Consider the following 57,671-nt stretch of genomic DNA (forward strand, 5'->3'; position numbering starts at 1 on the left):
ATCGTTTCCCCTTTTTTTAAGTTTCTTCTCTTTTTGTTAAGAAAGATCCGACTAATGGATAGCCCCCTTGATAAGGGGGGTGTCTGACAACTTTTAACGCCTACCTACTTAAAAACCTCTAGGCACAGCGACGGACGGGAGTGCGATCGGATATAGACAAATATGGGGGCATTTTACCTTACTTTTTGGAGCCGTGATCTGTGGGCAATATGACATGATTAATGGAAGAAACAGGGAGTAAAGAGCATGACTACCTATCAAGATGTTCGCCGGCAAGTTGAGAATCTCACCCCAGACGAGCAACTTCGCTTATCAAAAGAGTTAGCTGTTACCTCTACGTTGACGCTGACGGAAGTTTTGGTGCATCCATTACGCTCAGGCAATGTAGAACTTGCCGGCCAGTATCGTGATATTCTTCTCGATCAAGAAAACTTAATTAGGGTTTGCTGTATAGTTCCCCAGAGAGAATCTAGGAGCCACACAGTTGGCAAAATGGTAGTTTCGTCCCTTAGTTTCTCAATTTTATCTGGCGTTCGCTCATAAAAGTGCCAGGGTTTTGAGTCCCTCCGATCGATTTCTCAACGTTTGTTTCTGGCACTTTTTTGGCTGAAAAAGTAACAAAACCCTTTTCTGGTAAGGCTTTCACTGATATTCAGCCAGCCCTAATTTAGGTTAACTACTCCCCCACAAGCCCGCTTTTAAGTACATATATTCTACCTTTTTGTGATTGCTCGTCAGCCGCGCTCGATCGATGTTATTATCACTATCTCTCTAGGCTTTCTATATTTTTCTCTCTCGGTGGGATGTTTTTCTGTATGCTGGTAATGGTTTCCTTTTTTTATCCGCATATCTCCCCCCCCTATGGTCGATAGTCTTCCCCTACGCAATTTAAAATATTATTGTGAAAGATTCGCATCTTTGAATGTTAATGTTAGTAAAAAAAGAGGTAATGCTCAATATAAACCAATTTTACTTTTATCAGTTATCGATCTAATTTCACAGGGATTAATCACGGAGAATAAAATTTTTGTTTCGGATGAATTAATTAATACATTTAATAGATACTGGAATGTTTTATCGTCTCAATACGAGGGGGGGTTGTATTATCCATTTTTTCACTTACAAAGCGAAGGATTCTGGTATTTAAGATTAAAGCCAGATTTTAATGGGCTACAGCCAAAGTCAATGAAAAAACTCAAATTAGCTGTAGAATATGCCTCATTAGATGAGGATTTATATAATTTGCTTCAAGACCAAAATTATCGTCAAGAATTAATAGACACTTTAATATCAGTATGGTTTTTATCATCTCAAAAAGAAATTAGTGAAATATTGACTATTAACACTAACTTGCAGGATGTAAGTACGGAAGAATTATCAATATTCGATAATGTAGAACAGGAGAAAAAATTCTACCTACGAAAATCTTTAATAAGAAGTGCTTTTTTTCGTAAAGCAGTCGTTTATATATATAATTATCAATGCTCTTTTTGTGGTCTTAAAGTAAACCACTCCTTGACACAAAGTATTGTCGATGGCGCACATATCAAACCTTTTGCTAAATTCTATAATAACCAGATAAACAATGGTTTATCTCTGTGTAAAAATCATCATTGGGCATTTGATCAAGGATTATTCACAATTGATAATCAATACAAAATTATTATCACAGAAGATTTTGAAGAAGTTTCACCGAACGCAAAGTCTATAAAAGATTTTCATGGTGAGAATCTTATACTGCCTGATAATCACGAATATCTGCCTAATCTTGAATCCGTAAAATGGCATAGAGATAATATATTTAAAGGTTAAATTTATGAGAAATAATGTTATTTTTGGCGAGCAAACACAGATAAATATTTTTCCTTCTAGAACTGTTGATGACTTTGTTATAGACGTTGAAATAATTACAAAAGAAATTCAAAGTTTATATCTTTCTAACAGTATTCCATTTGTTATAGGTTACTCAGGAGGAAAAGATAGTAGTGCTGTTGTTCAGTTAATTTGGAATGCAATCAGCAAACTTTCCATCGAGGAGCGTCATAAAAAAATTTATGTAATGACTACAGATACTCAAGTTGAAAATCCTCTTGTATCTACTTGGGTTAAACAATCTTTAGCCAGAATGAAAAATGAAGCTAAAATGCAGCAGATGCCTGTAGAACCTTATTTATTACGCCCAGAAATAAAAGATACTTTTTGGACTTGTTTAATTGGTAAAGGCTATCCTGCACCTCGTCATGGATTTCGTTGGTGTACTGAAAGACTAAAGATAACACCAACAAATCATTTTATTCGTCAGCAAATTCGAGAAAATGGCGAAGTTATTCTTATGCTCGGTACAAGAAAGGCTGAGAGTAATAAACGTGCTTCAACAATGAATAAATATGAAATTAATAGCTTTCAAGAACAACTTAATCTTAAGGAGAATATTAGTAAACCATTGCGCTATAGTGGTAGCCTTCCCAATGCAATTATTTATAGCCCTTTAGAAGATTGGCGTACTGATGAAGTATGGATGTACTTGATGCAGTGGGAAAATCCCTGGGGAGGAGACAACAAAGAATTATTAGCAATGTATCGAGGAGCGACTGCGGATAATGAATGTCCCCTCGTGGTAGATACCTCCACTCCTAGCTGTGGGGATTCGCGCTTTGGTTGTTGGGTGTGTACGTTGGTAAATAAAGATAAATCCATGGAGGCAATGATACAGAATGACCAAGAAAAAGAATGGTTACAACCACTTTTAGACCTTCGCAACGAATTAGATATAGAAGATGACCGACCAAAACGGGATTTTCGCCGTATCTTTGGGAAAGTACAATTATTTGAAAGAAACTTAAATGGAGAAATATCGATCGAACCGATACCCGGCCCTTATACTAAAAAATGGCGGGAATATTGGCTGAGAAGGGTATTAGAGGCCCAGGAGAGCGTGCGTACTAATGCCCCAGAGGAGATGAAAGATATTACCCTAATTACCACGGAGGAACTCAGCGAAATTCGCCGGATTTGGAGGGAAGAAAAGCACGAATTTGATGACCAATTACCGAAGATTTATAAACAAGTGACTGGAGAAACTTTTCAAGACCCGCGACCGGGAGCGGATAATAATCTTTTGGGGAGTGAAGAATGGGATATCCTCGCGGATATATGTGCCGAGGATTCCATGCACCTAGAATTATTGGCTAAACTTATCGATACAGAACGTCAATATTTTCTAAAAATCTCTCGCAAGGGTATTTACAAAGACCTAGAAAAATGCTTTGAGTCTAGTTCTCGTAGTAAAGAGGAAGCGATCGAAAATGCTCGTTATGTCTATGATCTAAAGAATGCCGCTCAAAGTGGCAATATTGCTCAGGTGAAAGAACAACTCAAGGAGAGTTTTAGTGAACCGGAAAAAGACCCACAAAAACAGTTAACTTGGGCCAGTATGAAATTCCCTACAACCGATGAGGAGGAGGAATAACGGGTTTATTTTACCCGTAAACTGGCGATCGAGTTGACCATCAATAAAATTACTGTTTCCCGATGACGAGATGAAACCCTACCAAAAAATTCCTATTCGTGAATGTGGGGAACCCCTAGTACCTATACCCGCAGATAAGTTTGTTATCCCTTCTCCCCATGCTTACGAGAAATTAGGAGCTAATTATCGCGGTAAATCTCCCTATTTTTTGCGACAAGGGGTGTTAAATCCCCTGATTGATGCTCAAAACCGTCTGCAAGTCTATCAACCCGGTTGGCAAATTTTGATTTTTGATGCCTATCGACCGGTGGAAGTGCAACAATTTATGGTCGATTATAGTTTTCAGACTCTCCTAGACACAAGAGGATTAGCCAGAGAGAAACTATCGGAGGCAGAAAGTCAAGCGATTTTAACAGAAGTTTATACTATTTGGGCGGTTCCCAGTGATAATGCCGCCACCCCGCCACCCCATAGTACCGGAGCAGCGATCGATATTACCCTAGTGGATGAGAAGGGACAAACCATCGACATGGGGGGAGAAATCGATGAGATCGGAGAGCGATCGCATCCCGATTATTATATCGCCGCAAAAAGCCCGCAAGAACAGAGCTATCATCAAAAACGAGTTTTATTGGCTAAAGTGATGAAGGAGGCGGGATTTAGCCGACATAAGGGGGAATGGTGGCATTTTTCCCTAGGGGATCAGATGTGGGCCTGGTCGCTCGATCGAGCCTACGCTATCTATGGCAGAGTGGAGGATTAGGGAGATAGCTGTTAGGGGTAAACTGAAAGCAGCCGGTCTAGATAAATACTGATATACTAACAAAAGAAGACTCAAAGCTTAGACCGGCTTCTGATCGATGATCGCCAAGATTTGCTCAACAAAAGCTTGGTGATCAACCACTGGTTTAGAAATATAACCATCGGCCTGACTCTGCTTGAGAAAATTCTCTCGATCGCCTTCCATAGCGTGAGCAGTGACGAGAATAACGGGTAAATCGGCGGTTTCGGGGTTAGCTTTGAGAATTTGGCTGATTTTAATGCCATCTACCGCTTTCCCTTCATAGACACTATGGGAGAGGGAGACATCCATTAAGATCACGTCCGCTTTCTTGTCCCGAGCAATACGAAGCACTTCTTCCACGTCTTCAGTCCCTTTGACCTCTAGACCACCTCGTTTAGTCAAAATTTTGGCAAAAACGCGAAAATTTATCGGGTCGTCTTCTACAATCAAAACAGTTGTCATAGGGAAGCTCAGGGATAAACAAGGTTAAAACGGGCAAAATGCCCTATGATTCACAGCTAGACAGATTAAAAACGAGAGACTCATGGCCAAACAACTGGATTTCTTAGCTACTGGTCAAATTATACCCACGGCCTTACACCAAGAGATGGAACGCTCCTATCTAGAATATGCCATGAGTGTGATCGTGGGGCGAGCCTTGCCGGATGTACGCGATGGATTAAAACCAGTCCATCGTCGCATATTATACGCTATGCACGAACTCGGTTTAACCCCCGATCGCCCTTTTCGCAAATGTGCGCGGGTGGTGGGGGATGTCTTGGGTAAATATCATCCCCACGGCGATCAGTCAGTGTACGAGGCACTGGTTCGTATGGTACAGGATTTTTCCAGTCGTTACCCACTTTTATCGGGCCATGGTAACTTTGGTTCGATCGATAACGACCCCCCGGCGGCCATGCGTTATACCGAAACCCGTTTGGCCGGCATCGGTGATCAGGCGGTTTTAGGGGGAATTAGCGATGCTATCGTTAATTTTAGCAGTAATTTTGATAATTCTCAACAGGAACCGGTTGTTTTACCCGCTCAGTTACCGATACTAATTCTTAATGGTTGTTCGGGTATTGCAGTAGGGATGGCGACTAATATCCCTCCCCATAATTTAGGGGAAGTGGTGGAAGGTTTAATCGCTTTGATCGATAATCCCGATTTAAGCGAGGAAAAGTTAGTAGAAATTATCCCCGGTCCCGATTTTCCCACGGGAGGCGAGATTTTAGATGATACCGGCATTCGGGAGGCCTATCGCACCGGTAGGGGGATTATTCCCGTGCGCGGAGTGGCGAAAACTGAAACAATTATCATTGAGGGCAAGCGCCGAAGGGAAAGGACGGCAATTGTGGTTACTGAGTTGCCTTTTCAGGTGAATAAGGCTGCATGGATCGAAAAAATCGCCGAATTAGTCAATTTAGGGAAATTGGAGGGAATTGCCGATATCCGCGATGAAAGCAATCGCGAAGGCATTCGGGTGGTGATTGAATTAAAGCGGGAAAGTCAACCGCAGCAGGTTTTGGCCGCTTTATACCAACAAACGGCGCTGCAGAATAATTTTGGGGCAATTATCCTGGCTTTGGTCGATAATCAACCCCGGCAGTTGTCTTTAAAACAAGTTTTACAGGAATTCTTGCACTTTCGAGAAACGACTCTCACTCGTCAGTATGGCGATGAGTTGCAACAGGCCAGCGATCGCTTACACTTAGTCGAGGGTTTATTATTAGCTTTGCAGAATATCGATCGAGTGGTGGATATTCTCAAAAATGCTCCCGATGGGACGACGGCTAAGTATCGTTTTCAGGCAGAATTGGGCATTAGTGACCCTCAAGCTGATTCTATCTTAGCTATGCCTCTGCGTCGTTTAACCGGTTTGGAAAGACAAAAGTTAGAGACGGAAGCGACGGAATTACAAACAAAAATTCAACAATTGGAAACTCTCCTCCATAACCGTCAGGAGTTTCTCAAGTCTCTGAAAAAAGAATTGCGCTCTTTAAAGAAAAAATTCGCCGATAGCAGACGGACAAAAATTCGCACCGGCAAGTCGGGGGACAGGAGACAGGAGACAGAAGGGAAGAAACAGGATTCTGTGGTGAAAAAACAGGAGACAGTCCCGATGAAAAAATTTTCACCCCCACAGACGAAAGAGGTTTCCTTACCTACACCCCACACCCCACACCCCACACCCTCTTTGAAGGCAGAAGTTAAAAAACAGGAGAATAAAGTTAAGAAAAAGCCTGAGAGTGAGAATGCACCGAGTTTAAGCCTATTTACGCCCCAAGAACCCCCAGAAAATGCGATTTTATTGCTTGATGCCGAAGATAAAATTAGTTGGACGACACCGGAAGAGCGAGCGCCGGACCGGGGTTTAATTATCTATCAACAGGCGATCGAAAAACGGGAAAATTTCCTAGTTATCCTCGATAATGCTAAAGCTTACCCGATTGCTATCCGGGAAGTTCCTCCAAAAGACAATCAACCGGTGTTAATCTCCAGTCTGCTGACCAAAACCGCCCAAAAAGAGTCAGAAGCCGTGTTAAATCAATTTTTCTTGACAGAACCTCAAAAAAATCAAGAATTGCTTTTACTGAGTCAACAGGGGCGAATAAAGCGACTTCCCATCAATGAATTAGAGGGGGTTGGTAGTCGGGGTTTGTCCCTGATGAAATTGAAAGAAGATGATCGCCTATATGGTGCTATTTTTACTCACGAAGGCCTAGACTTAGCGATCGCCACCAGTAGCGGTCGGGTGTTGCGTTATCCCGTGCGCGAGGAATTATTGCCAATTATGGGTAAATCTGCCCAGGGTTTAGCAATTTTGCGATTGCGCTACGGGGAACATCTAGCTGGCTGTGTTTCTCTCCCCCATCGGGAAAATCTGCTGCTGATTTCGGGATTAGGTTACGGAAAAAGACTGGCGATCGAGAATTTACGCCTATCACAATTAGGCGATCTTGGTTCACCCGCTTTACAATTCGTCAACAAACAGGATAGTTTAGCGGCCATGGTAGCGGCGCGGGCGGGGAGTATAGTGTTATTAAGTACCAATCAGAATCGAAAACTACCCTTAGAGGTGGAAACTGTGGCAGTCACGGGTAAAGACGGGACAGGTTCACAATTAGTCAAACTCAACCCCACAGAAAAAATTATCAAAGCACAATTGTTACACCATCTCTAAGTCAATGGCGAAAAAACCGAAAAATGTTGCTCGTAAACACCGAAATTGGCAAAAATGGTTAAAACTAACTCTGGTCGCAGTTTTTGGGTTTATTATACTTAATTTAGCGATTAATTTAGCCATCCGCTGGCCAATTAATCAACAAAAACCCGTTGATGCCATCTTAGTTTTGGGGGGCAGCATTCGTCGGGAAATTTATGTGGCCAATCTGGCCAAGCAATACCCCAATATACCGATTTTAATTTCCCAAGGCTCGAAAGATCCCTGTATTTTATTACTATTTGAACGGGCAAAAGCACCAAAAACTAACGTCTGGTTAGAAAAGTGTGCTAATTCTACCTTCGGCAATTTTTTCTTTGCCGTGCCAATTTTAAAACAATGGGGAGTACATAAAGTAAAAGTTGTCACTTCTCCTACTCATTTACCCCGCGCTAAATGGTTAGCAGAAATTCACTTGCAATCCCACGGTATAGCAGTAGAAATTGATGCAGTCAGAGAAATTGGTATCCCTGGTAATCACGAATCAAAGCTAAAAACTGGTTTAGATGTGACTAGAAGTATAATTTGGGCTTTTGTCGGACAATTAATCTCTCCCCCCTGTTGGCAAGTCATTCCCTTAAATTCCGTTGATTTAGAAGCTTGGCGCGATCAAGGTTTTCAATGTGAATATCAAGGTAAGATCAGCTAAACCATCCTCTCCCAGTTAGTTTTTTAGCGGCTGCATCCCATGTTTGTAAATCCACTAAGTTGGTGTTTTTAAAGGCAAACTCTCTCTTTCCACTTGCCACTTCCCTATACCTTTTAAACAGGATTTAGTATGATCCTAAATCCTGTTATTAAAAACTGATTTTTATTCCCCCTTTTGCCTCATGCCTCATGCCTCATGCCTGTCCTGATATGTAGCCTATAATCAACGGATTTAGTATCAGAAACCCGATTGGGAATTTGCGATCGCATCTAGAGCCAGATTCAGTTTCAGCACGTTAACCCCCGGTTCGCCGAAGATGCCGAGAAAGCGCTCGTCGGTGTTTTTGATAATCAGTATCTCCACTTGATTCGTCGGTAATCCCCGCACCTGCGCCACCCGCTCGATCTGCGCTCTGGCGGCCTCTGGGGTGATATGGGGATCGAGACTGGAACCGGAGGTATATACCAGAGCTGCGGTGGGTTTAATTGCCGCTTTCTCTAATCGGGGAATCTCCCCCTCTATAGCTTTCGCCGGATCAGGATCGGGTTTTCCTTTAATGCGATCGATCAATACAGGGTTACTGGGAGCTAGGTTACTCGCTCCCGAAATTCCGGTTTGCAAGATCTTGTTAGGATCGTTTTTCGGATCGGCCGTACTGTAGTCGGTGGTACTCGGACGACTATTAAAATAGCGATCGCCGGTGAAAGGTTGCCCAATTAGAGCCGAACCCACCACTTGACCTTGATTATTGGTAATTAAACTCCCGTTCGCTTGCCAGGGAAAAAGAATTTGACCGATGGCGATCATCGAGAAAGGATAGATCAGCGCAGTGATCACCCAGAGAACTAGGGTAGAACGGATGGCTCTACCGGCATCGCGTGCAAAACTCATGATTAAAACCTCTCCGGTATAAAGATGACAAGGAATAGGTAGATAAATAAAGCAAAAGCGACTAATCCTAAAAGGGTTAATGCGAAGGATTGCCCCCTATTTATAGTGCTTCCCGTAGAAGCTTGAACGATGGAGGAGAAAAGAATTGTTAGACAGAAATTTAAGAAAATATACCAAAAAAATCGGTATTTTCTAAGGGATACTTTCATAAGAATTAGAGTTTTTTGGAGATTTGTTTTTGCCAGTAAATCAAGAAAATAAGTAGGTAGGCGTTAAAAATTATCAGACACCCCCCTTATCAAGGGGGGATTAAGGGGGGATCAACACCCCCCTTATCAAGGGGGGATTAAGGGGGGATCAAAGACAAAATCTATTTTCAATTTAATTATAACCACTTACTTAGCTGTAGTTGTCGATAGGTTGTCTTTTTCCCTTTTTCAATTCATAGTTAAGAATACATTGGCCTACATATCTAGCCAGATTAACAGGGACAGCATTGCCAATCATTTGTTCTAGATTAGATTTTGTTCCAGCAAAAATAAAGTCTTTAGGAAAAGTTTGGATATAGCTTCGCTCGCTCGTTGTTAGCGGTCTTAATTTTTCATTAAGATGACAAGCATCACCGGGATGTTGTCGATAGGTTTTGGGAACTGGTCGATTTACTCCTCGAATAGTAGGGCTAGGTTCATAAATACTGAATATCGCCCTTCTTTGATAGCTTCTAGGATGTCTATAATAGTATTCTATATCTAATTCTTTGCCCATATAGTCAAATACAGTCAGAGGTTGACTTGATAGATTTTCATTAATTTCATCGATTAAAAAATCATCTTCTTCCTTCATTTTACCGATCAGAAAATATCTTTTTCTAGTTTGAGGAACTCCGCATTAACAAGAATTAATAACTTTTTCAGTTAAACCATAACCATGGCTTTTAAAAATTTGTTTTGCTTGAGTGAGTATTTTACTTTTCTCAATTCTATCCACATTTTCCATAACAAACCATTGCGGACTTACTCCAGTTACAATTTCGGCGAATGTGAGCGTTAGATTCGCTCGTCCTAAACCCTCGTCTCTCTTCCCAGCACTGGAAAAGTCTTGACAAGGAGGGCTGCCGACAATAATCTCAGGATTATATTGAGCCAATATTTCTTGGCTAGATTCTCTAGATAAATCGACATTAAATATCGGATGACTAAAGTTATTTCTATAGACATCTATAGCAGGTATCCAATTATCAAATGCGGCCACAATAGTAAACCCCGCTTTCTGGAAACCTAAAGATAAACCACCACAACCAGCGAATAAATCGATTGTGATCATTTTGCTCCCTTCTCTAAATTGACTCTCGAAAGCGTAAAATAAATGGTTCTTCCGAACTTACACTGTAGAAAATTCCCCAAGCTCCCTCTCTGTCCAGCAATGCTCTAAAGTTGATAAATATCAATCTAACAAAAACTCAAAGCCTTGCTGTACAAACTTTACAAGCATGAGTTGTTAATAGTTTTGCATGACAGATTCGGTAGAGCCAAATAAATTATCGGAATCGGGAGCTAGACCGTATAACTCTTGTGTACTTAACTCCGCCGGTTGAATTTTTAAATTTTCATCGAGTTTCAGATATACATTTTTCAGTCCTTTCCCATCCAAGTAAGCGCACAAAGAAGCTGGAAATGAGGAGTTAAATTGATTTTTACCCCATGTTTCTTTTTGGCTAAAATCCCGATTCGAGTGCTTCAATCCGAATAAACTAGGCTTAAATATTGCCGATTTTCCCATTACCTCAACCCGATCGCTGAAATTATCTCATCAATAATCTTAATAGCAATAAACGGCGCAATCATGCCTCCCACGCCGTAGATGAGGATATTGCGCCGCAATAGTTGGTCGGCGGTGAGCGGGCGAAATTGAACGCCTTTAAGTGCCAGGGGAATCAAAACGGGGATAATCAGGGCATTGTAGATCAGGGCCGAGACGATCGCCGATTGAGCGCTTTTCAAACCCATGATATTTAAAGCACCGATCCCGGCAGCGGCGAAAATCGTCGGGATAATGGCGAAATACTTAGCGATATCGTTAGCTACCGAAAACGTGGTCAGGGCGCCGCGGGTAATTAATAACTGTTTGCCGATGGTCACTAAATCGATCAGCTTGGTTGGGTCGGAATCGAGATCCACCATATTGGCCGCCTCCTTCGCCGCTTGGGTTCCGGAGTTCATCGCCACACCGACATTAGCCTGGGCCAGTGCCGGTGCGTCGTTGGTACCGTCTCCCGTCATAGCAACTAACTTGCCCTTGGCTTGCTCGCGACGGATCACCTCGATCTTATCTTCTGGGGTGGCCTCGGCGATAAAATCATCCACCCCCGCCTCCGCCGCAATCACCGAGGCCGTGATCTGGTTGTCGCCGGTGAGCATGATCGTTCTCACACCCATGCGCCGTAATTGGTCGAAACGCTCTTTTAATCCCGGCTTCACGATGTCCTTGAGATAGATCACCCCGTAGATATCGTTACCCCGACAGACGGCGAGGGGAGTCCCCCCCAAACGGGAAACCCTTTCCTGTGCCTCATCGAGGGTCTCGGGAACGGAACCACCCCTAGAACGGACGAAACCTTTAATCGCGTCTACGGCTCCCTTACGGTATTCCTCCCCGTCCCTATCGGTGCCGCTCATGCGGGTACGAGCGGAGAATGGGATTGCCTCGCCGGGTTGGCCATCGATATCGAGGTTTGCGCCCAAATTCCGGGCTAAAGCAACGATCGAGCGTCCTTCCGGGGTTTCGTCGAAAAGGCTGGCCGCTAGACAGACGCGGGCTAATTCCTCGAGGTTATGACCGTTGACGGGGATAAATTCGTCAGCTAGCCGGTTGCCGAGGGTGATTGTTCCCGTTTTGTCGAGAAGGAGGGTATTTACGTCGCCGCAGGCTTCCACCGCACGCCCGGAGGTGGCGATGACGTTAAACTGAGCCACACGATCCATCCCGGCGATACCGATCGCACTCAATAAACCGCCGATCGTCGTGGGAATGAGGGCGACGAGGAGGGAGATCAAGATGGCGATACTGGAACCGGCCCGAAAGGTATCCGCAACCGCAGGACTGAGGCTCGTTTCCAGGAAACCGGCGATATAGTTCCCGATCGAGGGAATCGTGGCCACGACAATTAAAAAGACCTGGGTTAACACGGCCAGAAGTACCGTCAGGGCGATCTCGTTGGGGGTTTTCGTGCGCTCGGCCCCTTCCACGAGGGAGATCATGCGATCGATAAAACCCCGGCCGGGATCTTGGGTGATCCGCACTGTCAACTCGTCCGAGAGAAGCCTGGTGCCACTGGTGACGGAACTGGCGATGTCGGTGCCGGGTTGTTTGAGGACGGGGGCCGATTCTCCGGTGATCGCCGATTCATCCACCGAACCGATTCCCTCGATCACTTCCCCGTCGGCGGGAATCACGTCCCCGGCCAGCAGTTTTACCCGATCACCCCGATGCAAGGCCGTGGAACTGACCGACTCGATCGAGCCGTCGGCCAGGATTTTTCTGGCGATCGTGTCGCTGCGGGTGGAGCGTAGGGCATCGGCCTGGGCTTTTCCCCGTCCCTCTGCGATCGCCTCGGCGAAGTTGGCAAACAGCACCGTCAAGAAGAGGATCAGGGTGATGATGCCGTTAAGTAGCCGTTGTTGTCCCCTCTCCCCGGCGATCGTGCCGAATAGATGCGGGTCGATCGTCACCAGGGCCGTGACGATTGTTCCCAACCAGACCACGAATAGGACAGGGTTACGCACGGCGATGCGCGGGTCGAGTTTGAGGAAGGACTGCCGGATCGCGCTTTGATAGAGACCGGTCCGGTTTACCTTGGGGGTATGGCGGCGGTCGTCCCGGCGACCTCTCGGCACTCGCAACGGGCGGGGGGACTTAGAATTTCCTCTGTTCGTTCTCATAAATTATCCAAACTCCTAGCCGATCATCCGGGTGATTTGAAAGGCTTCCGCGATCGGACCCAAGGCCAATATCGGCAAGAAAGTGAGCGCACCGAGAATTAAAATCACCCCCGCCGTCACGCCGGTAAAGAGTCCGGTATCGGTGCGGAGGGTTCCGGTGGTGGCGGGAACCGGTTGTTTGCGGGACATCCCATCGGCTAAGAAGAGCAGGGCGGCGATCGGAATATACCGTCCGGCGAGTAAACTGAAGCAGGCGCTCAGATTCCACCAGAGAGCGGTCATCGTCGGTTTCGCCCCAGCCGCGATCGCAAGTGGTGCGGGCTGGGAATCTCCTAGTCCCTCGAAGCCCGATCCGTTATTGGCGGCGGCGGAAGCGTACTCGTAGATAACTTGAGATAATCCGTGAAAGCCGGGGTTACTGATGCCTTGAAAATCAGGGATAGCAAGGGCGATCGCTCCGGGGATAAGGATGGCGATCGGGTGAACCAGCAGAATTAAAAAACTCGCTAACACCACTTCCCGTTTCTCAATTTTGCGCCCGAGGAATTCCGGGGTTCTTCCCACCATTAGCCCGGTGACGAATACCGCAAGGATCAGATAGGCAAACAGGTAGGCGGTGCCAGTTCCCTGGCCTCCGAAAACGATTTGCAGGAACAGATTCGAGAGGGTGGCGAAGCCGCCGTTCGGCATCAAGGAATCGTGCATGGCGATCACCGCACCGCACATGGTGGCCGTGGTAGTTACTGCGTACAAGGCCGATTGCGCCCAACCGAAGCGTACTTCTTTGCCCTCAAAGTTAACCGCTCGATCGACCCCTAGCAGCGAGTTAATCGCCTGGTTGCCGTTATATTCCCCGATCGCTGTGATGATCGTAAAGCCGATGAAGATACCGAGGGGAATTAGATAGATTAACCGAGCTTGCTTGAGATTATCGGCGAAAACACCGTAGGTGTAGATTAACGAGGACGGAATCGATAAAATCGCCACTAATTGCACCAGATTGACGAATCCGTTCGGGTTTTCAAAGGGGTGGGCAGAGTTGCTGGCGAAAAATCCCCCGCCGTTTTCTCCCAATTCCTTAATAATCTCGAAGTGGGCCACTGGACCGCGGGCGATCGCCTGACTGAGGTTGGGGTTTTCTAGCGTCGGCAAGATTGCCGGGCCGGCGAGGGTTTCCGGAACTCCGGCGATGATCAGGGCCATTGCCCCCACGATCGAGATCGGTAAGAGGATACGGGTGATCGCTCGGATCAGATCCACGTAGAAATTGCCCAACGGTCGCCCCGTCAGTCCCCGAATAAAGGCGATCCCCACCGCTAGACCGGTTCCGGCCGAGGTGAACATCTGGTAGCCGAGTCCCCAGATCTGACTCGCGTAGCTGAGGGTGGTTTCTCCGGAATAATGCTGTTGGTTGGTGTTGGTGATAAAGGAAATCGTCGTATGTAGCGTGGTGTCCCAAGTGGGAGCGGGGATCGCCGTCGGGTTGAGGGGAAGGACTTCTTGGCCCGCAATCAGGGAAAAAACCAGAATTGCCATCACCGCGTTACTGTAGAGAACGGCGCGGAGGTACTGCCAGCCGGTCATATTCTCTTTCCCTTTCACCCCGACGAAGCTGTAAAGAAGACTCTCGACTCGATCGCACAGTGGGTCGAGTAGGGTTCTCCGTTCCATGAAAACCCTCGCCATATAGCGCCCGAAAAAGGGGCTGATTGCCACGATTATCAGGATCGTGAGCGCGATTTGAATCCATCCTTGCAACATGGTTCGATCGACTCCGAAAAAAGGCTAGTGGTCATTGAGCTTGTGGAAATGTGGCGGCTCAATCGACGGATTCGACAAGCTCACCGTCCATGGTCGACCGGGAAACTCAGGGGTTCGCTGTCTCGAAACCGCTTGAGAAAACCAAGTTTGTCTAATTATTAGCGATCGTTAACCAGTGGATGATCGAGGGATTACTATCGCCTCTGCTGGGATGATTATAGCGATTTCAGAGCAGTCGCACACAATTCTTAACATTTTTGGACTTTGGACAAAGAAAAAAAGATTTGCGTAAAATTTACGGGTTCTCCTAGACTGGTTATGGCAAATTAGTAGTTTCAATGAGCCTAAACCCTTAAATAGACTAGGATCGAACAAAGCAAAAAGCTTTTTTATTAAAATTGCTTTTTTTAATTCTGGTGAGCCTTACTTGGCAAAGCTTGTGTGGACTATTTTCTGCTAAAATATCATAGCTACTCTAGAAGAGCCCTTTTACGCAAATCTAATTGGAGACAATATCTCCTCTTTCTCAGCGCGTAAAAAAGCTGAAAAATAGCGGTTCTTAGGAGCGTTTTGCCATAACCAATATTGATTCCGCACCATTGTCATCTGATTCGTTATCAAACAAAGCAAAATCAAAAAACAAAGCTGGTATTATAAACTATAAGCCAACGAACTGATTTTTCCAACAGCAACTGATAGTAACAAAAAAAGTAGGATTTTAATTGGTGTAACTTTTACGCCAATTAGGTTTTATTTTGTCCAAAGTTTAATAACATTTAGTTCGTAGAAATATTAAGACAACCAAGAACAGTTTCCAGATAGTGATTATTCCAACCAGCAGTAAGTCGCTTGTTCTCAATGCCTACCCTGGCAGTCTTTTCTTGGGACAATAAATTTACGCCAATATGACGTATGACAGCTATATTTTCATAAATAAGAACCGAATTTAGGACAACAAGATGTTGAAGTTTATTAATTTTTTGTCAGAAGAAAATGTTCTGAATCTCCATCATAATTTAACCAAAGTTTAATTATACAAGAGAAGATATTGATAAAAATAGCAATCATAAAAAGCAAATCTTTAACATTTATCAAGCAATTATTTTTATTAGTAAATATTCTACACAACTCAGGCTAGATAAGCAAGAGAGCTACGCCACTACTACCGAATCACTACCCGACAAAACTTGAAACTGTGACTAATAGCCACTGTTTAATTCTAGGGATTACCTGAAAAAAATACTTTCCAACCAGCAGTAGCGATCGCACTTGCCAAAAGAATAATTAATGTCCAAACCTGATTTTTTTGGGTTCCTTCCACTGATTTTAGGCGATTATCGATGCCCTCAACCTTTTCAGTTAACTTTGCCTGTCCCACCTCTAGCTTATTTAATCGTTCGTCGAGTTTGTCAAATTTTTGGTTAAAATCTTTTTGGAGACTTTCAAATTTTTGGTTAAAATCTTTTTGGAGACTTTCAAATTTTTGGTTAAAATCTTTTTGGAGACTTTCAAATTTTTGGTCAACATCTTTTTGGAAACTGTCAAATTTTTGGTTAACATCTTTTTGGAGATTGTCAATTTTCCCCTCAATCCTTGTCAAAACAGCTTCTAGGGAATAGGTAACGGTTTCGTTAGACATAGTATCAACTCCCATTAGATATATTTTCTCGGTCCGCTATCGGAGACTATTTTAAGACTAAACCAGTTCACCGCTTTCTTGCAAAGAGTGGAGACGTTGATAGATTCCCTGCTGATTTAATAATTGATCATGGCTACCGATCTCGACAATACGACCATTATCCAAGACGACAATTTGATCCGCTTCTCGAACGGTACTGAGACGGTGGGCGATAATAATTGTGGTGCGAGTGCCTAAAATGGATTTCATGGCTAGTTGAATGGCTCTTTCTGACTCATAATCTAAGCTAGAAGTGGCCTCATCAAAAACTAACACATCTGGATCGACAATTAAAGCTCTAGCAATTCCTAAACGCTGTCTTTGTCCCCCCGAAAGACGCACGCCCCTTTCCCCTACAATAGTGGAATAACCATTAGGTAATTCATGAATAAATTCATCGACACGGGCAATTTTACAGGCTTCTGCTACCTTCTCGAAGCTAATATTAGGATTACCGTAGGTGAGATTTTCTAACACCGTACCATTAAACACATCTACTTCTTGATGGACAATCGCTAACCGTCGCCGATACCAAGTCACATCTAAGCGACGAATATCCTCGCCATCCATCATAATTTGCCCTTGATTCGGTTCAAAATAGCGGAAAAGTAACTTAACTAAAGTGGATTTTCCTGAACCCGATTTTCCGACTAATGCCACGGTTTGATAGGGTTCAATCAGCAGATTAATATCCTTGAGAATGGTTCTTTCTGGACTATAGCCAAAGCTAAGATTACTTAATTCTACTTTCCCCGTAAAATGATAGGGATTATGTTGGGCATGATCGGCTAAAAGACTACCGGCATCAGTGCCACTGGGTAAGTTGATAAATTCGTTTAGACGTGCCATAGAAGCATAGCGACGGGCAAAAGTTTCTGCCATTTGGGATAGGGGATCTAATTCCGCATAGGCCATACTAGCGAGGGTATAGGTGGTGATAAAATGCCCGATCGAGATTTTCTGTTGAACGGTGGCTAGGAGAGTAAAGAAAAATACTCCAAATAAACTAGCTTGGACGAGGGTTTTTTCCCAAGTAATTAAGTCCACATAACCCTTATGAATGCGATAGATAACGTAGGTAAATTCTCTCTCTAAACGCTGTTTCTGACGATATAATTCCTGTCCTTCTGTAGCAAAAGCTTTGACAGTTTTGATATTAGTAATAATCTCAGAATTGCGACTTTGGGTATTTTCAATGTGCCGATCAAGAATTCTTTCTTTTTGCATTAAATCTTTTAAATCTCTCACAATAAAAGCTAGAATTAATACAAAAAAAATAACAAAAGCGAGGGCGATCTGCCATTGAATTACCCAAATAACAATAAAGATACCCAAAACTCTAAACAGTTTTGGGATCATCATTCCCGCCACTTCGGGATAAGTCCAAGTATGACTTTCTATCCCTTTGGCGATCCGGTTAGCGATGCGTCCCGGATTATTTTCATCGTAAAAAGATAGAGGTAAGGTGAGAATTTTGGCAATAATTTTTTTGAGATGATCTCGTCGCGCTCTTAAGGATATTTCCCAGTGAAACCATGCACCCAGCCAAGGCTGAATTGGTGCTTTAATTACTGTAGTTAGGAAAATTAAGCCTAATAATACCGCCAAACTAACCCACTTTTCTGAGGCAAAGGGAGTTAAAATCATGGTGCGATCGACCAAAGATTGTACGAATCCATCTAAAGGTTGATCGGAAAGAACATTAAGAATCTGTCCGACAGCGTAGGGAACCATCAGATCGATAATTTCAAAGACACTGGAGGCAGCAATGCTCAAAAAGGCGGCTTTTTGATAATTGCGATAGTAACTGAGAATATCGCGTAAGGAAGCCATAACATCAAGTAAATTGCCAATTTTTAACTTCTATCTGATAACTGCTATACTTTGCACGGTTATAACTTGCATTTTTTACTCAAAGACAATAATATAGTTCAAGAGTCATAATTAGAAGCAAAGCACTCATTAAAAACATGATTAACCTAGAATTCACGGAAGAAGAAAAGAACTCACTGTATTATGAAAGATTTCATCATCCTCATCCCCGGGTTCAACTGAAGATGGAAGTTCTCTGGTTAAAAAGCCAAAAGATACCGCACAAAAAAATTTGTCAGTTAGCAGGAATCTCGCCAAATACCTTATTAACCTATCTTCGAGATTATCAAGAGGGCGGAATAGAAAAATTAAAAGAAATCAACTTCTATCGCCCTAAAAGTGAATTAGAGTCTCAAAGAGAAACACTCAAAAAATATTTCGAGAAAAATCCACCAGCCACAATAAATGAAGCTGTATATAGAATAGAAGAATTGACAGGGATAAAACGAAGTCCTACCCAAGTGAGGAAATTCTTAAAATCCTTGGGAATGAAATGTTTAAAAATAGGTTCTCTTCCTTCTAAAGCTGACCCAGATGAACAAGAAGACTACAAAGAAAAAAAGCTAGAACCCAGACTAAATGAGGCTAAAGAAGGAAAAAGGGCTGTTTTTTTTGTTGATGCCGCTCACTTCGTCATGGGAGCATTTCTCGGTTTTGTTTGGTGTTTTGAGAGACTTTTTGTTAAGTCACCGAGCGGGCGTAAACGCTTCAATGTTTTAGGAGCATTAAATGCAATAACTCATGAAGTTATTCTAGTTACTAATGACACTTATATTACGGCAACTCAAGTCTGTGAACTTCTTGAAAAAATAGCTGCTTTAGGACTAATGATTCCCATCACTCTAGTCTTAGATAATGCCCGCTATCAGAAATGTAAAATTGTTGAAGAATTGGCTCTTTCTTTGTCAATAGAGCTACTCTATCTGCCGTCTTATTCGCCTAATCTAAATTTAATTGAAAGGCTGTGGAAATTTGTCAAAAAGAAATGTTTACATGGTAAATATTATGAAAACTTTTCTGACTTTTCTTCAGCCATTTATGAATGTCTGAATGATGCCCATCTGAAACATAAAAAAGAACTGGATTCCTTGCTGACTCTACGATTTCAGAAGTTTAATAAATCTCAGATTATGAACGTCTAAAGTATAACTGAAAAGACTAAAGGCACTTTTGGGATTGTTTTTCTGGAGTTACCATTATACTACAATACTACAAAAATCTGCCGACCTAGAAATTTATAGGACAAAAGCCTTGTCATAGTCTTGTATTCTCAATCAGCTATTAGTCAGGAGACGATGCCAGATCAGCTTATATTTCATCCTTGGCAAAAGCACCACATATCAATTTATCGGAAATTTTGGCGAATATTATCACAAAAATTAATAAATTTCTGAAAGGTTTTTAATTGTTCAGTTTTATCGATACGCTTTTTTAATTGATTAAGATAGTATTGTTCTTGAGCTACCCCAGGGAGTTTTTTAGAATAAGACAAACCTTTAGCTTTAAAAATAGACTTTAGATAAGCAAAATGAAAATCGGCATGATTTCTGCAATTAAATCTACCCATTAGTTCGGGATCATTTTCGTAAACATCATAGTGTTGAACATAATCAGCTAAAAGTCCCTGTAAAGGTTGTTTAGGATTAAATATTGTGCGATTGCCTAATAGCCATGTTTCAAGACAGCGATTTTGAATAATGATCACGATTTCAAGTTGTGCGGGGATAGTAATATTTTTGGTGATAAAGTCATTAACATATTGTTCTCTTTCTTCGACAGTATCCTCATCAGCATCGAGACAGATGACTAGATAGTTATATTTGGATACTTCTTGAATTTTATCGATGGCGTTAGGAATTCCATCATTAAGTATCGAGGGGTAGCCATTACTACTAATCAGAAAGTAATTGTTGTGATTGACTTGATCGTAAAAATCAACTCGCTTAAATTCGGGGATAAGATAAGTTAACCAGGCAGTATAAAGCTTTTTTTCGGTACTTCTTCCTTCAACTAAAAAATAAATATTCATCGATTAACTAATTCCTTGGGGAAATTCTTCTAGGACATTGATAAGATCAATAAAGGCTTTTTGTCGAGTTTTAGAAATATGAAAATCAGCCGCATTGTGTACCTGAATTACTCCTCCTTTACGAGTGACTATTTTCCAATAGGCAGGACTGATATTATTAATTATATAGGGATGATGACTGGTAATAATAAACTGTAAATCTCGATAATTAACTAATAAATCTTCTGTTAAAGTGTCCAAACAGTTAACTCCCAAACTATTTTCAAATTCATCGATTAATATAACACTGCCATCAGGAGATAATTCGATCGTTGCTAAGAACATCAGGCTTTTTATCATTCCAGAGGAGATATTTGGGTCTAAAATCCAAACATTAGAGTTTTTTTCTTTTATTTGTATGCGAGGTAGCTCTTCAAGTAAACCAATTCTAGTTAATGAAACAATCAGATCACCTAGTTTCAATGGTTCTAAAAATTCTATTTTTAAATCTTCAACTTGAGGGAAAATATCTAAAAACTTTCTCTTTATTATCTCGAACGTATCAGGATATTTTTGATATGTGATCAGTAGTTTGTCAGAAATAGGAAGTTGACTCGATTGTAATTCAGAGAGAGAGTTATATTTGGCATATTCGTCGTTTTCCAAGATTTTATCAACTGCTGAATATGAGATATTAAACTTAAGTGGATTGAAAATCATTTTGTTAAATTCCTGTCGAACAGGGAAAACATCTTCTTCTTGATTGAAAAGCTCTATACAGCTTAAATAAGATGGTAGTTTTGGTGTCTTTGAATGTTTAAACTCAATTACCTCTTGATTTCTTTTGATCAAAACCTCTTGATCTTTTAAAAGAGTTTCACTAATTATACTAACCCTATTTTCGCCGTCATTACTATTGACTTCATCTTCTTCAATCTTGATGAGAGAACGAGCTTTTCTAACCTCAAATTCACCCAACCTAATGATAACGAACATGATCATTGGTTAAAAGTTCTACATCCCATTTTACTCCATTTATAGACTCACCGTTAGCGATTCTTTTTAAATTACTAATAGCCTTTAAAATCGAGGTTTTTCCTGCACCTGAGATACCAACTAATAAATTCAAATCTGGAAAAAATTTGCAAGAATCTATACTTAATCCAGAGGATAAATCTTGATAGGATAATCTCAAAAGTTTCATAATAATTCCCCACTGCTAAAACTAAAAAGGGTGAGTTAATTCTCACCCCAAGATTTTACTGAGGATCGAGTTTTAGGACTGCCATAAATGCCTCTTGCGGGACATCAACAGTTCCGATCGCTTTCATCCGTTTTTTCCCTTTTGCTTGCTTGTCTAACAGCTTTTTCTTGCGGCTAATATCACCACCATAACACTTAGCTAAGACATCCTTTCTTAAAGCGGGAATATGTTCACTAGCGATAATTTTAGAACCAATAGCTGCTTGAATGGGAACCTTGAATTGATGCCGGGGAATCAATTCTTTTAACTTTTCGGTTAACGCACGACCAACATAATAAGCTTTATCCCGGTGAACGATCATCGCTAAAGCATCAACGGGATCACCATTGACCATAATATCTAATTTAACTAGCTCATTTTCCCGATAGCCAATTAATTGATATTCCATACTAGCGTAACCGCGCGATCGAGATTTTAATTGATCAAAAAAGTCCGTCACCACTTCCGCTAAAGGTAACTCATAAATCAAAGCGGTGCGAGTTTTAGTAAAATAACGCATATCCTTGAAAACTCCCCGACGACTTTGACATAATTCCATCAAAGCACCTACATAGGTTTCCGGAGTAATCATTTCCACTTGGATATAAGGTTCCTCAATTTTTTCCCGTTTTTGTGGGGAAGGTAACAAACTGGGATTATCCACTTCGACAATTTCCCCATCGGTAGTAGTTACCTGATAAACTACCGAGGGAGCAGTGGTAATTAAATCTAAGTTATATTCCCTTTCTAGTCTTTCCTGGACGATTTCCATGTGTAGCAGTCCCAAGAAACCGCAACGGAAACCAAAACCCATGGCGCTAGAAGTTTCCGGTTCGTAGGATAGAGCTGCATCGTTTAATTTTAACTTTTCCAGGGCATCTTTGAGATCGGCATACTGATCAGCATCGGTGGGGAATAATCCGCAGAAAACCATCGGTTTTGCTTCTGTATAACCGGGTAAAGGCTCTTGTGCTGGTTTAGCGGTTAGAGTAATCGTATCACCCACCCGGGCATCAGCAACAGTTTTAATCGCGGCTGCCAGATAACCCACTTCTCCCGCGTGCAGTTCATTTACCTGTACCTGTTGCGGTGATAAAATTCCCAATTCATCGATCACAAATTCTTTACCGGAAGCCATAAAACGAATTTTATCGCCCTTTTTCACCCGACCATCCATAACGCGGAAATAGACAATTACCCCTCGATAAGCGTCGTAATAACTATCAAAAATTAAAGCTCGGAAGGGTTCTTCGAGGGTATCTTGGGGAGGGGGAACTAATTGGACGATCGACTCTAGAATATCATTAATACCGATCCCAGCCTTAGCCGAAGCCCGAATCGCCTCACTACAGTCTAAACCCACCACTTCCTCGATTTCCGCTGCGACCCGTTCCGGTTCGGCACTGGGTAGGTCAATTTTATTTAAAACTGGGATAATTTCGAGGTTATTTTCCAGTGCTAGGTAAACATTGGCTAAAGTTTGCGCCTCCACGCCTTGGGACGCATCCACAACTAATAAAGCTCCCTCGCACGCCGCTAAAGACCGAGAAACCTCGTAGGAAAAATCCACATGGCCGGGGGTATCAATCAGATTAAGAACGTATTTTTGACCATCCTTAGCGGTATAATCCATCCGTGCCGCCTGTAACTTGATGGTGATACCTCGTTCCCGTTCCAAGTCCATATTATCGAGAAATTGTTCTTTCATCTCCCGTTGGGCTACGGTTCCCGTAATTTGCAGGAGGCGATCGGCGAGAGTTGATTTACCATGATCGATATGAGCGATGATGGAAAAATTGCGAATGCGAGAAACGGGAACGTCAGTCATCGTGGTTCACTGTTGGCAAAAGTCAGGGGTTTATAAAATTTTAGATTCCTTAATTCATTGTAGAGGTAAAGTCTCTAAGGCTGGAGCAAAAGCGAAAAGTAAAAGGTAAAAAAAGCTAAACTGCAAGTATAGTCAGGGTTTTGGCCTTGGCTTCCCCTCTCGGCATCCACAGGAAACTATGGTCAGTTTGAGTATGGGGACAAAATCAGGCAAAGGGCAATGGCTAAGGAAAGGCTCTATGATTTGTCCAAATCGGATTACTATAGATAAACTCTTGGATGAGAATCCTCGACTGACGGGTAGAATGATAGATAGCAATCATTAATAGAGCTTATGAACGACAATGCTACACCGACTCAGCGCACGGCGGAGAAAGTTGAAATCGCTATTCACCTTGACTCGGAAGTTTTAGACCAGATTAAACACCTGACTAACGATCCTAGTCGCATTATCGAAACAGCGATTAAACAGTGGCTAAGAGGAGAGAAACAACCGGATGAGGACTTAACCCGTCATCTTCGACGCAATCCCCCCGTACCACCCAAAGGGGAATGGAATGACTAAGATTTTTCAGTCTCTAATAGGTTATTTCCCGACGGAGAGACTGAAATATTTTCTTAGGTCAAGCATTGATGGTAATTGAGATTTTTTCCCCAACTAAGCTGGTCATACTAGATTCGTTGAGTATAGGCTACATATCAGGACAGGCAAAGGGGGGAATAGATAATCAGTTTTTAATAAACGGATTTAGGATCATTTTGCTTGGGTACTGACAGGAGGAACAAAACTGATGCAGATAGAAATTCAAGGAGCCGATGCTATCAAAGTTGCTCAGGATATCCTAGAGATGGAAGGGGTGCAAGGCAGCTACGAAGTTATCTCCGAAGAGGAGAAAGAGGGAACCCTTGCTACCATCGCCACCATCATCGGCATTATTAGCGGAACAATCACCATCGCTGAGAAATTTTACCAATTAAAGCGAAAAATTGACTCTCCTGAAACCCCGAAAATCGAACGGGTGTTAATTGTCAGCAAAAACGGCGATCGCCTGCTGCTCAAAGATGCTACCCTAGAGCAACTACAAAAACTCTTGGAACAAGAAAAATCATGAAGATACTGCATATTGACCTTCAGGAGAGGGGTAGCAATAGGGTTGAGTTCCGATTTTTCTGGGATAACCCCAACCAGACTCGTACCTACACAAGATGCTTGAGTGAAATAGACAACCTAAGTAAAAAGGCCGACACCGATTACTATACCCGTTTACCGAAAGACCACGCCAAAACAGGAAAAGGTTTGTACCGATGGTTAGATGGTACGGAGCGCATCCTCCAGAACGAATTAGATAGCCACCGGGGAGAGAAAATAGTTCTAGCTATCAGCACCAGCAAAGGATTAGTCCATCTACCCTGGGAACTTCTACACGATGGTCAGGGTTTTCTGGTGTCTAAGTATCCCGCTATTGTTCCCCTGCGGTGGATGAAAACCGGTAATGAAAGGCTGTTAACTGTGGACAACAACCCGCAGGATCGAGCCTTAAATGTAGTTTTCATGGCAAGTTCTGCTAAGGGTGTAACGCCTATACTAGACTTTGAGGCAGAAGAAGGGAAGATCCTCAAAGCAACTAGAGGAAAACCCCTATCTTTAACCGTTGAAGAGAGCGGCTGTATTCAAGAATTAGGCGAATTGATAGCCAGTAAAGATAGAGGATATTTCGATGTTATCCACTTGAGCGGACACGCTACCATCAAGGAGCGGAAACCCTATTTTATTACTGAGACAGAATACGGAGATAGGCAAGATACCAGCGCCGAAGATATTGCCAGAGAATTACAGTTTAATTTACCCAAGCTGTTGTTTTTATCAGGGTGTCGGACAGGCTACTCCGATGGTGATGAGATCCTTTCGATGGCCGAGAAGTTATTAGAAAATGGGGCTACAGCTGTTTTGGGGTGGGGTCAACCCGTCAGGGATAACGAAGCTGCTGACACGGCGGCCATCCTCTACGAAAAGCTTTCCCAAGGCTTTACTTTAAGCGAGTCGTTAGCTTTTGCCTATCAGAAGTTATTGGAAAATCAGGCGAGGGATTGGCATTGTTTACGCCTCTATGTCCGGGAAAGTATCCCAGAAGCTTTGGTAAAGAGAGGACAGAAAAAACCTTTACCTCCCGTATCCGTTGTTGACCAATTTGTGGACTCAGAAACGAAATATTTGCGGGTAGCCACACGGGAAACTTTTATCGGTCGCCGCCGTGATCTTCAGGATTGCTTGCAAGTGCTGAAAAAACCCTTTGATAATTCTAAAGCAATTCATAAGGCTGGGGTTTTCCTGCAAGGTGGGGGTGGTAACGGGAAAAGTACCCTCGCCGCTCGTCTGTGCGATCGCCTTCCAGACTATACTAAGCTTGTCTGGTGGCAACAAATTGATCAAACTAGCTTGGTTAATACCCTAGCTAAAAAATTAGACCGTCCACAACGTCAAATCCTTCTGGATTCTAATGAGGATTTAGACTATCGCTTAAAGAATGTTTTTGGTGTTTTTGGTCAGTTAAACCAGCCTCTTTTGCTTATTCTTGATGATTTCGAGTTTAACTTAGAATGCCCTTCAGCCAGCGATGACTATATCCTTAAAGCAGGGGTAGCCCCCCTATTACAAGCTCTAGTTTGGGCGATACAGGAAACTAATTACTATCATCGCCTGATTATTACCTCGCGCTATACCTTCAAATCCCCTCTATTAGAGGAATTTTATCATCTGGAGTCTTTGCCTTCTTTCAAATACAAAGAGTCCGATTTAGAAAAGAAATTGCGGCGGTTAGAGCATTTTAGTTCGGGTAAGATTGATAAAAGCTATATAGAAAGAGCTTTAAATCTTGCTGATGGCAACCCCCGTCTGTTGGAATGGCTCAATAATGAGGTTTTAAGTTCAGGGGATATAGATGCTAAATTGCAGTCATTTGAGAATGGATCTGATGTTACTTGGCGCGATAAAATAGTCTGGCGGTTAGAAGAAAAACCGCAACTATTGACGGATGAAGCTCTTGAAAAAGTGGTCAGTAATTGCCTAATCTATGAAATTCCTGTCCCTTTGGCTGCTTTAGAAGCGGTTTGTCAATCGGTTCCCAACTATCAGAAAAAATTACAACAAGCACAAGATAAAGGTTTGATCGAGGTAATCCACAATGACGACAGAGAAACCCTCTACCGCGCCTCCCACATCAAACATATTAACCCCCATATCGAGCTTCCCAAAGATGCAAGTAAGCTTTCTGATTTAGAGAAAACGGCAGCCAAGGTTTTAACCGAACTTTGGGGGAATAAAGAGAACGAAAACGAGGAAAGATGGCGCGAGATTTTCCGTCTAGCTTTTGCAGAGACAGAAAACCCAGATCGTTTCCGAGAACAATTCGATAAGATGATCTCGGTACAATATAACCGAGAAGCTGATCGCGCCTACGAAAAAGAACTGAGAAAACAGAGGGAACATCTCATAGCAAACCAAGAACAAATCTATCAAAAGTTAGAGGAGTACCTAGAGCAACAGGATTGGAAAAAATCCGACTACGAAACCGCTTTCATTATGTACCAGTGGATGGTTATAGAAAATTATGATGACTTCTATGATCTTTTTAGTCAGGTATCCCTAGAGGTAATCAATGAGATTGACCGTCTCTGGATGGACTACAGCGCAGGAAAATTTGGTATCAAGGGACAGGCGAAAATTTACCGTGATCTTGAGGGTACGAAATCCTATAATGAGGAAGTGTGGAATAGTTTTGGCGATCTCATTGGTTGGACAGCAGGAGGCAAATGGTTGGCGGTCAATGAAGTAGCATATCATGCTACAAATGAGTCGCTAGCTTTTACTTTCCCCATACTTATATACAACCACGGTCTTGAGGGTGACGGCGGGCGTTTACATGGGGTGCATGGGTTTGGGTTGGGTATTGCCAAGGTGGGTATATTTAGAGTCTCTTCTCTCGCGTCAAGACTTAAAGGACTGTAGCATATAGGGTTACAAGATTTTGTGAACAATTATTAACAGGTAATTTTCCACGAAGCCATGCGGGTTGTGGCTTTTGGATACCTGTCACCGAGGGGTTAACCACCGCTCCGATTTTTTTGTAGTATGGTTCCTACTAGAAAGTTATGGGTGAGAAAATCTTTGTGTTCTTTGTGCCTTTGTGGTTCTTTCTTGCGCTTTTTGGTAATCTTCACTGCTGCCATTAATTTACTCCCCCAATGGTCTTGGATTATCGTTAATCTTGTGGATTTTCAATGTTTCGGGCAGCATGAAGTACCGCAATAACATCGATTTGGTCAGGCTTGATATAATAAATTATGCGATAAGAACCCTCGATAACTTCTCGGATCTGCTCAGTTTCAAACTCCGGAACAAGACGACCCGAAAAGGGAAAATTAGCAATCTGTTCTGAGCGTCTAGTCAATCTTTCCACCAGTCTTTGAGCATATTGAGGGGAGTTTTGTGATATGTAGTTGTAGATGGATGATAAATGATTAACGGCGGTTTCTGTCCAGAAAACTTTCATGGCTCTAGCTTGAACTTAGTGCGTACTTCTGCCACAGAAATAACCTTTTCCGCCTCACTATCGGCTAATCCTGCTTCAATTGCCTGTCTCACATAAATCTCATACATCAAATCATCCCATGTAGAATTATCCGGCAATTTATCGATTAAATTTCTGGCTTTTTGTTTAATGTTTTTTATTTCCATGATGGTTTCCAAAATGACTCCTGACAGTTTACATTATAGCAAGATAGGCTCCTAGAGATGGTGTATTCTAAAACCACCGCTAACGCTCAGAATATCCAAAAAGGCTTTTCCCTCTCGATGTCCTCAACGAAACCTCAACCCGTGATTGGTGTTAGTTGGTGGATAAATGCTGTATATTTACTCTCGTCGCCGCTTAATTCACACGCAGCAGCGCAGAAACTTGCTCAACATTCATTGCTGTATGTAACAATACAGGAGGAGTTTATCTCAGGAGTTCCACGGTGATTAGAGAGCTAGACCGTATTACTGTTAATCCACAAATATGTCTTGGACAGCCAACGATTCGAGGAATGCGTATCACTGTAGGATTTGTTTTGAAACTGTTGGCTAGTCAGTTATCTATTCAGGAAATCTTAGAGGCTTATCCAGAGTTGGAGGAGGAAGATATTCGCCAGGCTCTTAATTATGCAGCTTGGGCTGTATCCGATTATATCGTTAGCTTCACTTCAGCAGCCGTAACGCACCGCTAACTTTAATGATGGTGGGTGATATAATTTAAAATTCTGAGGTAAATCATGCAACTAAAACTAACAAAAATATTCCAGAAAGTTCCCGAAGGCTATATTGGTTTTGTCGAAGAATTGCCAGGAGCTAATACTCAAGGAGAGACTCTAGAAGAAACTAGAAGTAATTTAGAAGAAGCAATTGAGCTAGTTTTAGAAGCTAATCGTATATTAGCTGAAGAGCAACTGCAAGGACAAGAAGTGATTCGAGAGTCTGTTACTTTCTGGGCTGCATGAAACGTATAAACTTAATTCGTCATTTAGAAGCTTATGGCTGTGAATTCTTAAGAGAGGGCGGCAATCATACGATTTATGTAAATCGTGTCAATCAGAAATCTTCAGCCATTCCGCGCCATCGTGAAATCAATGAATTCTTGACGCGGAAAATTTGTCGAGATTTACAAATACCAGAACCATGAGTGCGACTCCTGTTAAGCTGCTGTAGAGTGTAGGGTGCGTGTTTGCGACTACTAATTTGGATAATAAAATAAAACTAACAATCCGCCGTAATGACTCCTGACAGTTTACATTATCAACTATTCATTATTAATTAAAAAGGCGATCGCAAAATTACGCCTTCTTAAAAAAGAGATGAAACACCTTCAGCAAAACCCAAAGGTTGAAACTGAGCATCATTGATAATTTTAACCGTTTCCCCCGATTGCTTAATCACAAACAAACCGCGCCGATAGGCATAGACATCTATCCCCTGATCAATTTCAATTGCTGCCACTGCCCCATAAACCCGAAACTCTCGAAATTGGGGGAAAGCAACCTTAAATCGCTGTAATCGGCTGACAAAATCATCTACATCATCCCTCGACAGTCGAGATTTACATTCCACAGCCACCAACTCGCTCCCATTCACCGCCACAATATCAATCTCCATTGCCGCCCCAGGACGCTTACTTTTCAAGCGACTCATCGTTTGGGTGACATCAATGCCCCGTTCCTGAAATAAACGCACAACCGCAGGCTCTACCATTTCTTCAACGAATCTGCCCCAGCGCGTTGTGAGGTTATTAACGGCTTTGGTCGTTTCTTGTACCTGTTTTTTTAATTCTTCCATCGTGCGATTAGCTTCCTCTCTGCGGCGATCAGCTTCGGCACTGCGGCGATCGGCTTCGGCACTGCGGCGATCAGCTTCCTTTTGAAACTCGGCAAATTGGGCCTCAGTTCTTTCAAATAACTTGTAAATATCGGCGATCGTTACAGCGTCTGACATAGGAAGATTCTTCAAGCTTGAGGAGTCTAGTCCCATTCTAGCGACTTGGCCCAGAAAAAATGTCCCTAGCTTCTCATCCGTGTTTTTTCAATCAATTATTGACTATCAACTAATCAGCGATCGCAGTTCAAGGGGAAGGGGTCAAAGGTCAAAAGGCGATCGCGGTCAATGGATAATAGGCAATTGACAATGGATAATTATCAGCCGAAGCTCATGCGGCCATGGGCTACTATTTTGATCATCAGGAAGAAATTGACCTGGAAATCACCCAAGAATGGGATCAGGTACAAATTAGCATAACGCGAATAGCTAAATCACTTTTTACAGCAGGGTGAAAGAAGTGACTTTTCCCCCCTTCCCCCGAATGTACCCCGTAACTGATATAAGTAGAGATGTAGGTCTATAACCAAAATTGCCGCATCAGTTCGGTTAGGTGACTGTTTTTCGCTTGTCTAGGAGGGTAGATATGCTCAACGAATTAATTTATGAAGGATTAGGTTTAAGTGCTGTTTTCGGAGGACTATTCCTCTGGTCGCGCTCTAGTCTCGTCAGCAAAAATACCGCCCTTTTAGCTGCACAAGCGCAATTACAGCAAAGTAACTCAGATTTGTTGGTTCAAGTCAAGGGTTTAGACGTGGCGCAATCAGACTTAAAAGACGAAAATCAGCAGCTGCACGCCAAAATCATTCACATAGAACAACATTCCGCCCAATTACAGCACAAAGCTACGGATTTAGAAAATTCTCTCCAGTCCCTCCAGCAAGCTGTCCAGATAGGTGAGGGTGAAATCGAACAACTGAAAACCACCGCTAAGGAAATAGAAGCGGAGAAAGCTGGTTTGATGGAGCAATTAGAGCAAGAAAAAGCCCAAATTACTAGCCTAGAGGCACAGATTCAAACTTTAGAGCAGCAAAAAGGTGAAATTAACCGTCAATTTGATTTGACCAAAAAACAGACCACCTCTCTCTATAATCAAATTCAGACCCTAGAACAGGATAAAACTCTCTTACAGCAAGAGCTAGAAAAAGCTGAGGAATTAAGGGCGAAAGTGGCCGATTTAGACCATAAAAACCAAGAATTAAGCGATTTAGCCGCCCAAATTCCCAACTTGCAAGGTCAAATTCAAACCTTAGAACAGAATCTGGCTCACCAAACAGAACAGTATGAGCAAGGACAGCAGGAAATAGCCAGCTTACAGGGTCAAATTACTGGGTTAGAGCAGCAAAAAAAGTCTCTCAGCGAAGATTTAGCCGCAAGTCAAACTCGATCGCTCTCTTTAGGGCAAGAATGCGACAATTTAACTATAAAACTCCAAGAAACCGTCGCTCAAGTGACAGCCATAACCGCCGAAAAGGACAGTCTCGGCGCTCATCTCGAAGCAGCTAAACTGGAGTTACAAGCTTTAGAAGTCCAGAAAGAGGAATTATCGGCAGAATTAACCACTGCTGCCGAAAAAATTGCTGATTTAGAAGGGCAATTACAGGAATTAACCCAGTTACCGCCACAATTGGCTGATTCTCAGGCAAAAATTGCTGATTTAGAAGGGCAATTACAGGAATTAACCCAGTTACCGCCACAATTGGCTGATTCTCAGGCAAAAATTGCTAATTTAGAAGGGCAATTAGAGAAATTAACCCAGTTACCCCAACAGCTAGAAACCTATCGGGAAAACATTTCTAATTTAGAGATTCAACTACACCAGTTAAGTGCCGAAAAAGACCAATTAGAAACCACAACTTCCCGTCATATCGAGGAATTAAGCCAACAAAATCGCCAACTAACTCAAGATTTAGAAGTCAAAAAAACGGCAGCTAAAGCTTTAGAAAAGGAAAAAATTAAGTTTGAGGGCGAGTTAGCAACTAAGCAAGCAGAAATCGCCGCTTTAGAGGTTAAAATTCAAAACCTACAGCAAGAAAGAGACTATTTCTCTCGACAAACTGCTCCCATTATTACTAATGAACCAGAAGCAATTATTAGTGAAACTCTGGTAGTAGCAGAACCAGAAACCCCCCCGGTGATGGCCAAGGAAACTCCGGTAGTAGCAGCAGAAAAAATCCCGGTTGCCGATACAAGTTTAGAAGTGCAACCCGCAGCAAAGATAGTGCAAACGAGTCAAGAATCCGCCGAAAATCCCCTAAGGGGAAAAAGCGTAGTTATACTAGGAACCTTCAGCAAAATCAGTCGCGAGAAAGCGAAATCATTGATTATTAATGTCGGTGGTACTGTTACCGGTTCCCCCAGTGCGAACACTGATTATATTCTCCTCGGTAAAGCTCCCGGTGAGAAACTCAAAAAGGCTCAAAAATTAGGCATTAAAACCCTTTCAGAAGCCCAATTTCTGCAAATGGTAGAATCCTAAATCAGTTATCAGTAATCAGTTATCAGTAATCAGTTATCAGTAATCAGTAAACAGTAATCAGTTCACTGTTTACTGATTACTGTTCACTGAAAATACACCCCACACCCCACACCTCCCTTTCCCTTAATTACCAAAATTATGAGTCAAAAAATTGCCTTTTTAGGATTAGGAGTGATGGGAGCGCCGATGACGACTAATCTTGTCGGTCGAGGTTTTGCTGTTAATGCTTGGAATCGCAGCCCAGAAGCGCCGGGGATAATCATTGCCAGGGCATCAGGTGCGAACATTTGTTCTAGTATCGCCGCCGCCGTCAGGGATGCCGAGATTGTCTTTACCTGCGTCGGAGATGTGCCTGACGTGGAAGCGGTAATTTTAGGACCGGGGGGTGTCATGGAATCGGCAGCGGTGGGAACTCTGGTGGTGGATATGAGTACCATTGGCTCTCAAGCCGCTAGGATGATTGGTAAAAAGCTAGAGGAAAATAATCTCCGTTTTCTCGATGCTCCCGTCTCTGGGGGCGATATTGGGGCGAAAAACGGCACTTTAACCATTATGGTGGGGGGGAAAGAAGCGGATTTTCAGACTTGTTTGCCCTGTTTTCAAGCCATGGGCAAAACTATTCGCTGGTGTGGCGAAATCGGCAACGGACAAGCGGTAAAACTCTGTAATCAAGTCTTGGGGGCGGTTCACATGGTGGCGCTGTGTGAGGCTCTAAAAATGGCAAAAATTCAAGGATTAGACCCCAATTTAGTCATAGAAGTCTGTAAAACGGGGGCGGCGGGTTCTTGGGCTTTGGAAAATTTGGGACCAAAAATCCTCGCCCAAGATTTACAGCCAGCTTTTATGATTGAACATATCTTAAAAGATTTGCGATTAGTCAAAGAAACTGCCCAGACAGCCGGGGAAATTCTGCCTGGGACAGATTTAGCAGAAGCTTTATTTAAAGTAGTAGCGGAATTGGACGAAGGTAAGGGAATTAAACAGGGAACCCAAGCGATGATTCGCGCCTACGATTAAGCATTTTGTTGGCGATAAATATCATCGGTACGGGCAGCCATGATGAAATCATTTTGATGTAATCCCCCCACGTCATGGGTCCACCAAGAAACGGTAACTTTACCCCATTCTGTCAATAAAGCTGGGTGATGGCCTTCTTTTTCCGCCGCTTCTCCCACGGCATTAGTAAAGGCGATTGCCCCTTGAAAATTGGCAAATTTATAGAGTTTTTGCAGACGGGGAATACCCTCGTATTCTAAGAGATTCCAATCGGGAATTTTAGCCTGTAAAGCGGTAATTTCCTCGGCAGTGATAGGAGAAGAACCCGATTGATAAGGTTGACATTTTTGTTGAGCAAGTTCGGTCATAGGGGTATCAATCTAGATTTTTTAAGTAAGTGGTTATAATTAAATTGAAGATAGATTTTGCCTCTGATCCCCCCTGCCCCCCTTGATAAGGGGGGTGCCGATAGGCGGGGAGATCCCCCCTGCCCCCCTTGATAAGGGGGGTGCCGATAGGCGGGGAGATCCCCCCTGCCCCCCTTGATAAGGGGGGTATCTGACAACTTTTAACACCTACCTACTTACCTTTATTATAGAGGAAAATCCCCCAGAGAAATTTTCTATTCTTCCTCTGACTCTGGAGAACTTACCCAAGGGGTAGAAGATTCGGCAGCTTTCGGGAAAGAAAAAGATTTTTTCGGAGGAGAAGGCAATAATTCCAATTGTCGATTACCGGTTTTATAGCTAGTTTTATTTTTCTGCTCTCCCCGTCGTCGTTGGGAGGTTTTTTCCTCTGTCGTATTTTCGGCTATCACTTCATACAAAATCGCCCGTTTATCCTCTTGTTGGCCTTTTCTTAAAACCCGTCCTAAACGCTGAATATATTCCCTCGTGGAACCGGTTCCCGATAAAATAATCGCGATGCGTGCTTCCGGCACATCAACCCCTTCATTAAGAACATGGGAAGTCACCAGAATTTTGTATTCTCCCTGACGAAAACGGGTCAGGATTTCATGGCGTTCTTTCACAGGAGTTTGATGGGTTATGGCAGGTATTAAAAAGCTCTCGGAAATGCCGTAAACTGTGGCATTATCGTTGGTAAAAATTAAAATTGGCTCCGGATAGTGTTCACAGATTAACTCGGCTAAAACCCGCAATTTTCCCTGGGTTCCGGAGGATATTTCCTTCGACTCCCGGTGCGCTAACATGGCGCGGCGCCCTTCGCTACTTCTGGCACTAATCATGACAAAATTTTGCCAACCATCTAAACCAGACAAACTGAGATTATTTCTTCTTAAAAAATCATTGCGAATTTTAATTGCTTCTTGATATTTTTCCTGTTCTTTTGCAGATAGTTTCACTTTAATTTGAATTATTTCATGATCAGCTAGGGCTTTTCCTGACAAGTCTTGGGGACTTTTTTGATAAACAATTGTACCAATAAGATAATCTAAATCTTGATGACTACCATCACCGCGATCCGGTGTTGCTGTTAAGCCTAAACGATAGGGCGCGATCGAATCTTCCGCTATTTTCCGAAAGAAATCCGATGGTAAATGATGACATTCATCAAAAATCAAAAAAGCGTAACGATTGCCAAGAGTTTCTGAATAAATTGCCGCACTTTGATAGGTGGCGATTAAAATAGCACTATTATCCTTAGAACCTCCCCCTAATAATCCTACCTCGGCATCGGGAAAAGCCGCCAACATCTGGGCATACCACTGGTGCATTAAATCAATAGTCGGCACGATAATTAAGGTACTGCGGGGAGTCGATTGTAGAGCTAATTGGGCAAGATAGGTTTTACCGGCAGCGGTGGGAAGGACGATAACACCCCTTCTCTGGGATTTTTTCCAAGCGATTAACGCTTCCGTTTGATGGGGGTAGGGTTCCCGTTCAAAACTGGCAATTAATTCTAAATTGTTGAAAGCTTTTGCTTCATCTTGGAAGTTAATGCCCTCCTCCTGTAGGGTTTCCACGAGAGGACGATAATGAATGGCCAAAATGCGAAATCTTTCGATACGATCATCCCAAGTGGCGAAATCTAGCCATTTTTTCCCTTTTGGTGGTGGATGGAGAATTAAGGTTCCTCGCTCATATTTGAGGGTGGGTAAGCGCATTTTTCAGTTATCAGTAAACAGTAAACAGTTATCAGTAAACAGAACGTAGGTTGGGTTGAAGCATGAAACCCAACGCCCGCTCATGTTACGCTACCGCTAACCCATCCTACAAATAATTGTGCCTCCCTACTTATCAGTAAACAGTAAACAGTATAAGTGAACTGAAAACTTACATCTGATAACTGATAACTGATAACTGATAACTAATTCAAGGCTGACGGCGGCAAGATAGCTTATCGCTAGATCATATTGATCGGGTTAAAAAAATAGAGTGTGAATTAACACACTCTCAGCATATCGAAACAGCCAAAGTTTGGCAATAGATTAAATCTTTTCGGTTAGCTTAGTCAGAACGCGATTGGAACGTTCCACAAAAGCTTGCATTCCCTCAGCATCAAATCCTTTTTGAGCGATTAAAGCCAAATCATAAACGTGCTGACAGAGCATTTTCGCTAATTGCGCCGATGGAGATTCGCCACTACCAGTAACAATACTTCCCTGACTAATCTGGATAATTTGTTGAATGAGGGGATGATTAGTATTAATCATCAGAATATGTTCTTCGGGGAAAGCCATGGCTTTTTGTTGCATCATTGCCGTCATTTCCTGTAAGCGTCGCATCGCTTCTGGAAGTAAGACAATTGCCGGGGGAGTACCTTGGGGATCATCGGATTTCAAGGCTTCAGTTTTGATATTGATGCGGGAATTATCGAGAGCTTTGGTGAAGATTTCTTTGATCAATTCAGCCCGGGTTTTATTACTACTGGGATCGATAATTTCACTAGCTTGATCCTGTTCGAGCAGTGTCGAGTCTAATTCAGAATCAACCCGGGTGAATTTCACATCGGAGTATTCTCTTTCTAGGAAAGGAATAAAGTAATTAGTATCGATGAAAGAATCAAAGAAGAGGATCTCTAACCCTTGATTTTTGTAGAGTTCAACGTAGGTGGATTGGCTCCGAGGATCGGTACAGTAAAAAACTCGATTTTCGTGGCGTTCTTTATGGCGTTCCAGGTAGGCTTTGAGAGTAGTATAACCTTCCTGTTCGATCGCTTCTAGGGGAGTTTTCGCCGTTGCTTCTTGCCATGCGTCACCTTCGGCGGTTTGTACTTCCACTTGTACCGCAGTTTCTGGGGTTTTGTAGGTAGTGCGATAGATTAAAATATCTTCTACCTGCTGTTTAAATTTATCCTCTTTTAAGGAACCAAATTTAATAAAAGTTCCCACATCTTCCCAACAACGAATATATTCTTTTGCGTCTTCATTGTATAGAGATTTGAGGCGATCAGCAATTTTTTTGGCAATAAAATCGGCAATACGGCGAACGGTGCGATCTTTGGTTAAAGCACTTCGAGACACATTTAAAGGAATATCTGGACTATCGATAACTCCTCGCAAGGGCATCAGGAAATCGGGAATAATTTCCTCGCAATGATCGCTGACAAAAACCTGGTTACAGAATAACTTTAATTGTCCTTTTGAGACATCCACATCCGGTCTGAGTTTGGGAAAATAAAGAATGCCATTGAGCAAGAAAGGATAATCGGTATTCAGATGTACCCAGAGTAAAGGTTCTTCTTGGAAAGGATAGAGATAACGATAGAATTCTAGGTAGTCTTCTTTCGTCAGATTTTGAGGAGATTCTTTCCATAAAGCCCGTTGTTGATTAATCACTTCCCCATCAATTTTAATGGGAACGGGCATAAAATCTGAGTAGGTTTTGACTAACTGGCGAATGCGGGCAGGTTCTAAATATTCCCCTTCCTCATCCATTAAAGTTAGGGTGATAGTGGTGCCGATTTGGCTGCGGGAAGAAGCGGTTAATTCAAACTCTGGAGAACCATCACAGCACCAATGGACAGGGGTAGCACCTTCCTGATAGGAAAGAGTATCAATTTCTACCTTTTTAGCCACCATAAAAGCCGAGTAAAAACCTAGGCCAAAATGACCGATTAAATCGTTGGCTGATTTTTGGTATTTATTGATAAATTCTTCCGCACTGGAAAAGGCAACTTGGTTAATATATTTCTTGATTTCTTCCGCCGTCATCCCGATCCCATTATCGGTAATTGATAGGGTACGATTTTCTTTATCGATGGCGAGATTAATTTCTGGTTCGGGGACTTCTCCTCTCGCTTCTCCTGCTAAGGAAGCCATTTTTAATTTCGAGATGGCATCAACACTATTAGATATCAATTCCCGCAGAAAAATTTCATGGTCAGTGTAGAGGGATTTTTTGATAATAGGGAAGATATTCTCGGTATGAATCGTGATATTACCTTTTTCGAGTACCGTCATACGTTCAATCACTAAGGGTTTGACTATTCTAACTTTTTTATTTTGCTCGATAATGGCACCATTGATCACAGAGCGATTGCCCAACTTCCTCTAGGGTGATAACCGTACCGATAAAGGGATTTAACGGCAGCGGGGCGATTTATAGAACTCGAACGCAAAAATCGCGGTTATTGATGACTTTTTGACTTTTGCAAGCGGTTGGTTGAGATTTGCCGATTGAGCCAGAATTGCAGTAGCTCTACTTTTCACTTTGCAGATATCCCTCAATCAAAATATCGGGATTGAGATAATTAACCGTGACATTTTCTAACTGTAAAGCTTGGCTCATTAGCTGGAAACCTAAATCACCCACGGCAGTAGGTGCATTAATTCCCCCGATGATCTTGGGCGCAATAAAAGCGATAATTTTTTGTACCATGCCCTCAGCGATCGCGGCTGCACTTAAACCACCACCGCACTCCCACAAAACCTGACAAAATCCCCTCTGATAGAGATTTTCCATCACTAAAGTGGGTGTCACCTCGGTTAGTTCGATCACTTCCACGCCTTTTATTAATAATTGTTGCTGAAGCTTGACATTAGCATCAATTTGTGTATAGACAAGGGTGGGAAATTGACTGGTATCCCAAAGATGAGCGGAGGGTGGTAAATCGAGCGATCGAGTCATGACCACGCGCAGGGGATTATGATCAGAGAGGCCGTGAGTGGTGAGGTGGGGATTATCTTGACGGACAGTGCTACCGCCGACGATAATCGCATCACAGGCCGATCGCAGTTGGTGGACTATTTGGCGAGAAGCGGGGCTAGTAATCCAAGTGCTATGACCGCTAGTAGCGGCAATTTTGCCATCGAGAGTCATGGCATATTTGAGAATACCGAAGGGTTTTTTAGCGGTGATGCGATGGATAAAACCCTGATTGAGTTGACGACATTCGGACTCCTCCACTCCCACCAGCGTCTCGATGCCTGCCGATGCTAGTCTTTGAATGCCTTTCCCCGCCACCAGGGGATTAGGATCGATCATCCCTACCACCACTTTTTTAATGCCTGCTTGCACAATTGCCTCGCTACAGGGGGGAGTACGTCCATAGTGGTTACAGGGTTCAAGATTGACGTATAAAGTGGCACCACGGGCTTTTTCTGCTGCCTGTCTCAGGGCGAAAACTTCTGCATGGGGTTGTCCGGCCTCTGGGTGAAAACCTTCGCCGATAATTGTACCCTCTTGAACGATCACAGAACCGACTAAGGGATTAGGAGAAGTCCGCCCCAAGGCTTGCCTAGCAAGGGTTAGACATCTTTGCATCATTTTGCGATCAAATTCCGTTGCCTGGGCCATGGTTGATTTCTCCAAAGGAGGGGAGACTTTATCAGTGATCAGTAAACAGTAATCGGTGATCAGTGGGAATTATAAATTATAAATTATAAATTATGAATTATGAATTGGGAGATGGGGGAGCGGGGAGAAAAAAGCTGACGGCTGATGGCTGATAGCTAAAAATATGCGTCCCATGTTTGCCTCTTTTGGAATTGCGATCGCCAAAACTTCGTTGACATTTGTTTCTAAATATGCTGTAAAAGCGGGCATTCCTGAGAAGTTAAAGCTGAAAAAAACCGCCGTGGCCGTGTCGAATACGCGCAATATCAGTAAGGCTAGTATGAAGCTTAATGACGCTTTATCGCGCATGGAAGTTAATCCCGAAACCTACGAAGTGCGTACTTACGGGGAATTATTAATCTGTGAACCCGCTACGGTTTTACCCATAGACCAACGCTATTTCCTATTTTGAATTCTGGTTTTTTTAAAACCCTATTTTTTGGGTGTTTTGGAATGCAGGAAGCTAAAGGATAGGCGGTTAAAATCCGTCTTAGCGGATTCTTTAAAAAATAAGACTAAGTATTAAACCAAATGCACTACCGAATAAGGTAATGATCATCAAAATAATGCTAGTAAAGGTTTTACTATAGCCTCTTTCTTGAAAATCGTTCATTACTTGCTGGGCTAAGTGATACACCCCGAAAGAGAAGTAGAACGTAGCAAAAGCGAATAAAGTTGCGAGAAAAAATCCGATCAATAAGCCGACAAATCCGCCTATAAATCCTCCTGACAAAATACCAATTAATAGCCCGATAAGATAAAGAATTTTTTCGGATAGGGCTTCTATACTGGGAGTAATCGAAAATACTTGAAGAGGATATTTATTAATAAAATAGACACTGGCTAATGCGGCTCCTAATGCACCAATAAAATTTTTATTTTTTCTATCCTGAGTTGTTCCCCCGTATCCTCCAACGGCGGCAAGGCTAGAATTAAATAATAAGGAATTAGGATCAAAGTGTTTCCCAAAAACTTGATTTAAGTAATTTCCTAATAAGTTTATAAAAATCGCACCGACAATCGCAGCAACATTATTGCTGAGTCTGTATCTTTGTTTTCTAAGTATCCATTCTCCTAAATCGCCAAGCCAAGTTAAGAAACCAATCGAGATAATAATTAACCAATAGGGTTGAGTTGCTAATTTCATTGTCCAATAAATTGCGATCTCCTTTGTTAGTGATATTCCTACAAAAATCGCACTAATTGTAATTATTAAAAATGTCAGAAAATAAAGAGGGATAAAGGTTATTGTTGGGAAAATCAACCATTTTTGCTCACGTTCTGATAATTTGTTTGTAAAGGAATAACTGATTAGGTTTGGGAATATGATTAGGTCAATGTTAGAGAGGTTAGAGAGTTTAGACATATTCAAGATTGGTGTGATAGCTAAACTGCCTAAAACTACGATAGTAAAAAAGCTAAAGCATAAAATTGAAATTAATTCTCTCAATAATCAAAGAGGATTTTGGGTGAGTATTACTTCTTTGAATGTAAAAGGAAAGTTGTTATCTTGACCGATAATAAACAATAAGATGACAGGAATTATAAATGTAACGAGAATTGCTGGATGAGAAATATTATTGGGATTTTTGATAAATTTTTTAAGTTGTCTAGAAAGTTGACTTGTTTTAATTTTATGGATTAAGTATTGCCCATCTTCTTGAAAATCAAATTTATGAAATAAAAGTTTAATATCATTCCATGTTTTTTTCAACAATTCTATTTTGTTTGTATCAGGCTCAACGATCAATTGAAAATTTTCAAAAATCTGACTTAATAAAACACGAATTTCTTGAACTAGGTATATAACATGAATTTGTTTAGTTGTATTCAATTCAATGTTATTATCTGATTTTTTTATGTCTATAACTTCTCCTGAGTTCATAATCTCATTTTCTATATTTAATGTTAATGGTGGCGTGAAAATTTTATCTGGACTAACATTAAAACGAATATAAGAACTATCAAGAATTGGATAGGTCTCTTGCTCACCGATAAATGCCCGCATCCAACAGGCATCACTAGCAGCTAAAATAATTTCTTCAGGCTTGTATAATTCTTCAAGTTCCTCCTTTCTTTGCATTATTGCTACCGCTTCAGTTGTTTTACCTTGCTTTGAGTAAATATTATAAAGATTATTGAGTGTTTCAATCAGTTTTTCGTGAGTTCTCCCTAAGAGTTTTTCTTGTTGCTCTAAAAAATTTAGCAAAATAGACTCAACTTGATAATCTGCCCTTACACAAGCATAATAGAGATCCATATAAGTTTTTCCATCTTGATTATTAGCAATAAGACAACTGATTTTAAAATTAATTTTGTAATAAACATGAGAACTAGGAAAAAAGAATAATAAGGAGCCATCTAAATCATCAGTCCATATATTAAGGCTTGGTATGGGAAAAAAAGGCAAGGCAGATTGTCTCGATTCATCAATAAATATTTCTCGTTTATAATATAAGCGTTGATTAAGATAGAGCTTAAAATTTAGGAACCCAGGCCCAATCATCCAAAAATTAATATACGGATTAATTTGAGGAATTTCCCAAAAATGCAAACTTTTTTCGATTAAAGTATCCTGCTTATCAGAAATAAATTCCCATGAATATCCTGATTCTTCACAAAAAGTTTTAATGAGTTTTTCGGATACTTTTTCAACAGTAAAAGCAATAAAATTATCTTCTTTTAATATTTCTTGATTAAAAAAATGAGCGTTAATTGAGGATTCAAACAATATAATTATTCTTTCGTTATTTTTTTGTAAGTAGTGATAAACAACTTCGTTTTTATCTTTATCGTACCCCAATAGAATATAGTAGTTATTTGAACTATTTTTTTCAATAGCCTCTTGTGATGATAAAAATAAATTTATTTTTTCAGGAAAAACTGATGGAGTGATAACTTCAAATAAATGGTATTGTTCTCTATCTAAGTTTCTCCCAATTACATCTCCAATAATTATATTTTTATTATTTGGTGAAAAAAGGATAAGGCTGACGTGATTTTCTAATTTAAAAGCAGTAGTTCTATTCGTAAAAAGAATAATTTGTCCATTTTGTGAGGCGGAAAGAGTTGTTAAAACTCCGTCTATAAATTTTGTCTTTATAAAAGTGACAGGAGACTGATGTAAAAGAAGTGATGAAAATTTCTCCCCATTTCCCAATCTATAATACTCAATTTTACCGTTTTCAAAACCAAGCACTAAAATTTTATTGTCATCTGAAAGAGAAAAGCTAGTATAAGAATTATTCTCAAGAATAGGAATAGGATTTTTATTAATTAAATCAAAGTAACGCAATCCTCTTTCATAGTTATATCCGCCATCAAGAAAATCATTTTCTAATTTAGGCGTAATAACAAATTTTGCATCATTTGATAAAATTATTTTTTTCCAAAAATATTCATCATTTTTTTTAATTTCTGGTAGTAAGCTATAACCAAGTGAAGTGATTTCGTTAGCTTTTAAATCGTGCAATTGAAAACATCTTCTTTTTGTTTCCCTTAAAGCCCATTGACCATTTTGGCTGACGGCTCTATAAATAAAAGGAGGATTGGGTTGTTTTTCTGTATTTTCTGCGAAAATTTGCGCTAAAAACCATTCATCAAAAGTATTGTCTTCATAAACAAAAATTAACCAGAGTTGATTAACACTTTTGGCAACAGCACTAATAGCAATATTTTTTCTTCGATATTTAAAAGGACTTAATTTTAAGGTATTGAATTGTTGACCTGTTACCGAATCAGCGACGATTAAAAGATTAGGTTCCTGCCGAAAAAGAACCCATGCCCCATCAAGACTAATGGCAATTTTATAATTAAAATCAAATCCTACAGATGCCATAGTTTAATGCCTCCATTATTACCTTTTAGAATAAACCATTGAAAGTCTGGAGTTATATCATCTGGAACAATATAACTGGGTATATTAATGTTAATCTTTGTGATAGGAAGAGTTCTAAGTTTTCGCAAATTGGTTATTTTTTTATTGACTAATAAGTAAACTAATCGCTGGAATAAATTATTATAATTATAATATTTAAAGCTACAATTTAGTTTGATAAGATCATCTTCAGAGTTTTTTTCAAGATAAGAGTATTTAAAATGTAGTGAAGGAAACTCATCAAATATGTCAGAAAAAAATTTATTTATTTTATCTATTTTTTCATCCTCATCTTCTATTTTTGGAAAGCTAAAATATGTAATAGTTTTTTTAAGAAAATTAATCACTCTTACCCATTTTTTATCTAAAATATCATAGTCTTTCATTAAATAATTTTTTAGGTTGACTTTATAAACGCCCATACTGGTTATTAAAAAAAGTAAGGATTTTGATGAGTGTAATTTAAAACGCTTAATTGAAGGAATATTATTTACACGAATAATTAATTGAAGACGACCTTTCACTAAATCCCATATCTTGATATATTCACCCTGTCTAACAATTAACCAACGATTATTATCTCCAATAGCCAGCGTATCAATTTCTTTTTCATTGTCAATATCAATCCAAATCCAGCTTAAGTGATTAAGATAACTTGAAGTTCGATTATTTGGATCGATTTTCTCATGATAACCAGGAACACATGATTTAATATTAATACTTCTAAAATCTAATATTTGTAAAAAATATTTTTCTAAATCAACTACATATAAACTAAACCAACCTCCAAAATTTTCATTACGGCTAAAAGTAAGGTATTTTGCGTTTAAACTTAGCGCAAGACAATCACATTCATCATCATCTCTGTAGCCATTATAAGCAGTAGATCTAGCTAACGGAAAGCAAAGCACCGAACTATTTTCGTCTAAATTCCATAGCTCAAATACGGAAATCGCTATGCCTGCCCCAATAGGTTGTGACTTTCTAGATGAAACAGTTCCGACCCAATTTCCATCAGGACTAATTGTTATTAAGTTAAACTGAGTTCTTTCTATTATCTCTTTTTCAACAATAATATTATTTATAATTTGTTGCTTTTTATTTTTTCCATCTTCCTCATCTTCAACTGAGTCAAAGTTATAAAAATTAGAGGCAATAACTCGATAAGTTTCTCTGATAGTAAAATCTTTAATTAAGACTCCTGTTTTTAGATTCCACTGTTCGACTAAACCATTGCGTACCGTTACAGCAAATTTACCATCATCGCTAATTGCCATTGCATGAAAAATATTACCCCCTGCGATAGTTCTCACTAAAGAATCTTGAGGTGAAATCATGTCAACTTTTATCGGTTTTAACCAAGCATATTCCCGCCAATCATTAATCTGCTCTAAAAAAGGCTTTAGCTTCGGTTCATCAATCTTCATCAATTTACCTAACAACTGCCCTGGCAATTGATATTTATCCTGTTGTAAAACATTTGCCGACTGCTCAACTGCTCTAAAAATTAACTCTAAAACTCGTCTGTCTTCATTGGAGAAAACAAGCTGAGACTCCAACGCCAAACGATAATCTTCAATTAACGATTGAACCTCTTTTTTTCGGGATAACTTGTAGTCAAGAAACATGAAATCCGTCAAAATTTCATACAAATCCTCTACCGCCTCTCCTTTTGTCAAATGAAAAGGCAAATCCAACATCGTATCTAAATCTTCTGGCAAGAAATCTTCAAACTCATTCATGGTGGCGTTTTTTCATCTCCTTTCTCTTTTTCCAAAGGTTAGAATCAACTTGAGAAATATTCCTATGAATTTCCTGAAATGTTACTGGATAATCATTCTCTGTAAGTCCATGTAAAAAATCTTGGTAACTTGAGTGATAGATACCGTAACGCTTTTCATTATCTTTCATGATTTCATGTAAGAATTGTCTCCATTTTAATAAAATGTCCTGAACCGTTAAAGGACTTTCCCTAGAATAATCACAAACTTTACGCTGAGAAACAGCTTGTTTAACTGCGGCTAAAACAATTACAATTTTAATCTTTTCAACAGGTAAAGGATCATCTGTCATTCCCATTCGTCGCCAGTGAAACATATAATAACTTTGTAGGCCTTTTGGAAATTGTTCTAGTGTTAAATCCTTATATTCCCCTTTTTCTATATTTGAGAGAACGTAGCGGAGATACATAAAATTATTTTCACTTTTATTACTAATTTTATTAGTAAAATCTGCAACTGTTTCCTTTCTTTCTAGTATTTGAAGACGTAATTTTTCGCTTTTTTTAACTCGATTTTGAATATAAGTTCTAACATCTCGTTCACTATCAGCTTGATATTTATCATCAAGTAAATTTAACGACTGAGAAGGAGTATAAACTGTCATCGGAACATCAACACCTCTCCGTAAAGTTAGAATAAAATAAACTCCATTCGGTAAATGAGACGGCAAAAAAAGGATATTTGAAACACCTCGATAACTAGATTGATCTACCTCATCTAAAGCATCAACAACAATAATAATCGGATTTTCACTTTCTTTTTGAACAGACTCATTTAACAATCGTTCTAGAAATTTTCCATCCTGTGTCGCATTAGTTGGTAATGAGTGATAGTCCAACTGATAACGCTCAATTAACTGATTACAAATACTTTCAAGAAACTGTTCAGTACGATTCAGACCTTCTAGGACACTATTAAAATAAGCAATACAGCTAGTATTCTGAACATACTTAGCCAAGATTGCACTTTTACCCTGTCCAGGATCACCAATAACCGTAAAATAACCCTTAGAATTACTCGTAATAAATGAATTAATTTCATTAAATACATATTCACGACCAACAAAATCCTCAGTTTTATCGGCAATCAAAGTCTGAAATTGAGGAGGTATTTTATTAATTTCATCACGGTTTTGTTTGACCTGCTCCGTAACAGGCGGCTTCAGTCAATAAAAATTCTGAGTAACCGTTACATTAGAACCTGCTTCTGCAATAAATCCAAGATTCTTAATGATTTTAATTGCTTGAGCTTGCTTGTCGAGGTTTTGCTTGGCTACGGTTTCTGCTAATTGCTTAAATACTCCATCTTTTTCAATTAATGTCGCCATCATTTGTATCGGCTGTGCCAGAGCGTCTGTATTATCTTCCGAAGACGCTTCTAATTGTTTAAGCGTGTCAGGTGACTTTTGAGCCAATTGTTTTTTGATTTGCTCAACACTTTCCTCGACAATAACTTCCCCTGTTTTATTGAAAATACCAACTAAGACAAGAGCAACTATTCCTGCAAGGGTAAATGGCTCCATAGCGATTAGCCTAAATTATAAATTTGGATAACTATAATAGAGGGAGCATCCCATTTAGGCAATAAGTACAAATGCTGTGGCAATTGCCTGATTGAGATAAGCACAACGTAACTTTAAAAGCTGGAGGTTTTATTTAACAAAGTACAGAGAAATATTATAGGGCTGTCCTTCCCATTTCAATCCATAGCTTTGTAGGGTGCGTTCCCTGAAAACATGACAATTTCAAGGTTAACCAATATTTGGGAACGCACCACCCCTACCATTCATGGATTTGATTGTGGACTGCCTGTTTTAATACTAAATCCGCTTATTGAAAACTGATTATAGCGTTTCCCATTCACAAAAGGTACATTCTCGATCTTGAAAAGCTTAATCAGCAAAGGTTTAAGTGTGCCGTACAGGTACGAGAACCGCTATATTTAGGGTTGGCTGAAAAAGTTTTTCGTGGGGACAGGGTATGGGCTTCGACGGTGAGACTTCGGTGTGAGCTTGTCGAATCCGTCGAACCGCCAGGGTCAACTACCTAATTTTCAGAGAAAAAGTACCTGAATTTTACCCCCGATCACTCCCATATCCGGTACTTTTTGATTTCCAAAAAGTCTAAAAGTCTTACCCAACAGGGGTTTTAGATTTATTCAGCCAGCCCTAGTTAGTAATTTTGCTGCTACCCCATCAAGATCGATTTTTTCCGCTAAGTAGTCGGACATAAATTCTGTTGTCTATCTTAAGAAATGTGAATTGCCGCAATTCTTACTGACTCCGTTCGGTTGATCTCACGGCCGAAGCCTGAGTGTTCGTGTTAGTAAGCTTGTCGAACCACTGAGCATTCGACAAAAGCTCACGCCGAAGTCTCACCGTCGAAGCCTGAATACTGAATACTGACGACCGATAGCTAAAAAGCTGATCACTTCTCTACTATTATTATTTTAAAGTGAAACGTATCAGAGGATACAGAAATCTCAAATAAAAAAAAACAAAGATCGAAAAACATTGACTACTCACACATCAAGATAAATCCCTAGGCGTTTGGTCTTCTGAAATGATTGACCTCTGTTCCTAGGATTTAGCGGTTGAACGGACATAATTGCTCGGTAATTATTTTCAAAAGTAATGAATCGACCTACTAACTCAACAAAGTAAACGAATTAACGATGAAACGAATTGCTCGAAAATCTGGGGAACTTGTCGGTTTATTACCGAAAATTAACCCTGTCTGGTTAGCCTGTGTTCCCTTGTCTGCGATTATTTTTGTGGTTTGGAACACGGCCGTACAGGCCCAAGATGCGAAACCCTTAACCCCCGAAGATGTCCAAAACGCCCTCAATACAATCTGGGTTTTAATTGCCGCCATCCTCGTGATCTTTATGAATGCGGGTTTTGCGATGCTAGAAACGGGATTCTGTCGTCAGAAAAACGCCGTTAACGTTCTGGCCAAAAACCTGATCGTTTTCGCCCTCTCCACCATATCATTTTGGGCGATCGGTTTCTCCCTGATGTTTGGGTCTGTCAGTAACGAATTTTTCGGTACAGGAGGCTGGTTCCTTAGCAGTAGCGATCCCGCCACCTACGTTATGCCTGCCTCCTTGCCCACCTCAGTATTCTTCCTGTTCCAAGTAGCTTTCGCGGGAACGGCGGCAACCATTGTATCTGGGGCGGTGGCAGAACGGATTAAATTCGTCGATTTCCTCGTTTTTAGCTTAATTATCGTCGGTATCATGTACCCGATCACCGGTCACTGGGTTTGGGGTGGCGGTTGGTTAGCTGACCTTGGTTTTAAAGACTTCGCTGGTTCGACGGTGGTTCACTCGGTGGGTGGTTGGTCTGCTTTAACCGGGGCGGCAATTCTCGGCCCGAGAATGGGTAAATACATCAACGGTCGCACCAGTGCCTTACCCGGCCATAACATGAGTATCGCGACCTTGGGTTGTTTAATTCTCTGGATTGGCTGGTTCGGTTTTAACCCCGGCTCTACTTTGGCAGTTAATGAAACTGTACCCTATATCGCTGTCACCACTAACCTCGCCGGGGCCGCGGGTGGCATTGCCGCTACCTTTACCGCTTGGGCGAAAGATGGTAAACCTGACCTTTCGATGATTATTAACGGTATTCTGGCCGGTTTAGTAGCCATTACTGCCGGTTGTGATGGTGTTTCCTATTGGTCGGCGGCAATCATCGGTTTAATTGCCGGTGTAGTCGTGGTTTACTCGGTGTCTTTCTTCGATAACCTGAAAATTGATGACCCCGTGGGTGCGACTTCCGTTCACCTCGTCTGTGGTGTGTTTGGAACTTTAGCCGTCGGTATCTTCAACAAAGATGCGGGTTTAATCACCGGTCAATTCCAACTGTTTATTAACCAAATTATCGGAATTGTGGCAGTAGGGGCATTTACCGTGATTGTCAGTGGTATTGTTTGGACAATCCTTAAGGCTACCCTCGGTATTCGTGTTACTCCCGAAGAAGAAATGGAAGGTTTGGATGTGGGTGAACACGGAATGGAAGCCTATAGCGGTTTCGTCAAGGAGTCCGATATCGTTACTGGTGGCTATTATGCTTCCAGTGTTGACATGGAAACGCCTAGCGCTCGTTAGGTTAAACCTTGTAAAGATAGATTAACTTATCCCCGACAAAGTTAAAGAGAAAAGGAAGAAGGCCTCGCCCCGATGCGATCGGTGGCTATAATTAGCTTCTAAACCTTTTCTCTTTCGGTTTTTTGTCTCTTTCCAGACAGAAAAAATTAATCTTGCTACTAGGCACCAACCGTCAATGAAAAAGATCGTAGGAATAACCATGCTTTTGCTGGGACTGGGATTCAATTTCGGAGTTGCCCCGGTTTTTGCGGAAACCGTCGCCGCCGCTCCCCCCAATCCGATTAGTGCTGGAGATACAGCTTGGATGCTGATCTCGTCGGCTTTAGTTTTATTAATGACCCCCGGACTGGCTTTTTTTTATGGGGGTTTAGTACGTTCGCGTAACGTCCTCAACACCATGATGATGAGTTTGGTAGCCATGGGCGTAATTGGTGTAACTTGGGTGCTTTGGGGTTATAGTCTCGCTTTTGATGTCACCCCGGGTAAAAGTGGTTTTGGTGAAGGGATTGAAGCTTTTATCGGTGGTCTGGATTGGATTTTTCTTAACGGTGTCACCGCCGCCGCACCTGACAATATCGGTTATGCACCCACCGTTCCCCATCAAGTGTTTATGGTCTATCAGATGATGTTTGCGATCATCACCCCGGCTTTAATTTCAGGGGCGATCGTGGAACGGGTCAACTTTAAGGCCTATTTTTGGTTTTTACTGCTTTGGTCCACCTTTATCTATTCTCCCCTAGCTCACTGGGTTTGGGGTAAGGGTTGGTTAGCAGCCACTGGGGCGCTGGATTTCGCCGGTGGAACCGTTGTTCACGTTAGTTCCGGGATTTCCGCACTGGTGGCCGCTTGGGTAATCGGTCCGCGGCGTAGTTTTGGCACTCAAACCTATGCACCCCATAATGTGCCGTTTGTTCTCCTCGGTATCGGTTTACTCTGGTTTGGTTGGTTTGGTTTTAATGGGGGTAGCGCACTTTCCTCTAGTTCCCTAGCCACCACAGCTTTTGTTAATACCAGTATCGCCGCTTCGGCTGGTGGTTTGACATGGATGTTTATAGAATGGATTTTACGCGGTAAACCGACGGCGATCGGTATTGCTAGTGGATTTTTGGGGGGATTAGTGGGTATAACTCCCGCTGCCGGCTATGTGCTGCCGATTGGGGCGATTCTCATTGGTTCGATCACTGCCCTTAGTTGTTTTTTTGCGGTTAGTCTCCGAGCAAAATTGCGCTTTGATGACTCTTTGGATACCTATCCCGTCCATGGTGTGGGTGGGACAATAGGGGCAATCCTTACGGGGGTTTTTGCGACTAAATCGGTTAATTCCTTCGGTAATGACGGTTTACTATTTGGCAACCCCGGCTTAGTTTGGACGCAATTTGTTGGCGTTGCCGCTACTTATATCTTTGCTGCCGTGGGTACTTTTGTCATCCTGAAAGTTCTCAGTTTATTCATGGATTTGCGGGTTAAACCGAATACGGAAGCAGAAGGTTTGGATGTGCCTCAACACGGAGAGGAAGCCTACGGACAGGAATTCGAGTTTGGTAGCAGCTTTTCCTACCAAGAAAATCCTCCTAGCACAAATCCTCGAGAAAATTATTAGCGATTCAATCGGCTATCAGTCCGGCTAACAGAGGCGAAATTTCGTCTCTGTGGAACTTGGCTGAACAATCAAAAAAAAAGAACGGGTCTGCTTCTAGATGATACTAAATCTGGTTATTAAAAGGCCAATTCAAGTCTGAATTGCATCACTGTCTGATCTACCTTTATAGAATACCTCATTCGGGGTACGATAGTCAAGACATTTTCGAGGACGATTGTTAATCAAGTTTACGGCTCTTTCCACCTCCTCTGGCTTAACGATTTTAAAATTCGTTCCCTTAGGGAAAAATTGTCTTAACAGTCCATTGGTATGCTCGTTTAATCCCCTCTCCCACGAATGATAAGGAGTAGCAAAATAAAAATCTGCTCCTAGTTTCTGACTCAACTCTTGATGTCCACAAAATTCTTTGCCGTTGTCACAAGTAAAGGTTTTTCTTTTGTCAGGGTGAATCTCTTGAAAAAGTTTTTCTGTGACTCTATTGATTTCCGATGCGGTTTTGTTTTTGGCTAATCCTGCTACTAAAAATTTCGAGGCTTTATCTACATGAGTAACGAGAACTCCTAGATGATTGCCTCCAATCATTGTGTCACTTTCCCAATGACCGATTTCAGTTTTCTGGTCAGCAATTACTGGTCGCTCGCTGATATCTACACGCCCTGGAATCCCTCCACGCTTACTTTTTGCTCCGCCTCGACTCTTTCTTTGACAAAGCCCCCGGCGTAAATATTTCTGGTACTCTCCACATCCGTGATAGTTCTGATAGATCATTTGATAGATGGTTTCGTGACTGAGAGATTCTTGACTGGCTCTTTTCAGACGACCTGCTATTTGTTCGGGACTATGATAATCTTTCAATCCTTCTTTGACCAACTCTAAGGCTGACTCGCTGACATTTTTAAAGGGTTGTTTGGCATTTTTTCGCCTTGTCTCGCTTTCAGCTTGTGCTGTGTCAGGTAGATAGCAGCCAAGAGAACTTTGATTCCTTTTTAATTCCCGTGATATTGTGCTTTGATGACATCCGAGCCAGACGGCCATTTGCCGTTGAGATAAATTTCCCTCCTGACTAAGTTGGTAGAGCAAGTTTCTTTGTTCTATGTTAAGATGTTGGTGGCTCATTTTGGGTCTGATTTGTTTTTGTTAATGATCAGACAGTACCTGATGAGCCTTTCTTTGTCAACTCTTGAGGTTGATGCGTTTCATTTTTGAATTGGCGAAAACTGATTATTTATTCCCCCTTTTGCCTCTTGCCTCTTGCCTCTTGCCTCTTGCCTTTCCTGATATGTAGCCTATACTCAACGGATTTAGTATGAGATGAGGTTTCAAGCCCTCACACATTGCGCCAATACCAGCGAGTAACATCGGTTAAAAACTGTTTGACTCTGGGAGGAGGGGTTATTTTTAATCCTAGCCATTGATAGGTAAGTTCTCCTACTACATGATATTTCTTAGAGATGTTCATATTTGTCGGTAACTCCATTCCCCAGCGTTTAAAACTAGCGGCGCAATTTTCTGTGATTTCACCGCGACTGGTGCTTTCCCCATACACGGCTATATTCTTGTCCACAATTAATTGTCTTTCTCCCACTAACTTTGTAATTCTGAAACTATCCATTTCCTTAGCAACAAATGGTCGATCAGGAAAACTTTCAAAAACTCTTCTCAAAGCTTTTACTTTTATGAATTGATGAGACCAGAGATCCGGGAGAGTATCTGCTTGAGAAAATACCGTTTCTCGTAAAACGACTTGCTTTTTAGGGGTGAGAATCTTGACTCCTTCTTGAATAAATTTGTCGCTTTTAAAGTAATACCAATTCTCCAAAATGTGACTACAGATAGGCTAGAATATCATATTACCCATATTCCGCACTTCACTTTGAAGTATAAAAAACTACAGGTCTTTTCAAAGAAAAAAAATCAGAATAATCAAAAAAAATACTCAACCAATCAGATGTTGAGGAGAAATCATAAAATGCCAAATATTTTTTCGGCTCGAAGAGTTAAACTAAGTCACAACAATTCGAGGAGTAGTGACTCTCCTATAAGCATATTACTCAATTGTTATCAACTTTGTTGCTTTGTTATTTAGACTAACGATGACAGATAATATTTTTGACAAGATGAAGGCAGAAAATTTAAAATAAAACGGCGTTCTTCAGTTAAATTGACAATTTGCTTGACCCCATTCACAATAAAAATATGAATGCCCTGAAAACATTGAAATATCCATCTCATTGTGGGACGACTCGTTAATTTACTGACTTGATTTTTGACTCCAGCCTTTGCTCTTTTTAAGCTATTTCTTAGTTCTCTTTGTCCGAGGTTATAGACTAACAAGCAGAAAGACATCAAGAATAACATTGTCTCGATTCTTTCCGTTTTTTTAACAAAGAAACTATCCGCAAAAAATAAAGGCTCTTTCAAAAATCTAAATCCTCTTTCACAAGACTGTTGATTTTTATAAGTTGTCACCATTTCGGCTGAGTCTAATTTGTCTTCTTCATCAACTAAGTTAGTTGCTAAAATAAATCTGCCTGCTTCCTTTCTTCTTCTGACTATCTCTTCAGTTTTTTCTTGCCCTACGCCGCTAATTTTATAAATCGTTTTATGGTCTTTTGATTGACTGGCAATTAGGTCAATTTCTAGGATTTTAACGAGGTTTAATTTTTGATTAATTGCTCTTAATTTATATCGGGCTTGTTGGGGATTTTCAAACTCTTCTTTCTGCAAGCTCTTGAGAATTCTCTCCCCTTTGTCTTTTTCTTTTTTCAGGTTATTTTCTAGTTTTTTTAAGTCACTTATTTGTCTTTTTTCACTGGTTACTATTAGCCAGATTTGTTGGATTCCCCCATAAGTCACTTTTTCTTCTTTCCAGGTATATCCTTCTAAATTTAGCTCTGCCCTTTTTTCTCTTTCCTTGGCCTCTATTTCTTCCATTTCTGAATTTTGGACTAATTCTTTGGCTCTTTTTATCGTCATGGGAACTCTACTTATCCATTTTAGATGTTGAATTAGTTGAAGATTCTCTTGACTATATAAGGCACTGTCACAGACCATAATACTGTCAAATTTTATTTGTTTTTTAAATTCTACTAAGATTTTGCCAAAGACAGCTTTGTCCGCTTCATTTCCATCTCCGACTCTCACAAATAATGGTACGTCTCCATCCTCGGTTGTTATTAAGTCTAAGACGCATTGTTTCAAATCTGGTCGATGGTCACGAGAATATCCTTTGGTAATAATTATTGGTCTTTCTTTGAGCAGCTCTTCTTCTTTCTCTTTTTTCTTCACTTTTATATTCTCCATCTAGATGAAATGATGTGGCATCTAGATGAGAATATTTTGTCTCTATTTTAAATTTTTTGATGACCGATAAGACAACTTCTATAAAGATATCATTCAGTCCATGTTTGTATAATTCATCCATGACTCTCCCAATTTTATCATCATTGATATAATCGGTTTTTATTTCTTCTCCCAATAATTCTTCGATTCCTTTATCTTCAAAAAATTGACTAAATAAGTATAAAGGTCTTGAAACAAATCCTAATCCATTGATTAGAATAGCTTTGACCACTGTTCCTGCTGAAATTTTTTCTCGGGGGTCGATTCCTAATTTAGAGTTGATTATTTCAACTATTCCTATTTCGTCAATTAGCCCGGCTACTATTCCTAAGTGATCTAGGTTTTTAATTTTTACCTCTGAGATAGGAGACAATTTTTGTACCTTTAATAGATTTTTGAGCTTTTTGATTGTCTCACTTTTTTGGGACTAATTCTCTGAGTATTTTTACTTATTTTTTCTTGAATGAGTTTATGCTACTTTATACTACATTTTGAAGTGCGGAGTGTCGGATATTAGTAGAGTTAAAGGAAAAATATGGCAGGAGTTTATAAGATAGAAATATCTGAAAGTGAAGCAGAACTCAAGGAACTGCTTAGAAAAGAAAAAACTGGTTCAGGAAAAGAAAGAATACAAGTATTGTACTTGTTAAAGACAAAAAAGGCAAAAACGGTGACAGAAGCCGCGGAAATGCTAGGAAGAAATAGTAGAGCATCAATTTTGTTTTGAGGGATAAAAAAAGAGCTAATCTGGAAGAAGTTATCCAACTTCAGACAAAAAAATGCCGAAGAAAAAATATATTGTAGATCTAACAGACTCCGAAAGAACTGAACTCGAGCAGCTAACCAAGAAAGGAAAAATAGCAGCTTACAAAATGAACCATGCCAGAATACTACTTTTAGCAGACGTCAATCAACAGGAAGGTGGTTGGACTGACTCGAAAATTAGTGAAGCCTTAAATGTTGCTCAAGCCACCATTGAGAGAGTACGACAAAGATTTGTCGAGTCAGGAATTGAATCATCATTAATTCGAAAAAAGCAAGAACATCGCCGTGCCAAAATTATCGATGGGGAAAAGGAAGCATATCTGATTGCCATCGCTTGTAGTGAAACACCAAAGGGACGAGCAAAATGGACACTTCAAATGCTGGCAGATAAAATGGTCGAACTTGAATATGTGGAAAAAATATCACGAGAAACCATCAGAAAAACCTTAAAAAAAATGAATTGAAACCATGGCTGAATCAATCATGGGTCATTCCCCCAAAAGAATCAGCGGAGTTTGTCTGTGCCATGGAAGATGTCTTGGATATTTATCATAGTGAGTATGACCAGCAAAATCCCTGGCTGTGTTTTGATGAGATTTGTAAACAATTAGTCAAAGAAACAAAAGAGAAAATACCAGCCGAACCAAGAGAACCAGAAAGGTATGACTATCAATATGAGCGTAATGGTGTAGCCAATATGTTTATGTTTTTTGAACCATTACAAGGTGGGCGACATGTAGAAGTTACACAACAAAGGACGGCGAGCGATTATGCACACCAAATGAAATATTTGGTTGATGAGCATTATCCGGATGCCCAGAAAATTAGAGTAATTCAAGACAACTTAAATACTCATGTAAAAGCCTCATTATATAAAGCCTTTGAACCAGAAGAGGCCAAGAGAATTTTAGATAAACTCGAATTTCATTACACTCCCAAACATGGCAGCTGGTTAAATATGGCAGAAATTGAGTTGAGCGTTTTGAATCGTCAATGTCTCGATCGTCGTATCCCAGACATGGATAGTTTAAAACAAGAAATTAAGGCATGGGAAGAAAATCGAAATGAAAAGTCAAATTCAGTTGACTGGAGATTTACTACTGCTGATGCTCGTATTAAATTAAAAAAACTCTATCCCTCAATTCAAACTTGACAGACTAATAGAGTCACTGTACAAGATTGGTTAGGAAAATATCGTCAAGGAGGACTCGAAAAATTATTGTCTAAAAAAGTCAGTACAGGAAGACCAAGAAAAGTTCCTCAGTGGGCAGAAAAAACCTTAGAAAAAAGATTAAAAGAAAAGGAAGGATTTGATAATTATGAGGAAATTTGTGAATGGTTAAAGGAAAAATTAGGGATAGAAGCCAAGTACAAAACTGTACACAAATTAGTATATTATCGGCTAAAAGCGTCTCCAAAAATAGCCAGACCAAAAAGCCTAGAACAATCAGAAGAAAGGTTAGAGGATTTTAAAAAAAACCTCCTAGAAAATTTGGCAATGCTGAGTTGGATGGCGATAACAATGATGAGTAATACAGGAAAAATTCGCTTTTTATGTGAAGATGAAACTCGTCTGGGACTGAAAACAATCAGCGGGAGAAAAATAACAGCAAAATGGGTAAAACCTTACGGGAAAGTGCAGGGTCAATTTCAAGCGATCTATATCTATGGGGTGGTAGAGCCGAAGACAGGAGAGCATTTTTTTTACGAATTCACTCATTTAAACAGTCAATGTTTTCAAATATTTTTAGAATTAGTTTCTGAATATTTTGCCGATAGTATTTTGATAATACAGTTAGATAATGGCAGGTTTCATAAGGCAAAAAACCTGAAAATACCTGACAACATTATTCTCATGTTTCAGCCACCACATTGCCCAGAATCTAATCCAATTGAACAGATTTGGCAATATCTAAAAAAAGGATTGAGATGGAAACTACCTAGAGACTTAGAGGAATTACGTTTGTTAATTGGTCAACGACTCGAAGAAATGAACAAAGAGGTAATTGCTTCAATTGTTGGACGAGGTTATATCCTGGATGCTCTATCTGTAGTTGGTATTTAGAGAATTGGTATAACCACCTTTAAGGTGGCGCAGGCAGAGAACTGTTAGGAGATCGGACTCGGTGTTATTGATAACAAAATTGTAGATATCATTAGCCGCCTCTTCTTGAATTCGGATCAGGTAACGATTATCCATGCACCAATAAATCCATTCTTCATCAGGCAAGTCTTTTAAGAGATTTAAAACCGTATCCCTGATCTTGGAACAGTCCATCGGAATTAACTCCACTTTATCGCCATATTTTGCTAAGTTCTCAGGATAATTGTCGTAGGGAACACGAAAAGTAAAAGGATTACTTGGCCACAATTTTTGATAAGTATAAATCATGTGATCAGCAAATTTAATGTACTTATCGCAGGTCAAAACGATCGCTTTCATAAATGATTCTTAATCCTGAATAGTTTTTTAGTTTTAGCTGTTATCCTTACGGAGCGACTAATTATAGGATTATCACCAGCAAATTTACAGCAAAGCTGTCTATTTGTCAATACTTTTGGTATCCTAGTCTTGAAAAAACAGAGAGCGGCACTCAAGAAGGCCGTTTATTCTCTCCATCAACTGGCAATTTTAGCGATTATTACTGACAATAATCAAGAATAACGAATCGAGTTAAGTAGCTGGTTATAATTAAATTAAAAATGGATTTTAGGTTCGATCCCCCCTGCCCCCCTTGATAAGGGTGGTGCCGATAGGCGGGGGGATCTGAAAGTTTTTAATACCTATCTACTTAAGTAGTTATCAAGTCACAAACATTTAAAAAAAGAAATAGGTTTATATTGGGGTAAAATCCAGTTTAGAATGGCCACAAGACCCAGAAAAAAGAAAAAAATTCAACAGAAACTAGCGGAATATTTAAAAATAGCAAAATCTCAATATAGACTCACAGCGATCGCACCATACCAGAATTGAGGGATAACTTTCCCCAGTCTGCAAGCTGGGGGGGACAAAACTGGTTTATGCTAGAAAGAGTTACCTTAACGTAACTTTACAAAGTCATCGATCGCCCACATTTATGGATTGCATCATCAATCGTCGAGCGCGGTTTTCAGCCAGCCATCGCTATTATCTACCAGAATGGGACGAAGCCGAAAATCAAAGACTTTTTGGTCTTG

46 protein-coding genes and 5 pseudogenes (1 of these 51 running past the window's edge) are annotated in these 57,671 nt (G+C 40.9%); 22 read left to right on the forward strand and 29 right to left on the reverse strand.

The features are described from left to right. Positions 1-246: 246 nt before the first annotated feature. The 4 genes from ACQY1X_RS05060 to ACQY1X_RS05075 all read left to right on the forward strand — a co-directional run bounded on the left by ACQY1X_RS05060 (position 247) and on the right by ACQY1X_RS05075 (position 4,232). On the forward strand, positions 247-543 hold the full coding sequence (locus ACQY1X_RS05060) for a hypothetical protein (protein WP_430014098.1): 297 nt from the start codon (positions 247-249) through the stop codon (positions 541-543). Between the two features lie 318 nt (positions 544-861). Continuing rightward, the gene (locus ACQY1X_RS05065) at positions 862-1,812 is read left to right on the forward strand and encodes an HNH endonuclease (RefSeq protein ID WP_016514284.1); all 951 of its coding nucleotides are present in this window, start codon (positions 862-864) and stop codon (positions 1,810-1,812) included. Between the two features lie 4 nt (positions 1,813-1,816). Further along, positions 1,817-3,469, forward strand: a complete 1,653-nt coding sequence (dndC, locus tag ACQY1X_RS05070; RefSeq protein ID WP_430015449.1) for a DNA phosphorothioation system sulfurtransferase DndC — start codon at positions 1,817-1,819, stop codon at positions 3,467-3,469. Between the two features lie 70 nt (positions 3,470-3,539). Next, positions 3,540-4,232: a M15 family metallopeptidase gene (locus ACQY1X_RS05075; protein WP_430014099.1), complete on the forward strand. Its 693-nt coding sequence runs from the start codon at positions 3,540-3,542 to the stop codon at positions 4,230-4,232. 78 nt (positions 4,233-4,310) lie between these two features. Here ACQY1X_RS05075 and ACQY1X_RS05080 read toward each other — a convergent pair whose 3' ends face one another. Continuing rightward, positions 4,311-4,715, reverse strand: coding sequence for a response regulator (locus tag ACQY1X_RS05080; RefSeq protein ID WP_002744345.1), 405 nt, complete (start codon positions 4,713-4,715; stop codon positions 4,311-4,313). An 82-nt stretch (positions 4,716-4,797) separates the two neighbouring features. Between ACQY1X_RS05080 and ACQY1X_RS05085 the strand changes: the two genes are divergently transcribed. Both ACQY1X_RS05085 and ACQY1X_RS05090 read left to right on the forward strand, forming a co-directional pair. After that, positions 4,798-7,437 carry a DNA gyrase/topoisomerase IV subunit A gene (locus ACQY1X_RS05085; protein WP_430014100.1) on the forward strand — a complete coding sequence of 880 codons (2,640 nt, stop codon included), beginning with the start codon at positions 4,798-4,800 and terminating at the stop codon, positions 7,435-7,437. A 4-nt stretch (positions 7,438-7,441) separates the two neighbouring features. Then, complete coding sequence (locus ACQY1X_RS05090; protein WP_002734010.1) at positions 7,442-8,125, forward strand: YdcF family protein; 684 nt, start codon at positions 7,442-7,444, stop codon at positions 8,123-8,125. A 237-nt stretch (positions 8,126-8,362) separates the two neighbouring features. Here ACQY1X_RS05090 and kdpC read toward each other — a convergent pair whose 3' ends face one another. The 8 genes and pseudogenes from kdpC to ACQY1X_RS05130 form a co-directional block, all read right to left on the reverse strand. Next, positions 8,363-9,016, reverse strand: coding sequence for a K(+)-transporting ATPase subunit C (gene kdpC / locus ACQY1X_RS05095; protein WP_430015450.1), 654 nt, complete (start codon positions 9,014-9,016; stop codon positions 8,363-8,365). A gap of 2 nt (positions 9,017-9,018) precedes the next feature. After that, positions 9,019-9,225 carry a potassium-transporting ATPase subunit F gene (locus ACQY1X_RS05100; RefSeq protein ID WP_430015451.1) on the reverse strand — a complete coding sequence of 69 codons (207 nt, stop codon included), beginning with the start codon at positions 9,223-9,225 and terminating at the stop codon, positions 9,019-9,021. Between the two features lie 190 nt (positions 9,226-9,415). After that, a pseudogene (locus ACQY1X_RS05105) lies at positions 9,416-10,339 on the reverse strand (DNA cytosine methyltransferase). A 213-nt stretch (positions 10,340-10,552) separates the two neighbouring features. Continuing rightward, positions 10,553-10,795 (reverse strand): annotated as a pseudogene (locus ACQY1X_RS05110) (HindVP family restriction endonuclease); the annotation flags it as partial. Beyond that, positions 10,795-12,954, reverse strand: a complete 2,160-nt coding sequence (gene kdpB / locus ACQY1X_RS05115) for a potassium-transporting ATPase subunit KdpB (protein WP_430014102.1) — start codon at positions 12,952-12,954, stop codon at positions 10,795-10,797. The pseudogene ACQY1X_RS05110 and the gene kdpB, both read right to left, overlap by 1 nt. A 15-nt stretch (positions 12,955-12,969) precedes the next feature. Continuing rightward, positions 12,970-14,715: a potassium-transporting ATPase subunit KdpA gene (kdpA, locus tag ACQY1X_RS05120; RefSeq protein ID WP_002774504.1), complete on the reverse strand. Its 1,746-nt coding sequence runs from the start codon at positions 14,713-14,715 to the stop codon at positions 12,970-12,972. A gap of 1,219 nt (positions 14,716-15,934) precedes the next feature. Beyond that, positions 15,935-16,354: a hypothetical protein gene (locus ACQY1X_RS05125; RefSeq protein ID WP_002734645.1), complete on the reverse strand. Its 420-nt coding sequence runs from the start codon at positions 16,352-16,354 to the stop codon at positions 15,935-15,937. Between the two features lie 57 nt (positions 16,355-16,411). Next, positions 16,412-18,226 (reverse strand): ABC transporter ATP-binding protein, encoded by a 1,815-nt coding sequence (locus ACQY1X_RS05130; RefSeq protein ID WP_430014104.1) that lies wholly within the window; start codon positions 18,224-18,226, stop codon positions 16,412-16,414. A gap of 137 nt (positions 18,227-18,363) precedes the next feature. Here ACQY1X_RS05130 and ACQY1X_RS05135 point away from each other — a divergent pair, with 137 nt between their 5' ends. After that, positions 18,364-19,407, forward strand: a complete 1,044-nt coding sequence (locus tag ACQY1X_RS05135; RefSeq protein WP_069474877.1) for an IS630 family transposase — start codon at positions 18,364-18,366, stop codon at positions 19,405-19,407. Positions 19,408-19,610: 203 nt separating this feature from the next. Here ACQY1X_RS05135 and ACQY1X_RS05140 read toward each other — a convergent pair whose 3' ends face one another. Genes ACQY1X_RS05140 through lepA form a run of 4 tightly spaced genes read right to left on the reverse strand, consistent with a single transcriptional unit; the run spans position 19,611 to position 23,344 of the window. Beyond that, the gene (locus ACQY1X_RS05140; RefSeq protein ID WP_430014105.1) at positions 19,611-20,294 is read right to left on the reverse strand and encodes a hypothetical protein; all 684 of its coding nucleotides are present in this window, start codon (positions 20,292-20,294) and stop codon (positions 19,611-19,613) included. A gap of 3 nt (positions 20,295-20,297) precedes the next feature. After that, positions 20,298-21,269 carry an AAA family ATPase gene (locus tag ACQY1X_RS05145; RefSeq protein WP_430015452.1) on the reverse strand — a complete coding sequence of 324 codons (972 nt, stop codon included), beginning with the start codon at positions 21,267-21,269 and terminating at the stop codon, positions 20,298-20,300. Next, the gene (locus ACQY1X_RS05150; protein ID WP_430015453.1) at positions 21,253-21,477 is read right to left on the reverse strand and encodes a hypothetical protein; all 225 of its coding nucleotides are present in this window, start codon (positions 21,475-21,477) and stop codon (positions 21,253-21,255) included. Before ACQY1X_RS05150 ends, ACQY1X_RS05145 begins: the two co-directional genes overlap by 17 nt. A 55-nt stretch (positions 21,478-21,532) precedes the next feature. Further along, on the reverse strand, positions 21,533-23,344 hold the full coding sequence (gene lepA / locus ACQY1X_RS05155) for a translation elongation factor 4 (protein WP_002762209.1): 1,812 nt from the start codon (positions 23,342-23,344) through the stop codon (positions 21,533-21,535). 333 nt (positions 23,345-23,677) lie between these two features. Here lepA and ACQY1X_RS05160 point away from each other — a divergent pair, with 333 nt between their 5' ends. The 3 genes from ACQY1X_RS05160 to ACQY1X_RS05170 all read left to right on the forward strand — a co-directional run bounded on the left by ACQY1X_RS05160 (position 23,678) and on the right by ACQY1X_RS05170 (position 27,349). Continuing rightward, positions 23,678-23,908 (forward strand): type II toxin-antitoxin system CcdA family antitoxin, encoded by a 231-nt coding sequence (locus ACQY1X_RS05160; RefSeq protein ID WP_002732463.1) that lies wholly within the window; start codon positions 23,678-23,680, stop codon positions 23,906-23,908. Between the two features lie 226 nt (positions 23,909-24,134). After that, positions 24,135-24,455, forward strand: coding sequence for a hypothetical protein (locus ACQY1X_RS05165; protein ID WP_430015454.1), 321 nt, complete (start codon positions 24,135-24,137; stop codon positions 24,453-24,455). After that, positions 24,452-27,349, forward strand: a complete 2,898-nt coding sequence (locus ACQY1X_RS05170; RefSeq protein ID WP_430015455.1) for a CHAT domain-containing protein — start codon at positions 24,452-24,454, stop codon at positions 27,347-27,349. Before ACQY1X_RS05165 ends, ACQY1X_RS05170 begins: the two co-directional genes overlap by 4 nt. A gap of 253 nt (positions 27,350-27,602) precedes the next feature. Here the strand turns inward: ACQY1X_RS05170 and ACQY1X_RS05175 are convergent, their stop codons facing one another. After that, complete coding sequence (locus ACQY1X_RS05175; protein ID WP_430015456.1) at positions 27,603-27,893, reverse strand: type II toxin-antitoxin system RelE/ParE family toxin; 291 nt, start codon at positions 27,891-27,893, stop codon at positions 27,603-27,605. After that, positions 27,890-28,078, reverse strand: a complete 189-nt coding sequence (locus ACQY1X_RS05180) for a hypothetical protein (RefSeq protein ID WP_002762197.1) — start codon at positions 28,076-28,078, stop codon at positions 27,890-27,892. The genes ACQY1X_RS05175 and ACQY1X_RS05180 overlap by 4 nt, the downstream gene beginning before the upstream one ends. A gap of 281 nt (positions 28,079-28,359) precedes the next feature. On the opposite strand from ACQY1X_RS05180, the gene ACQY1X_RS05185 reads away from it, so the two are divergent. From ACQY1X_RS05185 to ACQY1X_RS05195, 3 genes are read left to right on the forward strand one after another with little or no spacing between them, the layout of a single operon-like run. Continuing rightward, positions 28,360-28,608 carry a DUF433 domain-containing protein gene (locus ACQY1X_RS05185; protein ID WP_002762195.1) on the forward strand — a complete coding sequence of 83 codons (249 nt, stop codon included), beginning with the start codon at positions 28,360-28,362 and terminating at the stop codon, positions 28,606-28,608. Between the two features lie 45 nt (positions 28,609-28,653). Further along, positions 28,654-28,878: a type II toxin-antitoxin system HicB family antitoxin gene (locus tag ACQY1X_RS05190; protein ID WP_002734968.1), complete on the forward strand. Its 225-nt coding sequence runs from the start codon at positions 28,654-28,656 to the stop codon at positions 28,876-28,878. Next, the gene (locus ACQY1X_RS05195) at positions 28,875-29,060 is read left to right on the forward strand and encodes a type II toxin-antitoxin system HicA family toxin (protein WP_002735013.1); all 186 of its coding nucleotides are present in this window, start codon (positions 28,875-28,877) and stop codon (positions 29,058-29,060) included. Before ACQY1X_RS05190 ends, ACQY1X_RS05195 begins: the two co-directional genes overlap by 4 nt. Before the next feature lie 161 nt (positions 29,061-29,221). On the opposite strand, the gene ACQY1X_RS05200 is transcribed toward ACQY1X_RS05195, so the two are convergent. Then, entirely contained in the window at positions 29,222-29,866 is a 645-nt protein-coding gene (locus tag ACQY1X_RS05200; protein ID WP_430015457.1) for a DUF3782 domain-containing protein, read from the reverse strand. A gap of 466 nt (positions 29,867-30,332) precedes the next feature. On the opposite strand from ACQY1X_RS05200, the gene ACQY1X_RS05205 reads away from it, so the two are divergent. Continuing rightward, positions 30,333-32,225 carry a BRCT domain-containing protein gene (locus ACQY1X_RS05205; RefSeq protein WP_430015458.1) on the forward strand — a complete coding sequence of 631 codons (1,893 nt, stop codon included), beginning with the start codon at positions 30,333-30,335 and terminating at the stop codon, positions 32,223-32,225. A 138-nt stretch (positions 32,226-32,363) separates the two neighbouring features. Continuing rightward, on the forward strand, positions 32,364-33,242 hold the full coding sequence (locus ACQY1X_RS05210) for an NAD(P)-dependent oxidoreductase (protein WP_193977692.1): 879 nt from the start codon (positions 32,364-32,366) through the stop codon (positions 33,240-33,242). Here ACQY1X_RS05210 and ACQY1X_RS05215 read toward each other — a convergent pair. From ACQY1X_RS05215 to ribD, 4 genes are all read right to left on the reverse strand, one after another. After that, positions 33,239-33,589, reverse strand: coding sequence for a 4a-hydroxytetrahydrobiopterin dehydratase (locus ACQY1X_RS05215; protein WP_002744294.1), 351 nt, complete (start codon positions 33,587-33,589; stop codon positions 33,239-33,241). The genes ACQY1X_RS05210 and ACQY1X_RS05215 overlap by 4 nt on opposite strands. Before the next feature lie 254 nt (positions 33,590-33,843). Further along, positions 33,844-35,346 carry a DEAD/DEAH box helicase gene (locus ACQY1X_RS05220; protein ID WP_430014112.1) on the reverse strand — a complete coding sequence of 501 codons (1,503 nt, stop codon included), beginning with the start codon at positions 35,344-35,346 and terminating at the stop codon, positions 33,844-33,846. Between the two features lie 324 nt (positions 35,347-35,670). Beyond that, positions 35,671-37,644 carry a molecular chaperone HtpG gene (gene htpG, locus ACQY1X_RS05225; RefSeq protein ID WP_430015727.1) on the reverse strand — a complete coding sequence of 658 codons (1,974 nt, stop codon included), beginning with the start codon at positions 37,642-37,644 and terminating at the stop codon, positions 35,671-35,673. A 238-nt stretch (positions 37,645-37,882) separates the two neighbouring features. After that, on the reverse strand, positions 37,883-38,980 hold the full coding sequence (gene ribD, locus ACQY1X_RS05230; RefSeq protein WP_430015459.1) for a bifunctional diaminohydroxyphosphoribosylaminopyrimidine deaminase/5-amino-6-(5-phosphoribosylamino)uracil reductase RibD: 1,098 nt from the start codon (positions 38,978-38,980) through the stop codon (positions 37,883-37,885). Between the two features lie 163 nt (positions 38,981-39,143). Here ribD and ureC point away from each other — a divergent pair. Then, positions 39,144-39,431, forward strand: a pseudogene (gene ureC / locus ACQY1X_RS05235) (urease subunit alpha); the annotation flags it as partial. A gap of 90 nt (positions 39,432-39,521) precedes the next feature. Here the strand turns inward: ureC and ACQY1X_RS05240 are convergent. The 5 genes from ACQY1X_RS05240 to ACQY1X_RS05260 all read right to left on the reverse strand — a co-directional run bounded on the left by ACQY1X_RS05240 (position 39,522) and on the right by ACQY1X_RS05260 (position 46,199). Next, positions 39,522-40,385 carry a hypothetical protein gene (locus ACQY1X_RS05240; RefSeq protein ID WP_430014114.1) on the reverse strand — a complete coding sequence of 288 codons (864 nt, stop codon included), beginning with the start codon at positions 40,383-40,385 and terminating at the stop codon, positions 39,522-39,524. Positions 40,386-40,472: 87 nt separating this feature from the next. Further along, the gene (locus ACQY1X_RS05245) at positions 40,473-42,857 is read right to left on the reverse strand and encodes a DUF3110 domain-containing protein (protein ID WP_430014115.1); all 2,385 of its coding nucleotides are present in this window, start codon (positions 42,855-42,857) and stop codon (positions 40,473-40,475) included. Beyond that, positions 42,845-44,638: a hypothetical protein gene (locus tag ACQY1X_RS05250; RefSeq protein WP_430014116.1), complete on the reverse strand. Its 1,794-nt coding sequence runs from the start codon at positions 44,636-44,638 to the stop codon at positions 42,845-42,847. Before ACQY1X_RS05250 ends, ACQY1X_RS05245 begins: the two co-directional genes overlap by 13 nt. Then, on the reverse strand, positions 44,631-45,767 hold the full coding sequence (locus ACQY1X_RS05255) for an ATP-binding protein (protein ID WP_430014117.1): 1,137 nt from the start codon (positions 45,765-45,767) through the stop codon (positions 44,631-44,633). Before ACQY1X_RS05255 ends, ACQY1X_RS05250 begins: the two co-directional genes overlap by 8 nt. 75 nt (positions 45,768-45,842) lie before the next feature. Next, positions 45,843-46,199, reverse strand: a complete 357-nt coding sequence (locus tag ACQY1X_RS05260) for a hypothetical protein (protein ID WP_002733541.1) — start codon at positions 46,197-46,199, stop codon at positions 45,843-45,845. 1,151 nt (positions 46,200-47,350) lie between these two features. Here ACQY1X_RS05260 and ACQY1X_RS05265 point away from each other — a divergent pair. Further along, entirely contained in the window at positions 47,351-48,787 is a 1,437-nt protein-coding gene (locus ACQY1X_RS05265) for an ammonium transporter (RefSeq protein ID WP_430014118.1), read from the forward strand. 175 nt (positions 48,788-48,962) lie between these two features. Continuing rightward, positions 48,963-50,387, forward strand: coding sequence for an ammonium transporter (locus ACQY1X_RS05270; protein WP_430014119.1), 1,425 nt, complete (start codon positions 48,963-48,965; stop codon positions 50,385-50,387). A 129-nt stretch (positions 50,388-50,516) separates the two neighbouring features. Here the strand turns inward: ACQY1X_RS05270 and ACQY1X_RS05275 are convergent, their stop codons facing one another. From ACQY1X_RS05275 to ACQY1X_RS05285, 3 genes and pseudogenes are all read right to left on the reverse strand, one after another. Further along, positions 50,517-51,503 carry an IS30-like element ISMae39 family transposase gene (locus ACQY1X_RS05275; RefSeq protein ID WP_002732932.1) on the reverse strand — a complete coding sequence of 329 codons (987 nt, stop codon included), beginning with the start codon at positions 51,501-51,503 and terminating at the stop codon, positions 50,517-50,519. A 211-nt stretch (positions 51,504-51,714) separates the two neighbouring features. Further along, the gene (locus ACQY1X_RS05280; RefSeq protein WP_242028803.1) at positions 51,715-52,206 is read right to left on the reverse strand and encodes a hypothetical protein; all 492 of its coding nucleotides are present in this window, start codon (positions 52,204-52,206) and stop codon (positions 51,715-51,717) included. A 263-nt stretch (positions 52,207-52,469) separates the two neighbouring features. Then, positions 52,470-54,102 (reverse strand): annotated as a pseudogene (locus ACQY1X_RS05285) (IS1634 family transposase). Positions 54,103-54,264: 162 nt separating this feature from the next. On the opposite strand from ACQY1X_RS05285, the gene ACQY1X_RS05290 reads away from it, so the two are divergent. From ACQY1X_RS05290 to ACQY1X_RS05300, 3 genes and pseudogenes are all read left to right on the forward strand, one after another. Next, a complete protein-coding gene (locus tag ACQY1X_RS05290) occupies positions 54,265-54,456 on the forward strand; it encodes a hypothetical protein (RefSeq protein WP_002732835.1) in 192 nt (63 codons plus the stop codon). 52 nt (positions 54,457-54,508) lie between these two features. Next, a protein-coding gene (locus ACQY1X_RS05295; protein WP_430014121.1) for an IS630 family transposase occupies positions 54,509-55,647 on the forward strand; the annotation gives its coding sequence in 2 pieces (ribosomal slippage) (positions 54,509-54,941 and positions 54,941-55,647; 1,140 coding nt in all). 18 nt (positions 55,648-55,665) lie between these two features. Next, positions 55,666-56,559 (forward strand): annotated as a pseudogene (locus tag ACQY1X_RS05300) (IS630 family transposase); the annotation flags it as partial. Here the strand turns inward: ACQY1X_RS05300 and ACQY1X_RS05305 are convergent. Next, positions 56,539-56,937 carry a hypothetical protein gene (locus ACQY1X_RS05305; RefSeq protein ID WP_430014122.1) on the reverse strand — a complete coding sequence of 133 codons (399 nt, stop codon included), beginning with the start codon at positions 56,935-56,937 and terminating at the stop codon, positions 56,539-56,541. The pseudogene ACQY1X_RS05300 and the gene ACQY1X_RS05305 sit on opposite strands and share 21 nt — an antisense overlap. Before the next feature lie 634 nt (positions 56,938-57,571). On the opposite strand from ACQY1X_RS05305, the gene ACQY1X_RS05310 reads away from it, so the two are divergent. After that, positions 57,572-57,671, forward strand: partial view of a 6-pyruvoyl trahydropterin synthase family protein gene (locus ACQY1X_RS05310; RefSeq protein WP_002734811.1) — the 5' portion only. The gene runs 767 nt beyond the window's last position; only the first 100 of its 867 coding nucleotides appear in the window; its start codon is at positions 57,572-57,574; its stop codon lies beyond the right edge, outside the window.

The sequence above is a fragment of the Microcystis protocystis FBCC-A270 genome, assembly GCF_050500235.1.
Classification (GTDB): domain Bacteria; phylum Cyanobacteriota; class Cyanobacteriia; order Cyanobacteriales; family Microcystaceae; genus Microcystis; species Microcystis ichthyoblabe_A.

What these genes read in the sequence shown, in the direction of transcription:
- ACQY1X_RS05060 (WP_430014098.1), top strand. Translation starts at nt 247, where the DNA reads ATGACTACCTATCAAGATGTTCGCCGGCAAGTTGAGAATCTCACCCCA.
- ACQY1X_RS05065 (WP_016514284.1), top strand. Translation starts at nt 862, where the DNA reads ATGGTCGATAGTCTTCCCCTACGCAATTTAAAATATTATTGTGAAAGA.
- dndC (WP_430015449.1), top strand. Translation starts at nt 1,817, where the DNA reads ATGAGAAATAATGTTATTTTTGGCGAGCAAACACAGATAAATATTTTT.
- ACQY1X_RS05075 (WP_430014099.1), top strand. Translation starts at nt 3,540, where the DNA reads ATGAAACCCTACCAAAAAATTCCTATTCGTGAATGTGGGGAACCCCTA.
- ACQY1X_RS05080 (WP_002744345.1), bottom strand. Translation starts at nt 4,715, where the DNA reads ATGACAACTGTTTTGATTGTAGAAGACGACCCGATAAATTTTCGCGTT.
- ACQY1X_RS05085 (WP_430014100.1), top strand. Translation starts at nt 4,798, where the DNA reads ATGGCCAAACAACTGGATTTCTTAGCTACTGGTCAAATTATACCCACG.
- ACQY1X_RS05090 (WP_002734010.1), top strand. Translation starts at nt 7,442, where the DNA reads ATGGCGAAAAAACCGAAAAATGTTGCTCGTAAACACCGAAATTGGCAA.
- kdpC (WP_430015450.1), bottom strand. Translation starts at nt 9,016, where the DNA reads ATGAGTTTTGCACGCGATGCCGGTAGAGCCATCCGTTCTACCCTAGTT.
- ACQY1X_RS05100 (WP_430015451.1), bottom strand. Translation starts at nt 9,225, where the DNA reads ATGAAAGTATCCCTTAGAAAATACCGATTTTTTTGGTATATTTTCTTA.
- kdpB (WP_430014102.1), bottom strand. Translation starts at nt 12,954, where the DNA reads ATGAGAACGAACAGAGGAAATTCTAAGTCCCCCCGCCCGTTGCGAGTG.
- kdpA (WP_002774504.1), bottom strand. Translation starts at nt 14,715, where the DNA reads ATGTTGCAAGGATGGATTCAAATCGCGCTCACGATCCTGATAATCGTG.
- ACQY1X_RS05125 (WP_002734645.1), bottom strand. Translation starts at nt 16,354, where the DNA reads ATGTCTAACGAAACCGTTACCTATTCCCTAGAAGCTGTTTTGACAAGG.
- ACQY1X_RS05130 (WP_430014104.1), bottom strand. Translation starts at nt 18,226, where the DNA reads ATGGCTTCCTTACGCGATATTCTCAGTTACTATCGCAATTATCAAAAA.
- ACQY1X_RS05135 (WP_069474877.1), top strand. Translation starts at nt 18,364, where the DNA reads ATGATTAACCTAGAATTCACGGAAGAAGAAAAGAACTCACTGTATTAT.
- ACQY1X_RS05140 (WP_430014105.1), bottom strand. Translation starts at nt 20,294, where the DNA reads ATGAATATTTATTTTTTAGTTGAAGGAAGAAGTACCGAAAAAAAGCTT.
- ACQY1X_RS05145 (WP_430015452.1), bottom strand. Translation starts at nt 21,269, where the DNA reads ATGTTCGTTATCATTAGGTTGGGTGAATTTGAGGTTAGAAAAGCTCGT.
- ACQY1X_RS05150 (WP_430015453.1), bottom strand. Translation starts at nt 21,477, where the DNA reads ATGAAACTTTTGAGATTATCCTATCAAGATTTATCCTCTGGATTAAGT.
- lepA (WP_002762209.1), bottom strand. Translation starts at nt 23,344, where the DNA reads ATGACTGACGTTCCCGTTTCTCGCATTCGCAATTTTTCCATCATCGCT.
- ACQY1X_RS05160 (WP_002732463.1), top strand. Translation starts at nt 23,678, where the DNA reads ATGAACGACAATGCTACACCGACTCAGCGCACGGCGGAGAAAGTTGAA.
- ACQY1X_RS05165 (WP_430015454.1), top strand. Translation starts at nt 24,135, where the DNA reads ATGCAGATAGAAATTCAAGGAGCCGATGCTATCAAAGTTGCTCAGGAT.
- ACQY1X_RS05170 (WP_430015455.1), top strand. Translation starts at nt 24,452, where the DNA reads ATGAAGATACTGCATATTGACCTTCAGGAGAGGGGTAGCAATAGGGTT.
- ACQY1X_RS05175 (WP_430015456.1), bottom strand. Translation starts at nt 27,893, where the DNA reads ATGAAAGTTTTCTGGACAGAAACCGCCGTTAATCATTTATCATCCATC.
- ACQY1X_RS05180 (WP_002762197.1), bottom strand. Translation starts at nt 28,078, where the DNA reads ATGGAAATAAAAAACATTAAACAAAAAGCCAGAAATTTAATCGATAAA.
- ACQY1X_RS05190 (WP_002734968.1), top strand. Translation starts at nt 28,654, where the DNA reads ATGCAACTAAAACTAACAAAAATATTCCAGAAAGTTCCCGAAGGCTAT.
- ACQY1X_RS05195 (WP_002735013.1), top strand. Translation starts at nt 28,875, where the DNA reads ATGAAACGTATAAACTTAATTCGTCATTTAGAAGCTTATGGCTGTGAA.
- ACQY1X_RS05200 (WP_430015457.1), bottom strand. Translation starts at nt 29,866, where the DNA reads ATGTCAGACGCTGTAACGATCGCCGATATTTACAAGTTATTTGAAAGA.
- ACQY1X_RS05205 (WP_430015458.1), top strand. Translation starts at nt 30,333, where the DNA reads ATGCTCAACGAATTAATTTATGAAGGATTAGGTTTAAGTGCTGTTTTC.
- ACQY1X_RS05210 (WP_193977692.1), top strand. Translation starts at nt 32,364, where the DNA reads ATGAGTCAAAAAATTGCCTTTTTAGGATTAGGAGTGATGGGAGCGCCG.
- ACQY1X_RS05215 (WP_002744294.1), bottom strand. Translation starts at nt 33,589, where the DNA reads ATGACCGAACTTGCTCAACAAAAATGTCAACCTTATCAATCGGGTTCT.
- ACQY1X_RS05220 (WP_430014112.1), bottom strand. Translation starts at nt 35,346, where the DNA reads ATGCGCTTACCCACCCTCAAATATGAGCGAGGAACCTTAATTCTCCAT.
- htpG (WP_430015727.1), bottom strand. Translation starts at nt 37,644, where the DNA reads ATGACGGTACTCGAAAAAGGTAATATCACGATTCATACCGAGAATATC.
- ribD (WP_430015459.1), bottom strand. Translation starts at nt 38,980, where the DNA reads ATGGCCCAGGCAACGGAATTTGATCGCAAAATGATGCAAAGATGTCTA.
- ACQY1X_RS05240 (WP_430014114.1), bottom strand. Translation starts at nt 40,385, where the DNA reads ATGTCTAAACTCTCTAACCTCTCTAACATTGACCTAATCATATTCCCA.
- ACQY1X_RS05245 (WP_430014115.1), bottom strand. Translation starts at nt 42,857, where the DNA reads ATGGCATCTGTAGGATTTGATTTTAATTATAAAATTGCCATTAGTCTT.
- ACQY1X_RS05250 (WP_430014116.1), bottom strand. Translation starts at nt 44,638, where the DNA reads ATGAATGAGTTTGAAGATTTCTTGCCAGAAGATTTAGATACGATGTTG.
- ACQY1X_RS05260 (WP_002733541.1), bottom strand. Translation starts at nt 46,199, where the DNA reads ATGGAGCCATTTACCCTTGCAGGAATAGTTGCTCTTGTCTTAGTTGGT.
- ACQY1X_RS05265 (WP_430014118.1), top strand. Translation starts at nt 47,351, where the DNA reads ATGAAACGAATTGCTCGAAAATCTGGGGAACTTGTCGGTTTATTACCG.
- ACQY1X_RS05270 (WP_430014119.1), top strand. Translation starts at nt 48,963, where the DNA reads ATGAAAAAGATCGTAGGAATAACCATGCTTTTGCTGGGACTGGGATTC.
- ACQY1X_RS05275 (WP_002732932.1), bottom strand. Translation starts at nt 51,503, where the DNA reads ATGAGCCACCAACATCTTAACATAGAACAAAGAAACTTGCTCTACCAA.
- ACQY1X_RS05290 (WP_002732835.1), top strand. Translation starts at nt 54,265, where the DNA reads ATGGCAGGAGTTTATAAGATAGAAATATCTGAAAGTGAAGCAGAACTC.
- ACQY1X_RS05305 (WP_430014122.1), bottom strand. Translation starts at nt 56,937, where the DNA reads ATGAAAGCGATCGTTTTGACCTGCGATAAGTACATTAAATTTGCTGAT.